This is a genomic window from Undibacterium sp. CY21W (assembly GCF_014284265.1).
Taxonomy (GTDB): domain Bacteria; phylum Pseudomonadota; class Gammaproteobacteria; order Burkholderiales; family Burkholderiaceae_D; genus Undibacterium; species Undibacterium aquatile.
Genome location: NZ_JACOGE010000001.1, coordinates 173,015 through 230,685, shown reverse-complemented (window position 1 = coordinate 230,685; position 57,671 = coordinate 173,015). Strand labels below are relative to the sequence as shown.

Genomic DNA, 57,671 nt, shown 5'->3' with positions numbered 1-57,671 from the left:
GAACAGCGGAATCAGAAAAGTCACCGTCAGCGCTTTGGTTGGCCCCACATCCGTCATCAGGCGGAAGTAAATCAGATAGGCGACCGCGCTGCATAACAGCGCCAGCGCCGCGCCGAGCAGCAAAATCTGACTGGTGATTTCGCCCTGCACTGGTGCCAGCGGCAGAAACGGCAGCAACACGAAAGCGGCACCGACTTGCGAGCCGGTCGCCATTTGCATGGAATTCATCGCGCCGGATACTTTTTTGGAATAGATGCCTGCCAGCGCATAACAGATCGTCGCGCCGACGCAAGCCAGCACACCGAGCAGCAAATCACTGGTGAATGCGACCGGCCCCAGACGCACAAGAAAACCGACGCCGACCACGCCACACAACATGCCCAGCATTTTGCGGCCGGTGAAACGTTCACTCAGAAAAATCGCGCCCATCACAGCGCCCCATAAGGGGCTGGTGGCATTCACAATCGCAGAATAACCGGCAGGCATACGCATCGCGGCAAACGAATACAAGGCAAAAGGCAGCGCCGAATTCACCAGACCCAGCAACAGATATTGTCGCCAGTGACGCCGGATATCGACCGGTTTTTGCGTCGCCAGCATCAATAAAGTTAATGCAAGCCCCGCCAATCCGACGCGGATTTCTGCGGTCCATAATGCACCCAGGACAGGTGCCAGCACCCGCATGAACAGAAACGAAGCACCCCAGATCGCAGCCAGCGATAAAAGGCGAAGAAGATCAACACTGCGCATGCGGTTTTCCGTATCGATGAAAAACGCCCAGCTTAACAAATTAGCGTCAGCGCCGCTGGCTATTTCCGGTCATCACATGCCGACGCGGTGTCAACGTTCATCGTCGAATCGGCATTTACATAGGCTTAAAGCGCCACGCATAGGCCTGACTGACTTTGAGTTTTTCGGGGCTGCCGTGCAGCTCCACCAGATAGCGCCCCATGTCGTCACGCTGCGCGCGTGCAATCGCATCGGCGCGCACCACCGTGCCGCGATGGATCTGCCAGAAGATATCGGGGTCGAGTCCTTCCATCAATTCTTTCAGCGGCTTGCGCACATGCGCTTCGTCATGCTCGCACACGACACGGGTATATTTTTCATCGGAACTGAAAAACAGGATTTTTTCTATCGGGAACATCTTGATCGTATCGCCGACGCTGGCACTGATCCAGCGTATGCGCTCAGCCGCATTGCCACGGATGCGTTTATCGAGTTCCGACATCAGCTGGCTCAGATCGGGTGCCGCCTGTTTGCTGGCAAGACGTGCTTTCAGACGCGCAATTGCTTCCGCCAAACGCGCCTGCGCCACTGGCTTCAACAGATAATCGATCGCACCGGCGGCAAACGCATCCAGCGCATGGTTATCGTAAGCGGTGGTGAACACCGCATGACAACGCCCTTTGACGGCATTTGCGACATCCAGCCCCGACATGCCGGGCATGCGAATATCCAGAAATGCGATGTCGGGTTGATGAGTATAAATTGCATCGAGCGCATCAGCGCCATGCTCGCACTCGGCGATAATCTGCAATTCCGGCCATAGATCATTGAGCATGCGGCGTAATTCTTTACGTGGTAAATCTTCATCTTCAGCGATGATGGCAGTGATCATGCAGCCTCCGTCTGTTTTTCTAAAGGAATCGTGATGATGGCAGCAACCCCACCCTCGGGGCGGGCTTTCAACAGCAGGCTGGCGCGGTCGCCGTACATCGCCGCCAGCCGCTGATGGATATTCGCCAGGCCAATGCCAGAGCCACTGTTGTGACCGCCGAACCCAACGCCATCATCTTCGACGCGCATTTCCAGCATGCGCGGCTCTGGAGTTTCTTGCGTTTCTTGCGTTTTTTGTGCTTCGATGACACGCACTGTCACGGCGATGTGCGCCGCGCCAACCTTCGGTTCTATGCCGTGTTTGATTGCGTTCTCGACTAAAGAAATCAGCATCAACGGCGGCACTGCGGCGTCGGCAATCTGTGACTCGACACTGAAACTCAGGCGCGGAATGCGGGCTTGCATCAGACTCAGATACGCATGTACGGCTTCAAGTTGCTTGCTTAAACGCGACTGCAGCGAGCCGCCGTCGTCGCGCATCTGCGGTATGGTCGCCCGCAGATAATCGACCAGATGATCGACAATCGCCACAGCCCGCACTGGCTCAGTACTGATCGCCGAACGCACACCGGCCAATGTATTAAACAGAAAATGCGGTTCCACCTGCGCGGCCAATACCGACAAGCGTAATTCGGTTTCTCTTTGCCTCGCCTGCGCCTGTTCTGATGCGCGCTTACTCTGTGCGACTTTCAACATATTGCGCTGACGAGAAAACAGCCAGAGATCGTAACCACCGCTGAGGTAAATACAGACGGAAGACAATACCAAACCGATATAAAAACCTTTCCAGAAATCCGCGCCTGACATATCAGGCGGATGTGGTGCGCGGTTTTGTTTGCCATCCTGAAAGCCCTGCTCAAATCCGGCTTTGAATTCAGATAACCAGTTTCCGGCAGGCGTGGCCGCGGTTGTTTTTGCAGAATCCGGCGAACCAGAATAATGCAATTTCAGCGCGGTCAGCATCGGTGCCTCGTAATGCAATAATTGCTGTGTCGCCTGCCTCGCTGCAAAAAATAGCAACAGACTGGACAATAATCCTGCACATAAGACCGTGATCAGACTACGCCATTCTTTTTTTTCCGCATAGCCGCGTTGTCGCACCCAGACCGCCAGCGCAGCACCACCAAGATGCATCGCGGTACCGGCAAGAGACAGCGGTATCCAGACGACAAAGAAGGTACGCCAGTCGGCACCGCGCGCAGCATCGATCAGAAAAATCAACAGCAGCGCGGGAATCAGCGTACCCATCCAGGCGCGTGCGCGATAGCGATACCAGGTGCGGGAAAACACCGGATAATTGCGCGCACGGGTCAGCCAGGATTCGCTTCTGGCTGAAACTTCCGGTGGCAATATTTCTTCATTTACCGATGGCGGCATATCGATTGCAGATGTGGCTGACATGATCTTCCCTTTCACAGACGAAGGCAGTCTACGCGGACGTCATCGCATTGGGTGAGCATGCGACGAATGCAGATCAGGGCGGATAAAACAGGTGTCGTACCGGATGAAACGATTCAGGCGGATTCAGCGCCACCGTTGCTGGCGGCTTCTGCATTCGCACGCTGTTGTTTGGCGATGCGCAGGATGGTGTTGCGGATGGAAGTCAGAACCGCGACGGAGTTGAAAGGTTTAACGATAAAACCATGCACACCGCGCTGCTGCGCATCCTGAATCAACCCGGCGTTAATTCCGGAAGACACCAGAAACAGCAGCGACTTCGGCAGTTCAGTGCGTAGCTGGGTGATGATGGCCCATCCAGCTTCATTTGTTTCGCCAAGATCGATGCAAACAATTTGCGGTCTGAGCCGGATCACGCGTGCAAGGCTGGCTGGCGCGAGGTTCGCGTCAGCAATCACTTCATGGCCGCCGTTATTGAGTACGGAAGTCAGTAAATTGCGGGCAATCGCATTCGCGTCCAGAATAACGGCTTTGAGCATAGAAAACCTGACAAGATAAAAGCAATTTGCATCTTAATGCAAAACTTTAATGTAAAACATTAAGTAAGAGGAAAAAGGCGGAAAAAGCCACATCCGGCGATGCGGGTGCCGTGTAATCCAGGCATCGTCAGGCACCCTCATTGGCAGATATTCAGTCCTTCTCTCCGGCTTCGCCTTTCGCATTTTTTACATAGGTTTCCAGCCAGCGATCCTGTTCCCACAACATGTGCAGCACAGATTCCCGCGCGCGGTAGCTGTGACTCTCATTCGGCAACATCACCAGACGCGTGACCGCGCCCAGACCTTGCAACGCCTGATACATGCGTTCACTTTGGATAGGGAAAGTGCCGGGGTTGTTGTCTTGTTCACCGTGAATAAAGAGTATCGGGTCTTTGATCTGATTGGCGAAATTAAACGGTGACATTTCCTGATACGTCTTGCGCGCCTGCCAGAAATTGCGCTCTTCTGACTGAAAACCAAACGGCGTCAGGGTGCGATTGTAGGCACCGGAACGGGCAATACCGGCGCGGAACAAACGCGTGTGCGTCAGCAGATTCGCCGTCATGAACGCGCCATAGCTATGACCACCTATCGCGATGCGGTTGCGGTCTGCAACACCGAGTCGCACGACTTCATCGATCGCGGCTTCGGCACTCATTTTCAGTTGTTCAAGGTAAGTGTCATTCGGCTCTTTCTTGCCTTCACCGATAATCGGCATGGTGGGGCCATCCAGCACGGTGTAACCACGCGCCAGCATGACTTGCGGGCCGTTATAGGAAATCCGGTTGAATTTATACGGCGAACCATTCACCTGACCTGCCGCCTCGGCCGTTTTAAATTCACGCGGATACGCCCACATAATCATGGGGCGCGGACCATCGCGTTTCGGGTCATAGCCTGGCGGTAAATACAGGGTTGCGGTCAGATCAACGCCATCTTCGCGTTCATAGCGCAGTTGCTGCTTTTTAACTCCTTTGAATTGTGGCAAAGGATGCGGAAACTGGGTCAGCGCCCGTGCGGCCTCGTTGTGTGCCAGATCGCGGACAAAATAATTAGGACGTTCCTCGTTCGATTCGCGGCTGGTGACGATACTGGTACCTTTATCGTTCAACAAACCAAGCACTTCTTCGTAATACGGCGCCTGCGAACGGAACATGCGCACCGCTTGCTTGCTGGTCAGATCAAACCGATCCAGAAACGGGCGATCACCGTCCGGGCTGGCACCATTGCCGGTCATGAAAATCGACTTGCCATCCGGAGCCACGCGCAGCACCGCGCGGCCGTACTGATTTTGCGTCATCACTGGCTGCCCCGGATGGGCATACTGGTCTTCTGATTTACGGGCAAACAAGAGTTCTGGTTTGCTGTCGGCGACGCCGGGACGAATACGCCAAATGCGGGTGTCACGGGTTTTCCACCAGCTTTCTGTCACCAGCGCCAACCCGTCATTGCCCCATTGAACATTATTGAAGCGCCACGCCAGATCCATCAGTTTTTGTGGCGGCGCATCAAACGGTGCTGCCTGTTGCATCAAAACATCATGTACTTTGACGGGCGCTTCAGGATCGCCACCGGCCTGTGCCTCTAACCAATACAAGGTGGCGGGTTTATCGTTGCGCCAGGCAAAGTCACGCGGCCCGGCCTGTACCGCGTCATTCCCGGTGGGCAAGCGCTCACGCATAGGACGTTCTGCGATGGTTTTCACTTTCTTGCCATTCTCATCCCACAATTCGATCAGTTGCGGAAAACGATCCACGGGCAGCATCGTTGAATAAGGGCGGCGTAATTGTGTGGTCAGAATCAGATTGCCATCAGGTGATGCCTGCGCTTTGGTCAGTGTCATGACCGGGCCGATGCGACGCACGTCGCCGCTGAGGTTAACAAATGCCAGTTGCGTCTGTAACTGCCAATCCAGCATATCAGCGTCCGCTGCTGTTTTCAGCATGTCCGGATAAGTGCGGTTTTGCGTCAGCTTGCCGCCTTTGCTTTCCAGCATATTTGGCCCCAGCGGCTTTTGCGTGAGGTTCGGTGCGGGTTTCGGACGTGCGGGCAACAAACGCACCAGCAATTGCTCAGAACCATTGCTCCAGGCGAATCCGGCACTGGCGACGGCATTTAACTTTTCGTCCATCAGCCTTTGCGCATGGGCTTTCTTCACGTCCAGCAACCACAGTTCCACGCCATCATCGGTCCAGCGACTGAAGGCCAGCCATTTTTCATCCGGCGACCACAGTGTTTCAGCAATCCGCGGCTTCGCTGGCAAACCACTGACTTCGCGGATTTTTCCGCTTGTCACGTCCAGCAAGCTCAGGCTGTTACCAAAATCAAAATGACTGGCAGCATGAGTACGTGGATTAATACGCAAACCGGCCAGTTTGAGTTCTGGCTGCGCGACTTCGGCAATACTCGGCAAACCCGGCAAGCTGACCAGCAATGCAGTTTTACGCTGCGGCCCAAGTTTAAACACCGGCCCACGCGGTGCATCGACGATTGCCTGCAATTCTGCCGGCGGCAAACGATAACTGCCTTCTGCGGTAGCGGCAGGAGGCACTGCGCTTGAGGTGGCAAGTGCCGGGATGTGGATGCCAGACAACAGTGTCACAGCACCTGCAATGATCACCGTGGAAGGAAGTCGGGAAGAAAAAAACATCATTCGTATATTCACTATGTTAAAAAGCCGCACCAAAACGAGCGGCATCGCCTGCATTTTTATGAGAAATGTGCATCAGGATCGCACAAAATGGCGTGCTGGCAAACCCGCCATTCTCAGAACGACGTCCCGGATGTCTCCCGGATGGTGTCGCAAAGGCTTATCCACACTCATTCGCCTACGGTGGCACAACATTTGCTGCGACGCACAATATGTCTTTCTATATGAGTTTTTCATCGTGGTAAGCTACGCGCCGAATTGATTCAATTCAAATCATTCTTGCCTCAGGCTTGAAAATTTATTTGCTGGCGAATCATCATCCAATTAAACCAACAACGGAGAGCAATTTGAACAAAATTCAAAATCCAGGGGTGAACACTATCCTGGGACACCCCGATAGCTTATTTGTTTTGTTTTTCACAGAAATGTGGGAACGATTTTCTTATTATGGCATGCGCGCATTGCTGGTCTTGTTTCTGGTCACAGAAACAGCCAAAGGCGGCTGGGGCTGGACCCGCGCAGACGCCACCAATCTGTACGGCTGGTACACCGGTCTGGTGTATCTGACACCGATACTCGGCGGCTATATCGCGGATAAATTCCTCGGCAGCCGTCGCTCGGTTGTTCTGGGTGGTTTCATCATCGCTGCCGGTCATGCATCACTGCTGTTTGATACACCAACGATGTTCTACGTCGGTCTGTCACTGGTCGTTGCCGGTACAGGTTTGTTTAAACCGAATATTTCCGCAATCGTCGGTCAGCTTTACACCAAAGATAATGAAAGCGGTCGTGACGGTGGCTACACCCTGTTTTACATGGGTGTGAACGCCGGTGCATTTTTCGGAATTTCACTGTGCGGCTATATTGGTGAAAAAATCTCCTGGCCACTCGGCTTTGGTCTGGCTGGCGCCTTCATGATTCTCGGTGCGATTCAGTTTTACTTCGGTCAGGGTATTTTCGGTGAGATCGGTTTGCCAAAAGCGCAGCGATCTGCGACCGTCGCACCGGTAGAAGAGGCTGCACCACATATCGTCGCTGATCGCCTGAAAGCAATTTGCGTATTTTCTTTCTTCACGATTTTCTTCTGGTTCGCCTTTGAGCAAGCTGGCGGTTCAATGACAATTTTTGCAGCAGACTACACTGACCGCACACTGGTCGGTACCAGCGGCTTTGCGTTCAAAATCATTAATTCCCTGATGACAGTCATACCAACGGCGATCTTGTCGTGGTTGCTGATCAAACTGTTTATCGGTACCGCAAAGCGCTATTTGTTGTCGAATCTGTTGCTGGTCTTGTGTATTGGTCTGATCTGGGCACTCGTGATCTGGATGCTCAGTCGTGAATTCTCTATGGAAAACTCCAGCGTACCTGCCACTTGGTTCAATGTTCTGAACTCTTTTTTCCTGGTGATTCTGGCACCGATGTTTACCAAAATGTGGGATAAATACTGGAACCCCAGCGGCCCGATCAAATTTGGCACTGGTCTGATTTTGCTGGGTCTGGGTTTTGCTGCCTTGTCTTATGGCGCATCCAGCATTCCTGCCGGCGCGAAAACCGCTTCCGTCAGCATGATTTTCCTGATCGCCGCTTACTTTTTCCACACGATGGGCGAGTTGTGTATTTCACCGGTCGGCTTGTCGTACATCAGTAAGCTCGCGCCGCCACGACTGCTGGGTCTGATGTTTGGCGTCTGGTTCCTGAACACGGCGATTGCGAACAAAATTGCCGGCTCTACTGGCAGCTATATCGACCGTATCTCAGAAACCTATTCCTTATCCACGTTCTTCCTGATCTTCACTATCATTCCTATCGGTGCAGGTCTGGTGTTGATGACGCTGAATAAATGGATGGAAAAGAAAATGCACGGTATTCACTAAGAGTATCCGACCCAACGCCATTTTGCCCCTGTTGCACCTGAATCCACCTATCTATCCTACCTACTTTGATAAGTCACATCAGTGAGAATGCAACTTTCTTCTAAACTGTGAGATTCGAGGAGCGCATCTGATTTTCAGCTACTTATGCGTTCCATTCGGTAGAAAACCTGACAGCTCAGCCGACGTGGTTGGCGGAAGTTTCTTGAGGAAATTTTGAACAGGCTGTGGAAGAGGATTGGGAGTAACAATTTTCGGCCCAGATTCAAGTCGGGCTGCGCAGCTCTGGTGGGGTTCCGGATCCGATGGCATTGACGCAAGGCTTGCAATCGCTTTTGGAAAAAAAAGGATCACTTTTTTCCCGGATGTAATTCCTGAACTGGTCGCCATCCTTCGCAAGACGGAGACGCATTCTATTTTCTGGAACTACCTGAACAAGGGAACTCATTAGGAATGACCGAACCGAGGAATTTGGTACGCCCATGGCGAAGGATATACTTAATTTGATCGTGGGAATCGAGACTGATGGAAAGGCTCCGTTTGCGACAACGGGCCTTGCTCTGAACTAGTTGACTAGGTTTCCTCATGATTTCTGACGTACTCTCGGGCCCCTTTTAAAAAATCTTGGATAACGTCTGAGGTCATAAAAATCGTCTGAGTCTCAACGGCGCATGTTGATCCCGTTCCCAAATTTGCCATCTGCAATGTAGCCATCTTACATGCATCTGCTTTTGAGTCTGCCACACTCACAGAGTCAAACTGCATTCGACTCACAATACCGGCAAAGCAGTTAGATTTTGTATCGTATACGGGGCTTCCTGATACTCCGTGACTCAGAAGTGCGGTCGTTGATTGAGACAACGTTTTTCCTTTATGCCAAACAGCACCAACCGGTGAGGCATAAGTGGAGTAAATGCGATGATTAGGCGCAGTCACATATAATTCCGCCCCTATCGCCTCCAAATCGCTACAAATTTGTGGAGATGCTACAGAAGCCAGCGATGCAGGAACCAATGTTGGATCAATTTTTAGCAGTATAAGATCATTGTTTGGTGGATTTCCATGAAATACCACTGTGGCCTTCATTCTGTTCCCATCCGAGATAACAAAGATCGGATCAGACGGTGACTTCGCATTTAAAAAGATGTGCGTAGCACTGAGCACCTCACCATTCCCTAGCCATATACCGCCACCTGAGGATGTTGATCCTTCGGACACAATCTCAACTCCGACTGAGCGAGATATAGCCATGAAAACTCCTTGAGGTCCCGATTCTGTTTTATTTACTTCATTTGCAAAATTCGACGGCTGGTGATTTGCGGTACAACCAGCAAGTATAAGTATTGCAGTCAATGCTGGTTTTTTAGCAAAATTTTTCATCTCATTTTCAATACATTGAGTTTGGTTTATAGGTTCAAAAAAACCATAATTTACAAAATGCCTTACAACTGACGATTGATCAACGGGGGCTGTGCTTACCCACACCTCCCCAGCCTGTCGCAGTCCGCCCCACTAAAAACACAGCTGCAGTGTTTTAAAAAATCTCTCTCTGGATATCTGTTGTTTTATACAGTAGAATTATCAAATAAACTAAATGTAATGTCTTTACCAGCTCATATGCACTACATATAGTACCAATTAGCACTCTCTGTGGCCAAGTGCTAATTCACAAGATCGGCCACTGGTTTTGGGAGGATTCAATCGTGCCAGACAAACACCAAGTCATCTTCTATCCAGTCGGAAACGGCGACACGACGCAAATCGTCCTGTCCGGCGGCCGGCGTGTTCTGTTCGATTTCTGCCACCGCAACAAGGCCGAAGATTCGAGCACTCCGGAGATTGATCTCAAGGCAACCCTGAAGGCCGACCTGAAGAAAGCCAATCGCGACGACTTTGATGTCGTCGCCTTTACCCATGCGGACTTGGACCACATACAGGGCAGTACCGAATTTTTCGAACTACAGCATGCCAAGAAGTACCAAGGCGAAGGACGTATCAAGATTCGCGAGCTATGGGTTCCTGCTGCCATGCTGCTTGAAACTGCTGACAACGATCATCAGATGGAAGAATTCGTTCTGCTCCGGCAAGAAGCGCGGTACCGTTTGCTGGAAGGCAAAGACATTCTGGTGTTCTCAAAGCCACAAGCACTGACTGACTGGCTCGAACCGCGCCTGAAAGAACGCGGCGAGTCTGCCTCTGCTCGCGATCACCTGTTCATCGATGCAGGCCAGATCGTACCCGGTTTTTCTTTGGGGGCGGACAAGGTTGAGTTCTTCTGCCATTCTCCTTTCATCAAGCACTGCGACGAAGGCGACATCATCCGCAACGAGGCGTCGCTGGTTTTCAATGTGCGCTTTCGTGCTGATGGTGCATACTACGATTACCTCGAAGTTGGCGATGCCACTTGGGAGAGCATAGAGGACATCGTCAAGACGACGCGGTACCACAAAAACGAGGACAGGCTGGCATGGGATCTGTACAACATCCCGCACCACTGCAGCTATCTCGCGCTGAGCGACGAAAAAGGTGAAAAGGAAACCGAACCCAAGCCACTGATCAAAGACCTTCTGCTCATGGGCAAGCAGGATGCGTACATCGTCAGTTGCAGCAAGCCAATCCCCGACACCAAGGACTCCTACGACCAAACGCAGCCTCCCCACATCCAGGCCCGCAAAACCTATGAGCGTTATCTGAAGCAAGTTGGTGGCCGCAAGTTCCTCGTCACGATGGAAGAGCCGAACGCCAACAAGCCGGAACCCATTATGTTCGAAATCACGAGCGGCGGTGTCAGCTGGATTCGTTCCGCCTCCATCGGAGCGCCGGCCGTCATCCTGTCTTCACCTCCGCGGGCTGGTTGATGGACGGCGAGTATCACGAATTGGTCAATGTCGTCGAGATCGCGGACGCGACGGCTCTGACAATTCCGCGCGCTCGGCAGATTCATGATGTCATCGCGCGACAGCGCGATTTCACGATCGTGCAGCTCTTGAAGTGCAGCAAAGACGAAACGCCGAGGCTCGAATGCTTGGTCGTCGATGTCGAGTGCGACGGCGTGCCTCCGAAGAACACCGTAGGCATTCAGTACCGGGAACGCCTGGCACTGTGCATTTTGGATGATCCCAAGCTACTCGTCGAGGTACTGGCGCTGCGCAAGGATTTTCCAGTTCTGATGCACCAGAACCAGGGCGTCCCAGGCACTGCCGCTAGCCTTTGTCTGTACTTCGAGCACGTATCGGCCGTGATGCGTACCTGGACGCCTCAGAATTTTCTGCGGCGAATCCAGTGGTGGCTCGAAAAAAGCGCACGGTGTGAACTACACCCCGCAGATCAGCCAGTCGAGCATCTGTTCTTCGCGACCCAATACGAATTGGTGCTGCCATGGAATCTGCCGGCGTTGCGCAACAGTGCCGAGTACCGCTTTGTCATCGCGCGAGGCCCCGAGCGCCCCAATCGAAGCTTCACATGTTTCCTGGAAGCCGTCCCCAAGGATGCCGCTGTAAAAATCGGCACGACGGCACCCATTGAGTTGGTGCTGCCGCCGATTGTGCATGGTTTTGTGGAGCGCGACCCCGCTACCTTGGGGCAATTGGCCGACATTCTCTCCAGACGCGGCATCGAACTATTGCCCACCTTGCGAGCCACTCTACAGGCACGCGTGAGCGACAGCGGAGTCGCTGCATCAGCCGATGACAAATCCACGGTCGTCTTGCTCCACATCCCCCTCTGCCGCGTCGAAGGTGAAGAGCCAGTCAGCATGACACATCGCGCGTTTGTGCTGCTGACGAGTGGGCTGGAGCTCGGCGTTGCCACCGGTGCGTTGTTCATCCATGACAAAAAGTACTTCAGCGCAGCCGGACTGATGGGTGTGCAGCCGGTCACCGACTGGCGTGCGCAACCTCTGCTGCCAATGGCTGTGTTACACAGGAACGATGCTATTGCGGCGAGGAAGCAGTCTGGCATCGCAGACGAAGGCCCCATCGGCGTGCTGATCGGTGCAGGCTCGCTCGGCAGCGCAATGCTCAACCTTTGGGGGCGCGCCGGCTGGGGGTGCTGGACCGTCGTCGACAAGGACCATATCAAGCCGCACAACCTGTCGCGACATACGGCCTTTTCGCAGCATATTGGCTACCCCAAGGCCTCCGTCGTGGCGGACTTGCATGCGGCGACGATGGATGGGGCCACCGAGGTCACCCCGCTGGACGCGGATGCCAGCGACTTCAGTCCAGGTGCAGTCGCCGATGCACTATCAGGTGCGAAGCTGGTGGTCGATGCCTCAACGACCTTGGAATATCCTCGGGCCGTCAGCGCGGTCGATCACTTCGCCAGGCACTTTTCGACCTTCGTCACGCCGACCGGCAACGCGGCGGTGTTGCTCGCGGAGGACTCTCAACGGCTCATTCGCCTACGCACCCTTGAGGCACAGTACTACCGCGCCTTAATTCAGGAGGGCTGGGGAAGCAATCACCTCGCGGGCAATGCCGGGGCGTTCTGGAGCGGCGCAAGTTGCCGGGATATTTCGATGGTTCTGCCCTATTCGCGGATCATGGGGCAGGCCAGCACTCTTGCCGAGCAGATCCCCGTGGCAGCAGCCCAGGACGGCGCGATGATCCGGATATGGCAGCGTGATCCGGTTCGCGGCGCGGTGGAGGTCCACGATGTGCCAGTGACCACGGAACGCCACATGCAGCTTGGTGAGTTCACCCTGTTCATTGACACAGGTGTGGAACAGCAGCTTAGGGACATGCGCACGAAGGGCTTTCCGAACGAGACCGGCGGCGTGCTGCTCGGATACTACGACTTCAACATCGGCGCCGTCGTCGTGGTCGCAGGCCTGCCGCCGCCCCCTGACAGCAAATCCAGCCAAGGTTCGTTCGAGCGCGGCATTGCAGGTCTAGCGGAGGCGGTCGCTGAAGCTTCCCGTCGCACTGCGGGTATCGTCGGCTACATAGGTGAATGGCATAGCCATCCGCCAGGATGTTCTGCTTCACCCAGCCGCGACGACCTTGTGCAACTGGCTCATCTGGCTCTGGGCATGGCCGACGATGGACTCCCCGCCGTTCAACTCATCGTCGGGGAAAACGACCTGCAAATCTTGCAGGGTGCAGTGAAGTAACTCCTGGCGCGAGGAAAAACGGCATGCCATTGGAAATAATTTTGCAGATATCGAGGAGCAGAGATGAACTTTGAGGTCGATTTTTTGCCAGTGGGCGAAGGGTCCGGAGACGCAATCGTCATCCGGTATGGTGACGAGAACCCTGGTTACTACCTTCATGTTGTTGATGGTGGTCGCACCGACACCGCCGAAACCATCATCAATCACATCAACAAGTTCTATTCCGGCTACCACATCAATCACATGGTACTGTCGCACGCTGACGACGATCACGCGACCGGACTTGTCGGCGTAATGGAAAAGATGGAGGTCAAGCATCTGTGGATGAACAGGCCATGGCTTTACGCATCAGAAATTCTTGAACACTTCCACGGCAACTTCACGCTACAAGGCCTGATCGACGACATCAAAGAACGGCATCAATATCTGGTGGAACTTGAGCGACTTGCCAACGAGAAGGGCACCGTCATCCACGAGGCCTTTCAAGGCTCCAAGATCGGGGAGTTCACCGTCCTTGCGCCGACCAGGGAACGGTACATCAATTCGATCCCCGATTTTGGGAAGACGCCGACGAGGTACACGACAGAAGCTGCGCAAGATAAACGGACAGGGATCATTCGTTCGGTGGTCGAAGCTGCGAAAAAGTGGCTCGAAGAAAAGTGGGATGTGGAAACTCTTGCTGAGAACGCTGTGACGTCAGCCTCGAATGAAAGCTGCGTGGTGCAGTATGGTTTACTTAACGGTAAAGGCGTTCTGCTAACGGCTGACGTTGGACCTATCGGGCTAGCGGAAGCGGCAGACTACGGCGCTCAGCTCGGATTGGTCAGACCGGAATTTGTGCAAGTGCCCCACCATGGAAGCAGGCACAACGTTACGCCCAGCGTCTTGGACGCTTGGCTTGGACCCAAGCAGCCACAAGAAACCAAGATTGGTACAGCGTTCTGCTCGGTCGGTTCAAATAAGGACGACTACCCGAGGGGGCAAGTGAAGAACGCATTTATGCGCAGAGGCTTCCTCGTTTACTGCACCCGTACCAAGTGGATTTCGCACTACAGCGGTCCAGGCCACCCAAACGCGGTCGCGATTACGGCGGAAGCGTTTGCCAACGAGGTGGAGGGGCTGTGATGGACGTGTTCAAGCTGCTCGATGCCTACTCTTTGCGTGCCAGGCTATTCCCGGCGATCATCGCGGCGGCCCCCGCCCTTGCTGCGCTGGCGCTTCTGATTTCATGGAAGTCGTTCGGGCTTTCAAATCTGGTAGCAACGCTCGGGCTACTTGTGCTCCTGTTCGCCATCGCAGACCTTTCACGCTCTCGTGGCAAGGCAATCGAAGGCAAGCTCTACGCCGAGCACGGAGGCATGCCTTCGATCTCCATGTTCCGCAGGAACGACACGACCCTCGATGCTGGTTCCAAAGATCGATATCGAGAATTTCTCGCAGGGAAGCTGGGCGTCGCCGTACCCACCGTCCACGAAGAGAACACGGATCACGGCGCAGCAGACGCCTTCTATGGGCAGTGCGGCAACTGGCTTCGACAGAATACTCGTGACACCAAGAAATTTTCCATCTTGTTCAGTGAAAACGTCACGTACGGTTTTCGCCGGAATCTGCTCGGGGTCAAGATGTTGGCGCTATGCCTGAACGTCATCATTGTTGTGCTATGCGCGTTCATCTTATGGCGCACGTCGTGGGCTATCGTCACACCGATGGGAAACAAGATAACGGTAGTCTTGGTCGTTGCGGCGGCCCATGCCGCTTACATGCTTCTGGCGGTAAGTCACACCGCTGTGTGGGATGCTGCAAAGGCGTATGGGCGGGAGCTAATTCTCAGCACCGAGGCATTCCTGACGCCAGCGAAGCCAGCGCGAAAGACAGCTTCACGCAAAGCCGCTTCTGCGGCAACAACAATCACGCCGCCAGGGCCTTAACACGAATACGCATTTCCCATACCAGTTGGCTTTTCAGCTCAAAAAATCTGGCGACGGTTGGTCATTACCTTAGCGTGGTTCACGCCAATCAATACCGATCATCGCAATCTGCGAGAAGCCAAGCTAACCTTGGTACTGGAAGTGGTAACTGGTCTGCCCAACTTTTGAGGCTTGATCGCCAAGATGGCCCCAACTTCCGCAACGACATCGCGCACGGTTTGGCGACGTCAGCTGACTGCAACACGCTGGTCGGGCTGTACACATGGTGGTTCATTTTCCGGCTTGTGTTTTTTCAATGGCATCTGGCCAGCCAGCCAACGGACCGCCCCGAGTTAGACGCCGGTACCTCTTTTGCCCCCAAAGCGCCGACGGCGGAATAGGAGTGGCGGCCGGCGCACCACGGTGGTTATCCTGCTGACGAAGTTTTGGCTTTGACTTCCGATACTGCTGAGCGCAAAATGCGCCATAGCACTCAACCATATCGAGTGCTAGTAACGGACGCCCAAAGGCAATGCCCTTGGGTGAAAAATGGCGTGTGAAATATCACTTTGCGATTGGGGAATTGCAGTGTGTGGGTTTTTCACTGGGACGTCAATGCTGTTCGTTCGTACAGTGGCAGTCATCCGTGCTTCCAACAATTTGATTTTTTGGAGGAAATGCAATGAGCCTGAACGATTTGACGATCAGTAGTCTAACTAAATCGGTAAAAGCCCTGCTGCCGTCTCTGCAGGTGATTCCAACACGGTTTCGCGCCTACCAGCTCGGAAATGCCGGCGCATCGTTTTCGTACTTTGACGGTAAAACGTTCACGCTGCTCGAAGCGCGCATAACCGATACCAGCCAACCAAATGTGGTAGCCGAACTGAAGGCGTGCAAGAAGACGCGCATCGATACCCTGCATATCACCAGCTGGGACCGTGATCACTGCAACCTGTCGGAACTGGAATACATTTTGAACACTTGGCAGCCTAAATGCGTTGAGTATCCGGGCTACCAGCCAAGCACCGAGTGCGGTAAGGCTTGCCGAGCCCGTATTGTCGCGTATTGCCAAGCTGTTCGTGAACGTAAAGGTGTTGCCGTCACCCCCGAATATATCAAGTCGCTGGAGAATGCATCCGGTTATGGTTACAAGGATATTGTGTACCATCCGAAGACGATCGTCGATAAATCCAACGACAATTCGACGGTCAAGCTGTATCGCACTGGATGTTTCAACGTGCTCAGCCTTGGTGACGTCGAGTCGACCGATATCGCGGCTTTGATCAAGGCATGCCGTAGCGCCTGCAGTGAGGTTGATGTGTTGCTTTTGCCTCACCATGGTGCGGACAATGGCTTCATGACTAGCGACTTCCTTGACGAGATCGGCCCGAAGCTGGCAGTCTGCGCCGCCAACAATAGCAACCAGCATGGTCACCCTGCTCCCACCATTCGTGCCCTTTTGGATCGAAAAGGTGTGGAAGTTGCCACGACCGTACGCGGCGATGTCTTAATTTGGTCGGACAACGGCACCTCGCACGTGAGCTGGGTCGATACCATGACTGGCACCACTGCGGTTCAGAAGGGCGGGACTTTCGCTCCGAAAAAGTACAATAAGCTTAGCCAGCATTCTGACAACATCCGCGCACGGCGCCAAGGCGCGCCTTATCGCCGGTTGTAAGTGTCGCTGTGGCCGGTTACAGATATGGGAAAGCCAGCTGGTTAGCTTGGGCGGTTTCGTAGCCATGCTGCTCAAGTAGATCGAACGCATCCAGCGATACGCTGTGGAGCCGGGTCGGATAGCTACGGGCGCGCTCGGCCGCCGTGGCATCGATACGAAAGTCAGGTGCCAAGGTAATCGTCCTGCTGCTTTGCTTGAGTACTCGTTCGCCTATCGATCCGATCTGCAGGTAGGCGCCTGGCCCACCCTGAATCAGATACTGCACAAAGGTTCTAATGCGAAGGGACCTGGTTTGGTCGGTCACGATATCCATCAGCCTCCCGAGCCGGAATGGCGACAGCGGCCCCAAGTCAAACCGGCGGGCAAGCGGCAGACCGGCGTCGGACGCAATGACGCTATAGTCCCCCTTCCTGACCAACTTGCCAGCATCAAAGAACGGCTCCAGGCCTAGGTTATCGTAGACTCCGCCGTCATAGATGTGAATGCGCTCATACGGCAAGATGGTCCGCTCCAACGCGTCGGCGGGACTATTCCAGGCGGGGCGCTTAAACCAATCGTGGTCTTTCACCTTGATCGATAAGGGGCCTATCCCTAACGGAAAAGCCGCCGAAATGGCCATGGCCGACGCCAAGGGGTAATCGTGCGCTCGCGCGTAGCCCAACTCATAGTCACCCAGATCCTCGCGCTTAAATCGAAAACGCTTTCCCGTTTCAGCAGTAGTGCCGTTGATGGACCATTCCGGTTCATTGGGCAGGCCAGACAGGGCACCAGATATTCCCCAAGCAGACTCCAGTGCTTGTGCCAGAACGTTTGCCCGCGACAGCGTATAACGCCAGTTCGATGGACAAAAAAGGAGTAGGGACAGAGCGGCTCTTTCCAGGTTTGTAGTGGTTAACGTGTCGCGGATACTAGGCCAAACGTCGTTCAGATAAGCCTGCGACCCCGGCCAAACCATCGACGAGCGGCTAAAGATCAGGCCAACCAGTAAGCTCCCGCCTGAGACAGTGGAAATTTTAGAAACGTATTCGAGCTTTTCCTGCTCCGCAAGGAAGCGCAGCACACCGCTGTGAAATGCCATCGCCCGCACCCCGCCACCCGATAGAGCTAGGGCAATTTGATCATTGTGTTTGGTATTAGTCATGGACAACCAACGGCTAGGATAAGGGCGCAGCAGATTTTGCTGCTACCCCCTTGCCCAGCGTCGAGCGTGTTTTGGGGATTACTTGCCGCACGTTGGGCAAGCGCCCGGACCAGGTGCAAAATTGATGGTCTGGGCTTTTCGCAGTTCTTCATTGAGAATAATTCGCTCGCTTGAAGTCGCCTTTTCACGATTATTGATAAAGGTGAAAAGTTCAGAACGTTCCTGAGCAGTTAGGGTATCAAGTGCTTTTACGAACTGGGCAATTTTCGGGGTCATTCATCACTCCTTTAGTTAGTTCACCAGTTACCGCAGCTGGTGCATTTGGTTTTCTTCCCAGTCGGTACAATCTGGCAAGTACGGCATGGCAGTCCGAGGTACTTCATTGAGGCGCTATATGCATATCTTTTTTCTCCGTCAGTAATCGACTGTGCCAGATCGAGAACCTCTTGGCGGGCATTCTCTTCGCGCGGTTCTTTTAACGCTGCCTGAAAGTCGTTGGTAGTGAAGTCACGGACGGACTTGAAGCGATTATAAAGTGTGGTGTTGGCCCTGACGGAGTCTTGAGCAGATGCATAAGCTTCATCCCATCGCGCCACCAATGCCCAGACTGAAAGGCTAATCTGTGCAATACCCACTGCGCTAGCCACGAAAACAAGTATCGGAAGCACTTCAATTTCCGCAATCTTCCAGTCCTTGCCAAACGCCCCGACCACACTACCAATTACTAGTGGACCGATGATGCCTAGGTACGTAATCCATTCCCTGCGTTTTTTTAGTTTCCGTTCGCGCCGCTGAAAAATCGCACTGGTCCCGTAGCACCAGAACAAATGGTCATCACAGGCTTTCCTAAATTCATCAGGAGTCATTTGTTGATAAATGGGTAATGTAGCAAAGAGAGAGTGGTGGGCTAGTTGCCAGTTTAACATTTAAATTGACACCGATCATCAATTTCTGTAACCACCTTTGATGGTAGTGGCTAGCGCACCTTAGATGAGTTTCGCCGCGCACCTTTGCGTCGCCAGCGCTGTGCACAACTACTTCGCCTACGTTGCCCTGTCCTCCTGCATCGCAATCACCTCTACCGTATTACAGATCGTTACGCCACCGTTCAGGAACGCACTTTCCGCAATAAACAGCCGACTTCCATTCGCAACGATCGCATCCCTGAACATGCGCCAATTGTCATCCGACTGCACCGTTCCAGTCAGAGTCGACAAATGCGGGACACCCGGTTCATCCGGATCAAACAACGTGACGTAGGTCTTCGCCTGGCCACGCCGGACGCCGGCGTAGCAACGCTTGCTAAGTGGAATAGCATCGGAACGCAGATCCAATGCAAACTCTTTCAGTGTGGCCGGCAACTCGGTCATCACGATGCCTGCATGGTGATGACCATCCTGGGTGTCGACCGTCATCAAGTAGTGCTTGCTATCGCGCACTCGCTGTCGCTGGATAGCGTAATGCTGTGGAAGCCCCGTCAGCATCAGTCGCTTGCCGCCAACATTGATCTCCCGGGAGTCGGGAAAGGTGGCAGGGTTTTGTCGTGCTTGCTGCACGTTGTGGCTGACATGGTCCATTTTTGAGATGCTCGCATTAAACTCAAAAGTCTCTGCACCTGGGGGAACCTCCCTAGCGCCAAGTTGATGGGCCAAGTAGGTTGACAGTTTGTCCCGGTTCGCATCGTCGGCATTCACCAGATCGGCCACGATAAAACAGAAAGAATTAATCACCAGCATGTGGCAAAAATTCACTTCCAATCCCAGCTCAATTTCCGGAATCCGAAGATCCGAGCTGCGGTAGTCGCGCGGATTCATCCAGCGCCCGTCCACCCAGGAACGCTTCATGACGACGCCCCATAGTATCAAGCTGCTGGGGCGAGCGCTGCGACCTAGCATATATTGTCGAAGATGCGTCAGGTTTCGTGGGCACCCGCCGAATGCCCGCTGTGCGTTGTATGTCACCTTCAGTACCCAGCGTAGCAAGCGTTCAAAGTCAAAACGTACAGTGCGAGAGGTTACGAGAGTTCGAACCAGGTATTTCTTATACAGACCGCTCACATAGGCATCAAGCGCGCTAAGAATAATGTTGTTGCAAGTGTCGCACGTGTCTTTGACCACGGCGTCAGCATCAAAATATCCTTTCGCCGCGTTGGAATAAAAGACTCCTTGCCGTTCTGCTGCCTTGAGCAAGAATCCAGGAAACACATGCTCACGGGTGCGTTTTCCCGCGCCATCACAATACACACATCTCATCCCATCTCCTTCTCGTTTAGCCATGCTGAAGCTACGCTATCTCCTCACCGGTCCGCGCTCCACAACAGTCCGGCTATGCACAATGCAGGAGCCGTTTTTATGCTGCTTTGGTGAGCGCCGTCAAATCATATCCGTTATTCATGTGAAATATCTTCACTAAATAAATCACTAAAAATCTACATAAGTATTTGATTATAAATATTTTTTTACAATTTCAATCGAATAAGTATAAAATTTAGGACATCAATTTGTTCTTAAAAATCGAGAAAATGACCCCGTTTTCAGTTTTCATTCAAGATTTATGTCGCTCCCGTCAGATGCGTCAAAAAGAACTCGCCTACTTGATCGGGGTTGATCCATCGTATTTGAGTGCGCTTGCTGGTGGACGTAAAGGAATACCAGGAGCTGCAATCGTCAAAAAATTAGAAGAGGCAGCGAAATTAACGAGTGAAGAGAAGGTTGCATTGCAAGAATCAATCAAATTTTCAAAAATGCGCTACAGCATGCCGACACAAGCAGATCCTCGTGCGTATGAAATGGTTTGGAAGATATTTGATTCAGTGAGTCACTTAAAACCAGCGCAGATCAACGTCATTAGTGAGGTCTTAAAACTTTAAGGCTAGGGAGAAGATTTTAAATATGAATAGGAGAAAAACAAACAGGACAAACTTTTAAAGGCTTGTCCCGCTCGAGTGGAATAACTGACGTTACCCCGATTGACAAATCAAGTATCGTCCTCTTCCATTCTGCGGTCAAGTCCCCTAACTAATCTCAATCGACAATTTGCGTTTTGTAATGACCATGTGCTGGTTAATTTACTGACGCAAAAGGGGAATTCATGTCTACAAGAATTGCATCGCGATGGAAAACGTCCACTATGAATGGGCTATCTATCACCCAAAATAAATCTAAATCGTTAACGCCAATTCGTGCACGAGAACCAGTTAACAATTATTTGGTTCCGTGCACAGGAAATTTCCTTCACGAAAAATGAATCGGATGATCCATTGGGAAGGTCAATTAGAGCTGAATGCGATCCTCAAACGAGGTCGTTAAATGGTTCGAAACGCAGGCTGATCGTACCAGTCAGAAAGACTTCGGCTCAGCCACAGAAACGCATGACGCCAATTGAAGATATCAAACCACGCTCGATTTTTAGTTAACTAAAGGGGAAAGTATGGAAAACACTTAACGACGTTATCGGGGCGTAGAAAAAGCACCGGGCTCCAAAATTCTGTTAGCGCAGAATGAGGAACCCGTCAATGTGCCTAAAGCGTGGAGCTTTGGTAGCATCTTGTGCCAGCAGATTCAGTTTGTCAAGAACTGAATCGGGGGTCTTGCACCCCTCAATCTGCACTACGCCATTCTTCAAATTACCAGCAATCAACGTTGCCAACCCTCATTCACGCAGCACCGAGGTGCGGCAATTTATTGGAGATGGCTCATGTCACAAATTTTTTCGCAGTCGAAAATTTATCGAAACATCAATTTATTCAACGTCACCGAAATTTCCGAAGAGCAAGCCCATGAACTGTTTTGTCGGTCTCGGTGGGGCGGTTTTGAGTCGGTTGTTTGCCCGTTTTGTGGCACGGTAGGCCGACACTACTACAAAAAACACCGGCGACAATGGCGATGCAAGGGATGTCACTCAATATTCAGCGTGACCACCGAAACACCTTTGGCGGATAGGAAACTTCCGTTTAAAAAAATACTGGTCGCCATGTTCCTTTTTGTCGCTGCGCCAAAATCCGAATCTGCAAACAAAGTGCATTCGATGTTAGGGGTGACATTGCGCACGATATACATCCTCTTCGGAAAGCTGCGAGAAGCCTTATGGGAGCAGCGAGACACAAGACCGCTGGCCGGCATCGTGCATATTGATGGCGGTCATTTCTGCGGTAAGCCACGTCGACCAAGAAAGCGCAAAGGAATCACTTCGTTGGCAGTCAATTCCAGACTGCGAAATCGAAAAGCTAGCATTGTGCCGCCACAGCGCGGTGTCGCGATAGAACCATGGAACGCCATAAAGCTTAAAAACCGACGCGTGGTCCTAGTCCTTCGTCAAATGTCGTCTTTGCCACACGCTGGTGCATCCAAGACACGAATCGTGATCGTCAAAGCCGAAACAGCCGCAAATGTCTTAAGCGCCATCCGGGCTAACGTTGCTCCACATACGACGATCATGACCGATGATAGCCAAGCCTACACTCGACTGGGAATATGGTTTGACCATCATACTGTTAGGCACAGTGCGGAGTACGCGACCTACGACGGCGTGAACCAAAACCAGGCCGAATCATACATGGCTAGATTGAGGCGAGCGGAATACGGAGTTTTTCATGGGATGCGACGTCAATATTTCGCACTCTACGCCTATGAAATGGCTTGGCGCGAAGACATCCGCCAAAAGTCACTCCAGGAAAAATTCACGGAGCTGTTAAAAACGGTGATGCGCTGCGGACTATCTAAGACTTTTCGGGGGTACAACCAGGGCCATCGACTTCAGAGGGAACATGATGGCCTTCCGCTGACTCTTGATTGAAATCGGCGAGGCTCCAGAATCCGATTGCGGAACCTATTTTTGGATGGTGCCGACGGACGATCTGTTGCCTCGCCAGAGCCTTCAAGCGGTGCCGCAGCGAACTTCGAAACAATGTCGCATCTTGCGGCACCGCTTGCAGGTCTGCAAAACGCGCAGAAACAAATTCTGCGAGCGTATCGGTCGAGACAGGTCGGCCTTCGTTTAGGCGTAGGCATAGCAAAAGGGAGCGTGTGATTTCTCCATGAGGAATAGTGGTGCGAACATATTGGCTTCTAATCGGCTGAATTAGATCAATGTCTACCTGCAAATCGTGGAGCCCCAAAGCTCGATCAATTGCTGCAAGGTCCGCTTTTATCACTGACAACTCTTCAAGAAGACGTTGGCTACGCTTTAAGGCCGCCTCGGTCTTCTTAATTTCACCATCAAGCCTTGCGCGCTTGACGATTAGCCATTTGAGGGAGGGAGGTATTCTGTTTGCCATGCGTAGATTAAACCCCAAACGCCATATTCATTAAAGGGCGTCAGGGGCAAAATGGCGCGACCCAACAAAAATCCCCGCCAAAAGCGGGGATTTTTTTTACTATTTCCGACAAATTCCGGCGGAATTCTGCCTCAGACTTGTTACGAGCGTTCGATTGCCAGCGCCACGCCCATACCACCACCGATACACAAACTCGCCAGACCTTTTTTAGCATCACGACGTATCATTTCGTGAATCAGGCTGACCAGAATACGGCAACCAGAAGCACCAATAGGGTGACCAATTGCAATCGCACCGCCATTCACGTTGATCTTGCTGGTGTCCCAGCCCATTTCTTTATTCACGCCTATGGCTTGCGCCGCAAAGGCTTCATTAATTTCCATTAAATCCAGATCAGCATGAGTCCAGCCCGCTTTTTTCAAGCAGAGCTGTGCTGCAGGCACCGGCCCCATGCCCATGATGGATGGGTCTACGCCTGCCGACGAATACGCTTTGATCCGCGCCAGCACTGGTAATCCCAGCTCTTCCGCTTTCTTTGCCGACATCATGATCACTGCGGCAGCGCCATCGTTGAGACCGGAAGCGTTACCTGCGGTGACGGTACCGTTTTTGTCGAAGGCCGGGCGTAATGCTGACAAGGATTCCAGGGTTGCGCCATGTTTGATGAATTCGTCGGTATCAAAGACGACCGTGCCTTTTTTCGACACGATTTCTACCGGAATAATTTCATCTTTGAACTTGCCAGCTTTTTGTGCCGCTTCCGCTTTGTTTTGTGAGGCAAGCGCAAATACATCCTGCTCTTCACGGCTGATATTGTATTTCTTAGCGACGTTTTCAGCGGTAATGCCCATATGGTATTGGTTGTACACATCCCATAAACCATCCACGATCATGGTATCGACCAATTTGGTGTCACCCATACGGAAACCATCGCGCGAACCATTCAGCACATGTGGCGAAGCGCTCATATTTTCCTGACCGCCAGCGATGATAATGTCAGCGTCACCGACTTTAATGGCCTGCGCCGCCAGATGCGTTGCTTTCAAACCGCTGCCACAGACTTTATTGATCGTCATCGCTGGTACCATCACAGGCAAACCCGCTTTGATGACGGCCTGGCGCGCTGCATTCTGCCCGACACCGGCCGTCAACACCTGACCGAGCAAGACTTCGTTGATCTGGTCACCGCTCAGACCCGTTTTGGCGAGCAGGCCTTTAATCACAATCGCACCCAATTCGGCGGCTGGGATTTTAGCCAGGGAACCACCAAATTTACCTACCGCTGTACGACCAGCAGCAACAATGACGACGTCTTGCATGTTGAATCTCCTGTTATAAAAAAAGATGCGTCAGACAAAAATGCATATTCTGTCTGATACGGTAGCGGTCAGATTACACCAGCTTGCCGGTTGATGTTCATCCTGCTGAAATTTTGAGCAAAAAAAAGCTCCCGATTGAAGGGAGCTTTTTGGTTCAGGCGAAGTTCATTTCGAACTTGTCCTTGCTTTACTTCAGTAACTTAAGTTACTTATTTTTTCTTTGGCGTCGCTTTTTCAGCAGCTTGTGTGAACTGTTGTGTTGCTTTTGCCAGATTTTCTTCCAGCGTTTCTACCGCTTGCTTGGTCGTTTTGGACAATTGCTCGTAACCGGCGTTGATGTTACCAACGACAGATTTCAACGCTGTCACGGCTTGTTCGGAACCAGCTGGTGCATTTTTGGTGACTTCATCGATCAGGGAAATCACTTTAGTATTTGTTTCAGCGATATGCGCTTCCACTGCTTTTGTGAACTCTTGCTGAGTAGCAGAAGTGATGCTGGCCAGATGACGACCATATGCCAGTGCTTTTTCTGCAGTTGGCTGTGCTTGTGCTGTCGTCAGCGTGAAAAATTCCTGAGGATCTTTAGCGCTCAGCAATTGTTTCGCAGCAGCAGTACCTTCTTCGATACTGGCTTTGGCAGCGTTCACGTTCAGGGCGAACAATTGCTCCAGACCTTCAAACGCTTTTTTGTTCAATGCAGTCAGGGAAGCAAACTGCGCTTCGAGGTTAGCTTTAGTTGCAGCAATAAATTGTTCTGGTGATGTAGACATGGCATTCTCCGTTAAAGGGGATTAATAATCGGCAGCGCCTTCCACAACTTCTTTAAATGGTGCACCGCAACAAGTTCAATTCTACACGGCATATTTCGTACGTCAAGCTTTTTTTGTGCATCGCAACAAAATGATGTAAATGATATCATTTTAAAAATGCAAACCCCAATATCCATCAGGCTTTCCAGAGCATTTCAGGCTAAGGCTCAGGTAAATAGCGGGGATTGATGCCGAGATTTATCTGCCTCAAATTGCAGCAAGGCCTGCTTATTTTTTAAGCCACCGGCATAGCCAGTCAGCGCACCGTTCGCTGCGATCACCCGGTGACAAGGAACAATAATCGACAAGGGATTGCGCCCATTGGCAGCGCCAACCGCCCTAACTGCCGATAGTTTGTTGATGCTGGCGGCAAGAGCGCCATAACTGCACGTCTGCCCGAAAGGTATCTGCTGCAATGCGCGCCATACGCTTTGCTGAAATGGCGTCCCCGCCGACATGTCGAGAGGAAGATCAAAATGCTGGCGCTGACCGGCAAAGTATTCTTGCAATTGTTGTGTCGCCAGTTGTAATACCGGATGTTCCGGTATGAGTTGCCATCCCTGTATGCCTTTGAAATGCCGGTGCTGTTCAAAGTAAACGCCACTCAATCCCATGTCACTCGCGGCCAGACAAAGCACACCGAGCGGGCTGTTGAATTCTGTATATTTCATCGCTACACCTTATTTTTCTGTACTGCTTTGCTTGCCGCATTGTGCCCACTAAAGCTGTCCGTCGTGTTAAGCGACTGCCACAGCAACATGGCGGCATAGGCGCGCCACGGTGACCACGCTTGTGCCTGCAACAGTAATTGTTTTTCCGTCCAGCGCGTTGGTGCGGGCGACGCTGCCTGTCCTGATAATTGTGCCGCTGCCTTTTGCAAACCGAGATCACCGGCAGGAAAAGCATCTGGAAAACGCAGCGCACGCATCGCGATATATTGCGCCGTCCATTCACCGATACCGCGTACGCTTTTCATGTTATCCAGCATCGCTGCCTGAGTGCTATCCGGCAAACGTTCAAAGCCTCCCCCCAGCGCGAAGCGGGCGACATTCTGCAAGGTCTGGGCGCGTGTCGCCGGAATCCCTATTCCCGCCAAGTCATTGATGGGCAGCGCGATAATCGTTTCCGGTGTCGGAAAATGACGCGTAATCGTAGCCAGCGGCGTATCTACCAGATCACCAAAGCGCTGCACCAAACGACCGGCAACGGTGGTTGCACCAGCGACGCTGACCTGTTGCCCCAGCACCGCACGGATCGCCAGTTCAAAGCTGTCAAAAGCGCCCGGTACACGCAAACCCGGCGTTGCCTGAATCTGCGCTGCTAACAAGGCATCTTGTTGCAAGTGGCTTTGAATAAACGCGGGATTCGCTTCCAGATCAAATTGCTGCCGCACTCTCGCCAGCACTGGCATCAATACCGGCGTCAGTTGTGGCGCGAGTTGTAGCAATAACTGATTTTTCTGCGGTAAATGGCTGACTTTCAACCAGCCAGAGATCCCTTGTATACGCACGCTGCGCACATAGGCGGCCAAATCACCGTCCTGACCTTCCTGAATCACGGCTTCCAGCCCTGGCATGGCACGTCCGCGTAAATAGCCGATTACCGCATCCCACGCATACGGCGGACGATACGCCAGGCGCAACAAAATACCTTCGCCACGCCCATCTGCCGCGCGCCGCACCGAGCCGGGTGCCATCTGATACCGCTGCAAAAACAGCGCATTGAAACGACGGACGCTGCCAAAGCCAGCAGCAAATGCGATATCGGTCATCGGCAGGCCGGTTTCCTGCAGCAGTTTTTTGGCGAATAGCAGACGCTGGGTTTGTGCGAGTTCGACCGGGCTGGCACCGAATTCCTGCAATAACACGCGCCTGAGCTGGCGTGAAGACAAACCGATTTGTTGCGAGAACTCTTCCACATCCATTGCATTCAAAGCGCCGTCAGCAATCTTCTTCCAGATCGCATGGGCAAGATTCTGTTGTATCGCATACGGCGCCAGCTCGGGACGACAGCGCAGACAAGGACGATAGCCGGCTGCTTCCGCTGCTGCCGCTGTCGAAAAGAACTCGCAGGAACTTTCACGCGGCGTTCTGACCGCGCAAACCGGGCGGCAATAAATACCTGTTGTTTTTACACCAGTAAAAAAGACGCCGTCAAAGCGGCTGTCTTTTGCGGCGAGAGCACGATAGTAATGGTGTGCCTCGTGCGCAAGCCTGCCCGGGATAGCCTCTGGTGTGTTCATCGTGATGTCGTTATCGGTCTGCATGTGCCCTTTATACGCGTTGATCCGGGCCAGATCTAGCCATTTCCGGACATGCGTATTATTGCCGGAAGACCGGCTAAGACAATAGCCAAGCGCCAGGTGACCCGGCACAACCATCGCCATCGGCATCACCACTAGCGTCATGGTAAAACCGGCAGGCCACATGATTTCAACGTTTCTACTACACTAGCGCGTTGATCTTATAAACATATGTGCAGAAAGCATAAGCCATGACCGTCAAGCAATCTCCTGATTTGAAAACCGTCCTCATCGCCAGCGGCTTTGTATTAACGCTAGCTATGGGCGTGCGTCATGGCTTTGGCTTCTGGTTGCAGCCGATTTCGCAAGCGCATGGCTGGACCCGCGAAACCTATTCGATGGCGATGGCAATCCAGAATTTGTTATGGGGCGTGTTCGGCCCATTCGCCGGTATGGCGGTGGATAAATTCGGCACCGCCCGCGTCGTCATCTTTGGCGCACTGATGTATGCGGCTGGTTTGCTGTGGATGGCGACGATCAGTCATCCGCTGCTGTTTGTCATCGGTTCCGGCGTTTTATTAGGTGCGGCGCTCGCCTGCACCGCTTTTGGTGCCGTCAGCAGCATTATCGGACGCACCGCACCAGCGAATAAGCGTTCTTGGGCCTTTGGCATTTCTTCAGCCGCCAGTTCTTTTGGTCAGTTTGTGATGATGCCGGTCGAACAGCAATTAATTACCCACAGCGGTTGGCAAACGGCGTTTTATCTGCTGGCGGGCTTACTGATCGCCGTTATGCTGCCGATGGCGTGGAAGCTGCGCGAGCCACCGATAGATCATAGTCATGGCCCGCAGCAAAGTATCAAAGAAGCTATCCACGAAGCGTTCTCACATAAGCCTTTCTTGTTTTTAGTCGCAGGTTATTTTGTCTGCGGTTTTCAGGTAGTTTTCATCGGCGTGCATATGCCAGCCTATCTGAAGGACAAAGGCATACTCGACCCTAACGTGGCGGTGTCGGCGCTTGCACTCATAGGCTTGTTCAATATTTTCGGTTCGTATTACGCCGGTAAGCTTGGCGGTATGTTCCAGAAACGTTACCTGCTGTCTTCTATCTACCTGTCCCGCACGATTGTGATCAGCCTGTTTCTGCTGGCACCACTGTCGTCCTACTCGGTGTATATCTTTGCCGCCGGTATGGGCTTGCTGTGGTTATCGACAGTACCGCTGACCAATGGCGTCATCGCCAGCATCTTTGGACTGAAATATCTTTCCATGTTGTCTGGCTTTGTATTTTTCTCGCATCAGGTCGGCAGTTTTATGGGAGTCTGGCTCGGCGGCTATATCTATACACTGATGGGCAATTACAACCTTGTCTGGGGCATTACGCTGGCACTCGGTATTTTCGCAGCACTGATTAATCTGCCGGTCAATGAAAGCCCGGTTGCACGTCAGACGGCGACGGCATAACGATGATGAAACTGCGCCAGACATTGTTGAAGCTATCCCTGTTCCTGTTGCTGCTGCTCGTGCTGGCAGCAGCGTTTCTGGCTTATCTGCAGCCTGGTTTTGTGCTTGATCTGGCGAATCGCTTTGTGCTTTGTTGAATAAATGAGTATTCGATTGATCTGATCGATTTAGATAATTTTATGGAATTATTTTCTCAGCACGAAGTCTGATGTTATTCTTTTCAACTCCTATTTTTCAGATCTGATTCCCATGAACAAATCCATGCTCATGCTGCTGTGTTCTGCGCTGGCAATACAATCCAGCGTTGCCGCAGATACCTCCGTCACTTCAGCACCGACCAGCAAACCCCTTATGAATAAAGCGCTTGCAGCCAATCCTCTGTTGGCAGCCAGTACTCTGGCGTATGAATATCCAGCCTTCGATCAGATCAGAAACGAACACTATGCGCCAGCGTTTGCAGAAGGCATGCGTTTGCATCTGGCCGAAATCAATGCCATTGCCAACAACACCGCCAAACCAACTTTTGATAATACGGTAGTAGCGCTGGAACGCGCAGGGCAGTCGCTGAACCGCGTCAGCACAATCTTTTTCAATCAGATCGCTACTAACACCAACCCGACACTGGAATCACTGTCCACCGATCTGGCGCCGAAATTATCCGCTCATCAGGACGTGATTCTGATGAATGCGAAACTGTTTAAACGCATCAATGCGATCATCAGCCAACGCGACAAACTGAAACTCGACGCCGAATCCAATCGCTTGCTGGATCGTTACTACACCGATTTCGTGCGTGCCGGTGCAAAATTATCCGACAGCGATAAAGCCAAACTCAAAGCGATCAATGCCCAACTGGCATCGTTAGGCACAAAATTCAGCCAGAATGTATTGAAAGAAACCAATGCATCGGCCGTCATCGTTGAACATAAAGAGCAGTTAAAAGGCTTGTCTGAAGGTGAAATCAACACCGCAGCCGCAGCGGCAAAAGCCAAAGGTTTAGATGGAAAATACCTGATTCCATTGATGAACACCTCTGGACAACCGTATCTGTCCAGCCTCGAAGACCGCGCTGTCCGTCAGCGTTTGCAGGAAGCCTCAGTCAATCGTGGCAGCCACGGCGGTGACTTCGATAACCGCGATACAGCTCTGCAATTAGCACGCCTGCGCGCAGAACGCGCCCAATTGCTGGGCTATCCGAATTACGCCGCCTACGGCCTCGAAGATGAAACGGCGAAAACCACCACTGCCGTCAATAAAATGCTGAGCGAACTGGCACCGGCAGCAGTCGCCAATGCCAAAAATGAAGCCGCTGAATTACAAAAAATTATTGATGCCAACCATGGCGACTTTAAGCTGGCGGCATGGGACTGGGCCTACTACACCGAGCAATTACGTACCGCAAAATATGCGTTTGACGATACCCAGTTACGCCCGTATTTTGAACTCGACAGCGTATTACAAAATGGCGTGTTTTTTGCCGCGCATCAGTTGTACGGTATCAGCTTTAAAGAACGTAAAGATTTACCTGTCTATCACCCCAGCGTCAGAGTGTTTGAAGTATTCGATGCCGATGGTAAATCGATGGCATTGTTTATTGCCGATATGTACGCCCGTGACAGCAAACGTGGCGGCGCATGGATGAACTCGTATGTCGAACAATCGACGCTGTTCAACAAAAAACCCGTGATTGCGAATCACCTCAATATTCCGCAGCCACCAAAAGGCGAACCGACCTTGCTAACCGCGGATGAGGTGAAAACGGCGTTCCATGAATTCGGCCATGCGCTGCACGGCCTGTTCTCACAAGTACACTACCCACGCTTCTCCGGTACCAATGTACCCCGTGATTTTGTCGAGTATCCTTCACAAGTCAACGAGATGTGGGCAACCTGGCCTGAAGTCTTGAAGAACTACGCCAAGCATTACAAAACAGGGGAAGTCATTCCTCAGGCGCTGGTCGACAAAATCACTGCCAGCAACAAGTTCAATCAAGGCTTTGCGACCACCGAGTATCTGGCGGCATCCTTGCTTGATCAGCGCTGGCATCAGCTGACACCGGCGCAGATACCAAGCGATGCAATTGCGTTTGAAAAAGCGGTATTGAAAGAGGCCGGCGTTGATTTTGCACCAGTGCCACCACGTTATCGCTCCACGTATTTCTCACACATATTTGGCGGCGGCTACTCAGCTGGTTACTACGCTTATCTGTGGAGCGAAGTACTGGATGCCGATACCGTCGAATGGTTTAAGGAAAATGGTGGGCTGACGCGGAAAAATGGCGATTGGTTCCGTCAGCAATTGCTGTCACGCGGCGGCAGTATCGATCCTATGGAGTCGTTCCGCAACTTCCGTGGGCGTGATCCAAAAATCGACCCATTACTGTTGCGTCGCGGCTTAAAATAAAACAAGCAACTGGCAAGACCTGCAGGTCTTGCCAGCGTATAAAAAAAGGGGGAAGACATCGCGTCTTCCCCCTTTTTTCTATATTGCTGACTTATTCCAGTTTCCAGACAAAATCGGTTTTCACCCAAGCCTGCTCGGCTTTGCCGTCTTTTGTGCCGGGCTTGAATTTGCATTGACTCAAAGCACCGATGGCCGCTTTATCCAAACTACGGGAACCGCTGGACTTCTCTACTTTCGATTCTACGACTTTGCCGTCAGCAGAAATCAGAAATCCCATCGTTACCGTGCCACTCTCTTCGTTCATCAAAGCCGCTTTCGGATACTTCGGTGGGTCGCAGGATTTATTATCCATCACAGGCGCTGTTTCAGCAGCCATCACCGAAGAAGCAGCCATCACCGAAGAAGCAGCCACACACAACATGGCTGAGATAAGGAAAGAACGCGAAGATTTCATCATGGTATTTCTTTTCATTTCTGATCAATATAAAAATGTGGTGCTTATGACTTATTACTGCTGATTCTGCCGCTTAGTCTGCAGATTAATCAAAACTCTTCCCAGCCATCATCGCTGGCAGCAGATGCGGCTTTTTTCACAGCAGGTTTTGCGGCAGGTAAAGATTTCACCGGACTGGCTTTTGCCTTGGATTTTGCCGCTCTCATTGCTGGCTCTATGCGTTTCACAACCGGTGCTGCCGGTTTCGCTGGTGCCGACTGAAACGATAAGAGACCTTCATTTTTGTCGAGTTTGAAAACACCCACCACATTTGCCAATTCAGCGGCCTGATCCTGCAAACTTTGAGCAGCTGCTGCAGCCTGCTCTACCAGCGCCGCATTTTGCTGTGTCACGCCATCCATTTCGATAATCGCGTGGTTCACACGCTCAATACCGGCACTCTGTTCCTGACTTGCTGCCGTAATTTCCGTCATGATCTCGGTCACATGCTTAACACTGGTCACGACCTGATCGATCGTCACGCCAGCCTGACCCACCAGCCGCGCACCGATTTCAACTTTTTCGACAGAATTATCAATCAGTGTTTTGATTTCTTTCGCAGCAGCGGCGCTACGTTGCGCAAGATTACGGACTTCTGCTGCTACAACGGCAAAACCACGTCCTTGCTCACCCGCGCGCGCAGCTTCCACCGCAGCATTCAGCGCCAGAATATTCGTCTGGAATGCGATGCCATCAATCACACTGATGATGTCGACAATCTTGTTTGAGGACGTGTTGATGTCGCCCATGGTCTCAACCACTTGGGCAACCACCGCCCCACCCTGACGAGCAACTTCCGACGCGGAGGCAGCCAGTTGATTCGCTTCACGCGCATTATCGGCATTTTGCTTGACAGTGATAGTCAGCTCACGCATGGATGAAGTCGTTTTTTCCAGTGAACTCGCCTGTTGCTCGGTACGGGAAGAGAGATCCAGGTTACCAGTCGCGATCTCACTGGAGGCTGTAGCGATCGTGTCGGTACCGGAACGCACTTGCGCCACGATATTGACCAGACTGTCACGCATGTTTTTCATTTCAAATATCAGACTGGACTGATCACCATTTCTGACGTCTATCGGTGCGCTCAGTTCGCCCGCAGCAATCTGACCGGCAATCTGTGCCGCATAATCAGGCTCACCACCAAGTTGCCGGATCAGACTGCGGCTGATATAAAACGCCGCCGCGATGCCGCCTGCTAATGCCATCAGACCAAGAATCAGCATCAGGCTGGTCGCCGATTTAAATGCTGAGTTTGCTTCGCTGGCGACTTCAGAATTCAGTTTATCTTCCAATGCAACCAATTCATCCAGAGTATCGAGCCAGCCTTGCTGAACCGGACGCAGTTTTTTGATCAGGGTGATGGTCGCCATTTCCTGATCGTTCGCCAACCCAAGCGCCTTGGCTTTTTCCGGCAAAGAAGCAGCGGCTGTTTCGCGCTCTTTCAATTTATCGAATATGGCTTTCTTTTCACCCGAAACGACATCGGCCGATTGCGCAAGCTTGATCAGTTTTTCACTCGCTTCCGCGTATTTTTTTGACTGTTCGGCGATGTTCTTCAGATCTTTTTCCATGTCCCCCTCGTCATTGAGCAAGGTCAGGTTGCGTAAAGCCACCATACGGTCATAGACGATCGCCCGCATATCGAGTGCCAGTCGGGTTTCGACGTTACTGACATTCACGATCTTTTCGAGACGCCCCTGAATTTGAGACATCCGGAAAACACCGACGATCGTCAGTGCGATCAAAAATATTAAAACCAGAGCAAAACCCAGCCCCAGGCGTTTACCAACAGTCATTTTTGATAGATTCATTTACGCCACTACTTTGAAAAAGAATTAAAACATTCAAAAGCGCTAAAATTTCAGCAACTTATGTGCCTGTCCCCTGTTTGCAAGTCCTGGTTTTGTTCAGAATCAACTCGCACTTTGTAACATTCAGGTAGGAAATATACTGTAATTTTTCCAGATGGAAACATTTTTTTACACTTTTTTTTCACACATGTTCAATAACTATTGCGAAATAAATAGTTTCCATTTATTCGTTGGCAACTAATGCGGCCTGCACTATTTTTGTGCAAACTAATTATGCTTTTGTAAGAGCCACTGTGCTCAGAACTTTCTTTGTTATTCCCCTTCTTTTTATCGATTCGCTGGCATAAATTCTGCTGTTGATAGTCAGCATCATCATTTCGATATAAATTTAATTTATCTGAATGCTAACCTTCACGGTTCACGTTACTCTCGACTGCTGCGTGCAATTTCACAACACTTCTACACGGGATTCTCATGTCTGGGCTGATACGTTATTTTTTCCAGGGACAAATTCACGAGGCAGATCATTTGCCGCCCACCCGTACCCTGCTCCAGCACTTGCGCGAAGACCTGCATTGCACCGGTACCAAAGAAGGCTGCGCCGAAGGTGATTGCGGTGCCTGCACCGTTGTCACCGGTGAACTGCGGGATGGCAAAGTCGAAATGAAATCCGTGAATGCCTGTCTGCAGCTCATGCCGACGCTGGATGGCAAGGCTATTTTCACGGTGGAAGACCTGAGCCAGGGAGCACCTTTGCATCCGGTGCAGCAAGCGATGGTGGAGTGCCACGCGTCACAATGCGGTTTCTGTACGCCGGGATTTGTGATGTCTTTGTGGGATCTTTATTTGCAAAGAAGCCCGGAGTCAGCGCCCCTGCAACGCAAACAGATCGATATCGCTTTATCCGGTAATCTGTGTCGTTGCACCGGTTACCGCCCCATCATTGATGCCGCGCATCGTATGGAAGAATTACCGCGTCAGGATTTCGATCAGGCTGGGTTGGTAGCCATACTGGCGGGCTTGGTTCGCAGTGAAACACTGGAATATATTTATCAGGGTCAACACTTTTTTGCGCCGCGTACAATATCGGAATTAGTCCGCTTGCGGGCCGCCCATCCGCAGGCATGTTTGCTCGCAGGCGGCACAGATATTGGCTTATGGGTGACCAAACAATTCCGTGAACTGGGCGATATTATTTATCTGGGACACGTTGAAGAGTTGCGCTCGGTAACTGAGAAAAATGATGTTCTGGAGATCGGCGCCGCAGTCACGCTCGACGATGCGTATCGTGCGTTGTGTCAATACTATCCACAGGAATTAAGCGAGTTGTGGCAACGTTTTGCCTCATTACCGATACGCCATGCGGGCACACTCGGCGGCAATGTCGCCAATGGTTCACCGATCGGTGATTCTATGCCGTGGCTGATTGCGCTGAGTAGTCGTATCGTCCTGAAAAGCACTGATGGCGAACGCGAGCTGGCGCTGGAAAATTTTTATCTCGGCTATCAGCAGAAGGACTTGCGCTCGACTGAGATCGTCGCTGCGATACGTATTCCTTTGCCACGCACCGGAAAAATTTTCCGTACCTATAAACTGGCGAAACGTTTTGATCAGGATATCTCTGCTGTGTGTGCCGCCTTTTCAGCACAGTTGCAAAATGGAATATTGTCAGAAGTCAGAATCGCCTTCGGCGGAATGGCTGCAACGCCGAAACGGGCAACGCTTGCCGAAGCCGCGCTGGAACAACAAGTCTGGAATGAAGCAACATTGCAAACGGCGATGCTAGCCTTAGCCGAAGATTACGCACCACTCAGCGACATGCGTGCATCAGCAGAGTATCGCCTGCAAACCGCGCAAAATCTGTTGCGCCGCTTCTGGCTGGAAACGCGCGCAGACGACGCTCTACCGACCGCCTTACTCAATCCATTTGCGGCTGCGGCTGACACAAGCTCAGCAGAGGAGTCCGTATGATCAGGCAAAACGAAACACCATGGGCGGAAGTGGGTAAATCGCATCCGCATGAATCCGCCGTGTTGCACGTCAGCGGCAGCGCCAATTACACCGATGATATTCCTGAAACGCAGGGAACGCTGCACGCAGCACTCGGCCTGTCGGCGCAGGCACATGCGCTGGTGCGGAGAATGGATCTGGATGCCGTGCGACAGGCGCAGGGAGTGATTGCCGTATTCACTGCCCGAGATTTCCCCGGCAGCAACCAGTGTGGTCCCATCATCAAAGATGACCCGATACTGGCGGATGGCGTCGTCGAGTATGTCGGTCAGCCACTGTTCGCCGTAGTTGCCCGCAGCCATGAACTGGCTCGCCGCGCCGCTCGCCTGGCAAAAGTCGATTACGAGACACTGCCTGCCATCCTGCATCCACGCACCGCGCATGAGCAGCAATCGTATGTGCTGCCGCCAATGTCGCTGGCACGTGGAAATGTACAGCAAGCGCTGATGGACGCTCCGCATCGTATCAGCGGCGAATGGCAAGTCGGCGGCCAGGAACAGTTTTATCTTGAAGGTCAGATCGCGTATGCGATTCCAAAAGAAGCGCAGGGCATGTACGTCGCCTGCTCCACTCAGCATCCTAGCGAAATGCAGCACGTTGTAGCGCATGCATTGGCTATTCCTTCGCACAGTGTGCAAGTCGAATGCAGGCGTATGGGCGGTGGCTTCGGCGGTAAAGAATCGCAATCAGCGTTATGGGCTGGTGTTGCTGCTCTGTGTGCGTTCAAACTGCAACGACCAGTCAAGCTCCGTGCAGATCGCGACGATGACATGCTGGTCACGGGCAAGCGCCACGAATTTCATTATGATTATGAAGTCGGTTACGACAACGAAGGGCTGATTCTCGGCGTCAAAGTACAAATGCTGTCGCGCGCCGGCTTTTCCGCCGATCTGTCCGGTCCGGTTGCTACCCGCGCAGTTTGCCATCTGGATAACGCTTACTTTTTGTCCGACGTCGATATCCGCGCCATGTGCTGCAAAACAAATACGCAATCGAACACCGCATTTCGTGGCTTCGGCGGTCCGCAAGGCGCGATACTGATAGAACATATCATCGACGATATCGCTCGCCATCTTGGTAAAGATGCGCTGGATGTGCGACAACTGAATTTCTACGGACGCAATGACAACGAAGGCAGAAACATCACGCACTATGGCCAGAAAGTGGTCGATAACGTGATACACGAGCTGGTCGCAGAATTAGAACAGAGCAGCGACTATAGATCGCGCCGAGCGGCGATTGCAAAATACAACGCGACCAGCCCCGTGCTGAAAAAAGGGCTGGCACTGACACCACACAAATTTGGTATTGCCTTCAACGTGACGCATCTGAATCAGGCGGGTGCCTTAGTGCACGTGTATCTGGATGGTTCTGTGCTGGTCAATCATGGCGGCACCGAAATGGGCCAGGGACTCAACACCAAAGTGGCTCAGGTGGTGGCGCACGAACTTGGTGTACCACTGTCCGCCGTGAAAGTGACGGCAACCGATACCACGAAGGTGGCCAACACATCTGCCACCGCAGCATCGACTGGCACCGATCTGAATGGCAAAGCCGCGCAAGCCGCGGCACGCCAAATACGCGATCGGCTCGCCACATTTGCGGCTGCGACCCTTGGCGGCATCGCCAGCGAAGTAAGCTTCTTTGATGGCCACATCAGCTCAGGCGGCAATACTGTTTTGTTTGCAGAACTGGTGCAGAAAGCCTATCTGGCGCGGGTGCAATTATGGTCCGATGGCTTTTATGCGACGCCGGATTTACATTGGGATGGCAAATCCATGACGGGTAACCCGTTTTCGTACTATGCCTACGGCGCGGCAGTATCAGAAGTGATCGTCGATACGCTGACGGGCGAATGGAAATTGTTACGCGCCGATGTGTTGTACGACGCAGGTCATTCACTCAACCCTGCGGTTGACAAAGGCCAGGTAGAAGGCGCATTCATACAAGGTATGGGTTGGTTAACAACGGAAGAATTGGTGTGGAATGCCAACGGTAAATTGACCACGCATGCACCATCGACGTATAAGATACCGGCAATCTCAGATTGCCCGGAAGATTTCCGCGTCAGCCTGTTTAAAAATACAAACGTCGCTGACAGCATACACAGATCAAAAGCCGTAGGTGAACCACCACTGTTATTGCCGTTTTCTGTATTCTTTGCGATACGCGATGCAATTGCCAGCGTCGCGGATCACCAACGACATCCGCCTTTACCTGCGCCAGCAACCAGTGAAGCCATACTGCGCGCAGTGAATGCGATTCGCGATTAAGATACGCGGATCAAGAATACATTTTTTCAAACAATCACCCAATATTGATGCGGCTTTTCGGGCAAATTAGCCCGGTAAGCCGCATCAATGCAATGCCTGACAGAACCAGATGACTATCCACAATATGCAAGCCTACCGTGCAAGCCTGCTGCACTTTACCGATGATCCACTGCGTAATCCGGATGGAACACATTGGCACGAAGACGGCCTGCTGATCGTCAATGATGGCCACGTTCAGGCAGCGGGTGATTATCAACAGTTAAAATCGACGCTGCCTGATCACGTCGTGGTTGAGCACTTCCTCGGCAAAATCATTACTCCCGGGTTCATCGATACCCATATCCATTATCCGCAGACCGACATCATCGCGTCACCGGCACCGGGGCTGCTGCCTTGGCTGGAACAATATACGTTTCCTGCGGAAAGACAATTTGAAAATCCCCTGCACGCGCAGGAAGTCGCCAATTTTTTTCTGGATGAATTACTGCGTTGCGGCACCACCACCGCGATGGTGTATTGCACCGTGCATCCAGCATCGGTCGACGCCTTTTTCGAAGCGAGCGCGGCACGCAACTTACGCATGGTCGCGGGTAAAGTGCTGATGGATAGAAACTGCCCTGAATTTTTACGCGACACCGCAGAAGGCGGTATCCGCGACAGCGAAACCCTGATCAAAAAATGGCATAAGCATGGCCGCCAGCTGTATGCCATCACACCACGTTTTGCGCCGACTTCCAGCCCGGCGCAAATGCAACTCGCCGGTGAGTTAGCGCATGCCTACCCCGATACCTTTATTCAGACACATGTGGCAGAAAATCAGGATGAATGCGCCTGGGCACGCTCGCTGTTTCCTGAAGCGCGCAGTTATCTTGATATTTATGATCGCTATGGCCTGATGCGGGAACGTGCGATGTTTGCCCACTGTATCTGGCTCAACGATGAAGACCGTGCGCGCATGGCGGCCACCCGATCCGCCGTCGCCTTATGCCCGACATCGAATCTGTTTCTGGGCAGCGGCTTATTTAATTTTCAGCGAGCCGAAGCCCAAAACGTCCCGCTGTCGCTGGCGACCGACGTCGGCGGCGGCACCTCGTTTTCTATGCTGCAAACGATGAACGCCGCGTACAAAGTGGCCCGTATGGGCGGTACCTATCTGCCCGCAACCAAGATGTTTTATCTCGCCACCTTAGGCGGCGCACGCAGTATGCAACTGGAAGGCTATATCGGTAATTTCGTGACCGGTGCCGAAGCAGACTTTATCCTACTCGACCCGCAAGCAACACCACTGCTGAAGCGCCGCACTGCCAGTTGCAACTCATTGGAAGAATTGCTGTTTGCATTAGCACTGCTGGGAGATGACCGCAGCATTGCGGCGACTTATGCTGCGGGTAAACGGGTATCCGGAATGAAAGCATCAAGCAAAGTGAGTATTTTTTAATATTTAATGTCGAGAAAAACAAGATCAACTCGACACTGAAGCAACTACGAGTGAACCTTCGGTATTGCCAAACATCTATACAAAATAAAATAAACCTGCCATCTCGGCCAGATCAAAAAACATGCATGTTTAACCTGATATGCATCGCCCGTAGTCTCAGGTGCAGCCCTCAGTAAGTCAAATCTGCGATTGCGTTTGAATTGAGCCAAGTCTGGGGTAATCCCTGATTTTTTCTATTAGTCTCATTTTTGATTAAATTTTAAGAAAATTTAATCAAATTATTTCAACTCTGTATGTTGCAGCTGTCTACCAAAGCCGGGGGGATTCAAGCAATGAATTCACTGCGACATATAAAGAGCGCATTTTAGTATTTTTTAGCTTTGTTAATTTCATAAAAAATTTAAAAAATATTCAGTAAAAAAAATCACAAATCCGGCCTTTGTAATCAAATTGCAACAAAGAAGATAAAAAAAACCTTTGTACAAAATGCATTAAAAATAATTTTATGTTTTGATTTTTTTCATAAAAATGAATAAATTTTTTACAAATTAAGAATTAACAAAATAATATATTTTCAGGTTAATACGTTCGTATTTGCCATTGTATCGAAATGTATAAAATTTCTAGTCATAACAAATTGACTCATAACATAATTACCAAACCACTATTGAGTTGCCATATGCCATATCGGTTTATGGAAGAAGATAACCAAAACTGCACGCAGTTGTATGTGACTTAGTGAGTGGGTAGCTGCCATTTAAATAAAAATAGAGGGGTAATTTATGAAGTTGAATCGACTGGCGATTGCATTATCCGGCGTTGGCTTGCTGACACTTGCGCAGCAAGGCTTTGCACAAGAAGCCGTGAAAAAGGAAGAAGATAAAAAACAAGAGGTACAAAAAGTTATCGTGACTGGTTCTTCAATCAAGCGCGTGAATTATGAGACTGCATCGCCAGTACAGGTGATTACTCGCGAAGAAATGACACGTGGAGGAGCAACCTCGCTGACCGAAGTCTTGCGCAATGTGTCGTCCAATCTGGGTGGTGTTGATGAAAACCGCACTGGCGGCTTTACCGCAGGTGCATCGGGTCTGAATTTGCGTGGCATCGGCAGTCAGGCGACATTGGTGCTGATCAACGGTCGCCGTCTTGCCCCTTACGCACAACCTGAATATCAAACTACTTTTGTCGATTTGAATTCAGTTCCAGTTGGCGCAGTTGAACGTATCGAAATTTTGAAAGATGGTGCCTCTGCAATTTACGGTTCAGAAGCGATCGCCGGTGTGGTCAATATCATTTTGCGCAACAGCTTTGAAGGTGCTGAGATTTCGTCTTCTTACGCACAATCACAAAGAAATGATGGTGAGCAAACGCGTGTCACTGGTAGCTACGGTTTCGGTAATCTGGCTGAAGATAAATATAACGTCTATGCAACTTTGGACGTTCGCCAACGCAAACCAACGCTAATCAAAAACCGTGATGGTTACATGTCAACTCAGGATTTGCGTGCCTGGGGCTATGCAGACGGTCGCACACTGTACACCTATCCTGGCAATATTTATTGGACTGATAAAGCGACAAATTTATTCGTTGTGCGTCCATTGGGAGGTAACTGCCGTCCAGATCGTTTAGTTCCGGCATCGAACTTATTCGGCGCCGGCACTCAGGGACAGGCTTGTGTGCACGATGATTTCCAGGACTCAACATATAACTCCAGTGCAAAATCTGATCGTATTGGCATAACCAGCAAAGGTACATGGCAAATCAATGCTGATACGACTGCATTTGCTGAAGTGATGATCAATCAAACTAAAGCCAATCTGCAAGGTGTGCCGCATTGGTTCGCGGGTCAGAATGGTCAGATTACTGGCGCTTTACCTATCACACATCCACAGTATCCTAAGGATTTGATTGATCCGGTTACTGGCAAAACCTTAGCTGGTGGTAATGGCACCGTGCGTGTACGGGCATCGTTAACTGACTTACCTGGCCAGGGTTTAGACAATACTGTAACTTTTGGTCGTTATCTCGCTGGTTTGAAAGGTACATTCAAGGACTGGGACTGGGAATCTGCGATGATGTACAACTCCAGTAAAGTTGAATCACGCGCAACTTCTGGCCTGTTAGCGACCCCCTTGGTTGATGCTTATAAAAAAGGTCAGCTCATTTTTGGTCAGATTGGCAGCAATTCAGCATTGGTCAACTCACTGATGGCTCCATCTTACGATCAGTTCAAGTCTGAAATGATGTTGTGGGATGCCAAAGTATCTGGTGAATTATTCCAATTGCCTGCAGGCGCGGTAACTGCAGCGTTTGGCGCTGAATTGCGTCGTGAAACTCTGGATATCAATCCTGATCCTTTATCGGTCGCAGGTGAACTCTATCATCGTGCGCAATCGCAACCCGGATACAAACGTTCGCGTGATATCAAATCGGCATACGCAGAATTGGCTATTCCGGTTTTCAAAACGGTTGAAGCTTCGATGGCTGTGCGTCATGACCGCTATTCCGACTACGGTAGTTCAACAACACCAAAAGTTGGTTTGAAATGGAATGTGACACCGCAGTTCCTGGTTCGTGGTACTTATGCATCGGGTTTCCGTGCCCCGACCTTGGTTGAAAACTCCAGCTCCAATCAAAATGCATTCCTCAGCTACCAAGATCCAGCGCGTTGTAACGAGAAATTCAAAGGTGGCTGCCAATGGAACAGCGCTTATATCAGCGGTTCTAACCCTGACCTGAAACCAGAAACGGCGAAAAGCTATACCCTGGGTGTCGTCTGGGAGCCAAGCAACTGGTTCAATATGTCTCTGGACTATTGGAGAATCAAACGTGACGACGAAATCAGTACCTTTGACGTAAAAACCGTATTGTCGAATCCAGCACGCTATGCGGGGAACCCTGCTGTTGCTATCACTCGCGCTGCATTGACCGATGCGGACAGAACTGCCGGAGCAACAGCTGGAGAAATTACTCTACTCAAAATGTTACTGACTAACGTCGCAACAACACAAGTGAGTGGTATTGACCTTGATATCAAGACCAATTTCAACCTCGGTGAGTACGGAAAAATCAAACCACAAATGACGATGACTTACAACCAGTCGTACAAATCAGCTCCTTCACCAGAAGCTGATTTGATTGAGTACGCTGGCAGTCGTGGTCAACCTCGTGTAATTGCAAACATTGGTCTGGGATGGGAAAAAGCTGCATGGAAAGCATCGATTGATACTGATTACATCGGCCACTTCTCGGCAATTGGCGACTTCACTCAGCCTTGCGAATTTAAAACTCAAGGCTATGAAGCTTTATGCCGCGATATTCCTTCATTCACGACGATGAATCTGGGTGGTAGCTATTCTGGTTTGTACAAAAACCTGAAGCTCAGCTTCGCGATCCGCAATGTATTTGATCGCATGCCTCCTTTTGCACCTAGTCCAAGTAGCGCGCAGAACTTGGCGGTACACCCTTTGCATGATCGCATGGGTCGTTACTTCCAATTAACTGTTGACTACAAATTTAAGTAATAGCACGCAGACTGAATGCCGGAATCTCAGGGTTCCGGCATTTTTTATTTCATTACTAATAATGAAATAAAAAGATTACTAGAAAGAGGACAAAGATCATGAGAAAACAGATAAGTTTGGCATTAATTTCTGCCGCTATTGCTGCACTTGGGGGAGTTTGTTTTCCTGCGTATGCAGATAAGTCGATTCCGGTCGCAGATTTTTTTAAGAAACCACAATATGGCGGTGCGCCAATACTGTCCCCTGACGGTAAAAACATCGCTGTGTTAACCCCGCGCAATGGGCATTTTGTACTTGCCGTGATTAATTTGGAGAGTCGTCAATCAAAAGTGATTGCCTCTGATCCGGATTGGGATATTGGCAGACCCTTCTGGGTTAATAATTCACGTTTGGCATTTAGTGTCACGCGTGGCAGCGATGTTGTCATGGAAGATCAGGATGGTGGCGGCTTGTTTGCAGTAAATATTGACGGCACAAACTTCCGTAAATTGTTGATGACAATTAAGGAAGCAAAAACTGGTCAAAAAGCCTACAAGCCATTTAGTGTAGTCAAACGAGTCAGTAATGAAAGCAATGATTTAATCGTTGTAAATAACGAGCGTGGTAACGATGCTGCTTTGGGTGCCAGCGATTTGTTCCGCTTAGACACAACAACGGGGCGCACTAAATTATTGACCTTTGACAACCCTGGCAAAGTGGGTTCTTGGGTAGTGGATCATGATTTAGTGATACGTGTTGCGTCTTCAAATAGCGTAGACCCAGATAATAAGAGGATTAAACAAACCGTTTACTATCGCGATGGAGAAGGTCAGCCTTGGAAGCAAATTTACCAGGCTTATCATGACGAGGGAAATACCATCAACCCTCTGACATTTGATTTCGACAATAAAACTCTATTAGTCGCCGGACGTTTTAATGGACAGGACAAAGAAGCGATTTACACTTGGGATTTTGCAAAACAGACTGCGGGTGAAATGATCGCAGATCATCCGGTGGCTGACTTGAATGGCGTCATCGTTGATGAGAAACGCAAAAAGATCGTCGGTACTCTGGCGGAAGGTATGACGGCCGAAATGATTTACTTCGACGAAGACTATGCCAAAATCGACGCTACTTTAAAGGCCAGTTTTCCCGGGCAACAAGTGAATTTTTCGTGGTCAGGCAACAATATTGTTGTCTTTGTTTCAGGCGATCAAAATGTCGGTAAAGTGTATCTCTACGATATCGCGAAGAAAAGTCTTGAGCCAATTTATAGTCTGAAACCTGAGCTAGAAGGTAAAAAACTCTCTGCGCAGCAAGTCTTCAATTACACCGCACGTGATGGTTTAAATATTCCCGCCTATCTGACTTTGCCAGAGGGAGTTCCAGCGAAAAATCTACCTTTAGTGGCATATGTACACGGCGGACCACATGCCAGAGACTCTCAAGGTTTTGATCCGCTGTTGCAATTGATGGCGTCACGCGGTTACGCGGTACTACAACCGCAATTCCGTATGTCTACCGGTTTTGGCTGGAAACATCACACTGCAGGTTGGAAGCAATGGGGCCTGGCGATGCAGGATGATGTTTCGGATGGCGTACAACATTTGATCAAGCAAGGCATCGTCGATAAAAATCGGGTTTGCATTATTGGTGCCAGTTATGGTGGCTACGCTACGATGTATGGTTTGATTAAAGACCCTGATCAATATAAATGTGGAATTAACTGGGTTGGGGTGACAGATGTAAAAATGCTGTTTACCGTAACCTGGTCAGATATGAAGGGTCCAGTGATGGACAATATCGGCGCAAAAATGCACGGTGATCCTAAAACGGATGGTGAGTACTTCAAAAAAGTTTCGGCAATCGACAATGCACATAAAATCAAAGCTTCCGTGTTGATGGCTTACGGTAGCGAAGATATACGTGTGCCTCTGATACACGGTGAAAAAATGCGGGATAAGCTGAAAGCTCAGGGTAATGAAGTCGAATGGATGGTATTCACTGGCGAGGGGCACGGCTGGGTCAAAGAAAGCAACCGTATCCTATGGGGTGAAACAGTCGTTCGCTTCCTCGATAAATATATAGGTAAGAATCCTTAAGCTGCAAATAGCAAACTGAAACCTCAATTGGTCGGGTTGATGTTTGATTACCCTGTGTTCAAAGGTATTGTTTACTAAAGATGACGAGTCCACTAACAAGGTGTCCATTGACTTGTGGACTCATCTATATTTACAGATCATTGCATCATTATGAATCAACTCGTTCCCGCGACGAGCGGTTAGCCTTTCAGAACGCTGTTCGCACAATTAAGTACAACGTGTTTTGCGTCAATTTTACTTCAGTTAATCGCTCCGTACATATTCGAAATGCAACTCGAATGGTGGTATACGCATTCCCTGATATCGACGTCCAGACGCGTGTAGCGGCTAATTAGAATTAGCGTCGCCGCTACCCGGTCCGCAGTCGCCTTATGCCCGACATCGAATCTGTTTCTGGGCAGCGGCTTATTTAATTTTCAGCGAGCCGAAGCCCAAAACGTCCCGCTGTCGCTGGCGACCGACGTCGGCGGCGGCACCTCGTTTTCTATGCTGCAAACGATGAACGCCGCGTACAAAGTGGCCCGTATGGGCGGTACCTATCTGCCCGCAACCAAGATGTTTTATCTCGCCACCTTAGGCGGCGCACGCAGTATGCAACTGGAAGGCTATATCGGTAATTTCGTGACCGGTGCCGAAGCAGACTTTATCCTACTCGACCCGCAAGCAACACCACTGCTGAAGCGCCGCACTGCCAGTTGCAACTCATTGGAAGAATTGCTGTTTGCATTAGCACTGCTGGGAGATGACCGCAGTATTGCGGCGACTTATGCGGCGGGTAAGCGAGTACATTAGAGCGAGATTTGCCTTGGTTTTACCTACATCACTTCCGCAATGCGTTAACGTTGACGAGACGATTTTTGCGTTACGCTACGGCTAATCACTATAGCAAAAAAGGCTGATGCAACGCATCAGCCTTTTTTATTACTTTTGAATAAACCATGCGACAGAGAGCTAACTCTGCCGCAAAAGTTGTTTATTTAAAGCGATAGTTTGCTGTTACATAAACAAAACGGCCACGTGGATCGTATTGAGTAACGTCATAACCAGCTTGGAACTGATTCGTTACAGCAGTACCTATGATACCTGGTTGTTTGTCAAACAGATTTTTCACGCCGACAGCCAGTACCAGATTTTTGAAACCTTTGTAGCTGACATTAGCATCAAAGATAGATTCACTGGCAAGGAATACACGGTTGTCGTTCAAATCGTGACCAACTTCATATCCAGTTCTGTAGTTCTGAATCAAAGTTGTCGCCCAAGGTCCCATTGTCCAGGTACCAGCCAGTTGGTGCTTCCAACGTAATACAACGCCACCATTTTGAGCACCGATAACTGGAGCACCAGTACCATCAACCAGCGTGCCAACCTTGTGGGAAATATCTCCACCAGGGCTAGTTTGGTCAAACTTATCCATGTAAGTACCGTTCAAACCCACTTCTAAACGGCCAAAGCTAAATGTATCGCGCCAGTTAGCGAACACATCGACACCTTGCACACTAGCATCGCCAGTATTCGACAATACAGATTTGATCAAAGAAACATCGTTACCTTGCAAAGTTACTAAACTTGCGTAGGCTTTATCACCGTTACGGAAACGAGATACGATTTCCTGAGCAGATGGAGTGGCCAGAATATCTTTAATTTTTACATTAAACACATCAACGCCAACACTGATGTTATTCGTTGGTTGTAACACGATACCAAAAGAATACTGATCAGATTTTTCTGGTTTCAGATTCGGATTACCACCACTGACTTGATTGACTTGCAAACCAGTTTGATTTGTTGCCGGATCGTTAAACGCTTCAGATGTACCCAATGTTTGTGGCGTCCACAGATCAACTAAAGTAGGAGCACGGAAACCTGTGCCAACAGATGCGCGCAGCACCACTGTTTTCACAGGCTGCCAGCGAATATTTGCTTTATAAGTAGTTGACGCACCAATATCGTTATAACGGTCATTACGAACAGAAGCGTTGGCTTCCAGTGTTTTCAATACAGGAACAACTACTTCGCCAAAAACAGAATTCACTGTGCGACTACGGTCAATAGGTACTTGCTGTCCACCTAAACCAGCAATATCTCCACTTTGATAAGCAGCACTTGGTGACGTTACATAACTTTCACGACGAGATTGAAGCCCAGCCGCATACTGCGTTTGTATATCTCCAAGTTTAATAAGATCGCCGGAAATCTTTGCGTCTAACGAATTACTTTTCGAGGTCGCATCAAGAAAGTCACCAGTAAATTTAGATGTTTGAATCTTATCCGCTAACGCGCCAGTTTGTACGCCACCAGGTGCCCATGGATTCCAGTTATTTGCTGGATCATTAATAATCTTGGCATAAGCAACTTGAGAGAAATAACCTGTTGTTACTGCACTGGTTAATTTTGACTCATTGGTTGCAAAACCAATCTCATAGTCTTGATCGGCAATAGTACCTTTTGCGCCAACAACCAAGCGTGATTGTTTCGCAGTATCTACGTTCTGACGTGGACCAAAATCAAATACACGAGAGGTGATAGACAGCGGATTACCATTCAGCAAAGAGTCAAAGCCTTTACTTCTCAAATAAGGTGCCGCAATCGTTTGGTATGCAGGGTTACTTGGATATAAAAGCAGTGCGGGCACAACATTATTCGTCGCAAACAGACCATCTGTTGCGAAGAAACTTGCACGTGCTGGAGACGGCTGATAGGTCTGTGTTACTTTGCTTTGCGAATACAAGGCATCTGCAAATAACTCCATATTGGAGTTAACTTTATATGTGAAGTTACCAGTGAAATTGGCTAATTCACGATCAGGAATTAGGCCAACATCAGGAGCACTATCGTAGTAACAATAAGGTGCACCTTTCGCGGAAGTAGGGAGCAAACCCATCTTAATAGAGCCGCAGTTATTTGCTGCTGCAAGTGGATTACCATAACCACTACCACCTGAGCTGAAGCCCTTATCTGCACCAACACCTGGTGTCCAGCTACCTTGAATGTTACCTAAGCCAGTTGCCGTACCATTGAAATATGGCAGCACTGTTGATGTGGAAGCATAAGAGCGGTCACGTCCAAATAACGTTTTTTCTTTTTCATAAGAACCTGACAAAACAACGCTGTATCCATCAGTATTCAAATCACCAAAGCCAGCAGTAATAGATGCCTTCTGATTCTGACCGCCACCACTCGCTGAAGGCGAACCATATCCGGCAGCTACTTCAATACCTGTTGCCTTTTTAGACAAAATAAAATTGACAACACCTGCGACAGCATCACTGCCGGCAAACGATGCTAAACGACGCCCGTTTACCAGAACCAAGGTACGCGCAGAACCAAGACCACGCAAAGAAATTGAAGACAAACCACCGGTCGATGTTCCTGCGCCTGTCGCATTTGCAGTGGCACCAGACGTGGACAATGCAGAAATTGAATTCAAAAGCTCTTGTGTACTAGTTGCGCCAGTACGGTCAATCTCTGCCTTTGTGATTACTTGCACAGGCAACGCTGTTTCTGCGTCAACCCGTTTAATGGAGGAGCCGGTGATTTCTACGCGCTGTGCTTCTTGCGCCATTGCCAGACCAGGCAATGCTGCAACACCAAACGCCATCGTCAACGCATGGGCAACCAGCGTTTTTTTAAAAACTATATTTTTTGACATGTGAGTTCCTAAGTATCCAATTAAACAATAAGCAACAAGAAACGATGGAAAACCCCGTTCTCTGCTGCTTGTTATTTTTGTGTATGTTTTACGATCAAAAATGAATCAATCCTGCTGCAATACACAATGTCCAACACCCCGTTAAATATTTTTTGCAGATTTTTACACGTTGTTATAGCTTTTGTTCTATGTAAATAAGCCCATTCATACGAACTTATTTATGTAAATAATTCTGTCAAAAAAATATTATTCGTCATAGAAACATCTGGGTACTCTTAGTGTCAATCTGGTTTTTTTTTGCCTTCGCAAAAAAACAACATCGATTTTTCAATAAAAAAACGTCCCTCAGAGACTCGCGCTTTTTTTGTGCAAAGCAATATAAATTATTTGATCGATTGTCGTTTTTTGTTCAATCTGCATTTTATTTATCAAATCATCGCAAATGGCCGAAGAATGCCCTCTGGGAGCTAAAAAATAGCAAATAGATTTACTTATATTTACTTCTGGGAAAGACAGCTTTTATGACGATAAAAGATCTCGGGAAGAGAAAATTTGACTTATTTGCACCAACTTGTGGCAAAAAAATATTTTTGCACCATTTTATGGAAATTTTGCAATTCAAACTAAGTCGACATATTTTTCGGAATGTTGCAGCACCAACCTCGTATAAATCAGCATGCAAGCAATGAGCTAAAAGCAGTTGCTTATTCAAGACCAGCGCTCTTACGCGGCATGAATGTCTTACGTATCTGTTGGCATCAGAAACTTATTTCGCGCTAAGCAACAAACAAAAAAGCCCTCGTAAAAACGAGGGCTTTTTTATTACTACACTCAGTCACAGCACTTATCGTGCAAGTGACGCAGCATGTGTTTATTTCGCTGAAGCATCCGCCTCTGCTGCCGCTTTGACTTCCGGCTCTTTAAATTTGGCGCCACCTGCATTTGCCAGATGCACCACAGCGCGGGCAACTTCGACATCGTCCAGATCAGGGTTGCCGCCTTTGGCTGGCATTGCGCGCAAACCGCCAAGCGCGTGCGTTAACACTGTATCGTATCCCTGAGCAATACGTGGCGCCCAGGCTGCAGCATCGGCAAATTTTGGCGCACCAGCCGCACCGGAGTCATGACATGCGGAGCAAACCATTTTATAGACGGCTTCGCCTGACTGTAATTGTTTAGGGCCAGTGTTGTCTTGGAATGTAAAGCCCTGATCAGCAACCGGGTGAATACGTGCGGCAATCGCTTCCGGCGTTTGCGCAGATGAACCAGCGCCAACTTTTTTATCATTGGCTACATATTGAACCAATAAAACAATAGCGATAATGGGGACCAGAAATCCGGCGAGAATCGCAACGATAAGTTGCTTTGGTGTCTTAATCGCTGATTCGTGTTCGTCGTGCGCGTCGCTCATGGTTTCCTCGTTGCAAATGAAATGGTCGTTCCGGTTGCCCGCCAGCGACTGGAAGTGGCTGGTATCAAAGTTTTTGATTATAGAGCGAAAGATAAGGGTTTGGAACGAAAAGCGGTGTTTCTCTGATCAGTATCAGCGAATCTGCTGATCATCTGCGACAAAAAGCGCGAAGTGATTTACAAGAAACGATGGAAATTAGGTTAAAATGCTGGCCTTGCAACACCCTCACCGCGCCAGTAGCTCAGTTGGATAGAGTACAGCCCTCCGAAGGCTGGGGTCGCACGTTCGATTCGTGTCTGGCGCACCACACTTCCTTTCATTCATTCTCCGGCATTAGCTAGTTGAAGGCGTCTCGTCAAAAAAACATTGAAACGTGTTGATCGCCGTTGATATTCCCGGCTGAGCGCATCCGCTGTCTGCGATACTGATAGCTTGTCTGAACATGTGTTCCAAACGCAAATCACCTACCTCGTTGTTGCCAACCGTCAACATTTCACCTCTGATTTGTCTATCCGTGATATCCGTAAAGAGATAGATAATAGATGTCACGCCAGAGAAACATTTCGTTCTTAGTATCTGACTGCTTCACATCATTCGCATGATTTAAATGGTTTTAATGTGAGTAAAATTAACTTCGTGATAATTACTGCAATTTGTTAACATTTTTGCCAAATGCGGAGTTGCCTGACAGACTCAAACTCAGAGAACGTATCCAATGACTTTATCCCGTACCCGCATCGCACAAGCCGTGGCATTCGTGTGTAGCCTGAATGCATTGTTGATCCCGCAAGCACAAGCGCAAAATAATCTGACTACGCCGTCCGCGACCGGCAATGAAGAAACAGGGGCTCAGGCGGTGATCGTCACGGGCACACGCGGCAGCAATCGTACCCAGTTTGACACCATGGCGCCGGTTGATGTGTTTAACCGGGAAGATATCCGTTCCGTCGATTCATCTGATCTGAATAATGTGCTGGCACAACTGGTGCCATCGTATGTGGTGCAGCGTCTACCGATGGCAGATGGTCAGGTCTTCGTGCGACCCGCCACTTTGCGCGGCTTATCACCCGACCAGACGCTGGTACTGATCAATGGCAAACGCTTCCATCGCAGCGCGCTGCTCGGTTCACGCGGTGCGCAGGCGGCAGATCTGGCGCAGATTCCTGTCAGCGCAATCAAACGCATAGAAGTTCTGCGCGATGGCGCGTCTGCACAATATGGCTCGGATGCGATTGCCGGTGTGATCAACATCATTCTTGACGATACGCCGGGTACGGAATTCTCGGTTCGCCATTCACAATATTCTGAAGGCGATGGCAAGAGCAATGAAGTGAATCTGAAGACGGGCTTCACCTTTGGCGACGCTGGAAAAGCGACGATCTTCGGCGCGTTAGCCAAGTCTGATCCTACTTCACGCACGCGCCAGCGAGCCGATGCGATTGCGTTTCAGGCGGCGCATCCAGAACTGAACGTGCCGAATCCAGTACAACGCTGGGGTCAGCCTGAATTAGAAAGCAAGCGCATCGGTTTCAACGCCAGCATGAACCTCAGCGACACAATCGCGCTGTACAGCTATGGCTTATATAGCAGCGGCGACGGCACCTCTGATTTCAACTGGCGGAACCCAGACACAAGCACTGGTGCGTACAAAACCAGCAGCGTATTCCCCGGCTGGGATTTGCGTCGTTTGTACCCTGTCGGTTTCAGCCCCAGCTATTCCAATGAGCAGGATGATGTGCAGTTCGTCGCCGGCCTACGCGGGCAGGCGAGCGAGCGCATGAATTGGGATGTCAGCGCCTCCTATGGCCGCAACCGCATCGACTATAAACTGGCGAATTCCATCAATGCATCGATGGGGCCTGCCAGCCCGACGGCGTTTTACCTCGGACGTCTGTCACAGGAAGAAAAAATTCTGAATGCAAACGTCAACTACGAGTTACCAGTTGCATCAATGGCGCAACCACTCAATATCGCTTTTGGTACCGAAGTAAGAAATGAAACCTACGGCGTCAAAGCAGGTGAGGTCGCCTCATATACGGTCGGCCCTGGTGCTGCGATCGGGCTGGATGCCAATTCTAACGGCGCACCGGGTTTCAGTGACAGGCAGGCCGGTAGCTGGGGACAGGATAGTTATGCCGCCTACCTTGACATCGAAGCGCCGGTCAGCAAAGCGCTGAATCTCGGTGCCGCCGTGCGTTATGAACATTTTTCAGAATTCGGCAATACCGTCAACGGCAAGCTGTCGGCGCGCTATGCATTGAATCTGGATACGGCCTTGCGCGGTTCGTACTCCACCGGCTTCCGCGCTCCAACGCCGGGGCAATCGAATACCAACAGCACCGGCCAGGGTCTGGATACAAAGACGCTCTTGCTGTTTACCAGCGGACGTCTGGCGAATAATGATCCGCTCGCGATTCTGCTCGGCGCGCAGCCATTGAAACCCGAAAAATCACAAAACCTGTCGCTCGGACTGACATGGAAAAATGCGCTGGGCTTTTCCGGTTCTGTCGATGTGTACAACATTAAAGTGACAGACCGCTTCAGTACCTCAGCTTCGTTTGCCGTACCAGCAGGCATCGCGAATCCGCTGCGTTACACTTCGGTCAGTTATTTCACGAATGACTTCGACACCACGACGCGCGGTATTGATATCGTCGGTAGTCACCTGAGCAAGCTGGGTAATGGCAAGCTGAATCTGACACTGGCATATAACTACAATACAACCACGGTTGACAGCGGCCAATCCAGCGTCGCCACCAATGCGGCACAGCGCAAGGTGTTCGAAGAACGTCTGCCACGCCAGAAAGCGACGATCAGCGGTAACTATGAGACCGGCAACTGGGATGCACTGGCACGCGTTCGCTATTACGGTGCCTGGACCGATAATTCCGGCAATGCGACCGGCGATATTTTCCAGCGCTTTGGCGGCATTCAGTTTCTCGATATCGCCCTCAGTTACAAGCTTAGTCAGAAGCAATCGATACGCGCCGGTATCGATAATCTGCTGAATAAATACCCCGACGAAGCCAGCTTTCAGGCCAGCCGTGGTCTGATTTACTCACGTAACGCACCGTATGACACGGACGGCCGCAGCCTCTACGTTGAATACAAGGTGAAATTTTGAGTGGTAACAGTATGAAAAACAACGACAAAGTCGATGCCAGGCGCCGTCATTTATTATGCTCAGGAGCACTGTTGGGAACGCTGCCGCTGGCATCCGGTAGCGCGGATGCGGCAAGCCAGACATCACCAGCTTCACTAGCTGCACCAGCTATGCCGGTCGCCCCTGTTGGCGCAACACCGGCGACGCTGGCGCGTGATAACGCTTACTGGAATGCAGTCGCAGCACAATATGACATCACGGATGATGTCATTCTGCTCGACAATGCTTACTGGGGTTCGATGTCGAAGTCTGTGCTGGCCGATTATCAACAGCAATTGGCGATGGTCAACCGTGGTAACGCCTGGTACGGGCGGGTGCGCTTTCCTGCCGAGTTCGAGACTGCCCGCAAACGCACCGCCGACGCACTCGGCGTTCACCACGATGAAATCGTATTTACGCGCGGCGCAACCGAAGCCTTGCAAGTGCTGATCGCGGGTTACCAACGCCTGACAGCGGGTGACAGCGTGCTGTATGCCGATATCGATTACGACAATATGATCACCACCATGCGCTGGTTAAAGCAACGCCGTGGCGTCAACGTTGTGGCGATCAGTATGCCGGAGCCATTCAGTTACGATGCCGTGGTCGCCGCCTATGTGGCAGCGATGGATCAGCATCCGCGCCTGAAATTAATTCTGCTCACGCATGTCAATCACCGCAACGGCATGGTCTTACCCGTTGCCCACATTGCCCGGCTCGCGCGCGAACGCGGTATTGATGTGATCGTCGATACCGCCCACGGCTTTGGACAACTCGACATGCGCATTCCTGATCTGCAGGCGGATTTCGTCGGCATTAATCTGCACAAATGGATAGGCGCGCCGGTCGGTGTCGGCGCGGTGTATATCAAGCGTGGGCGCGTGCGCGATATTGCCCCTTATCTGGGTGAACCTGATGGTGACGACATCAGCACACGCGTGCACACCGGCACACTGAATTTTGCGGCTTACCTGAGCCTGCCGAAAGCGCTTGATCTGCACGCAGCGATCGGCGTGGCAAACAAGCAGGCGCGTCTGCAGTATTTGCGCAATCGCTGGGTCGAAGGCGCGCGCCAGATCAAGGGCGTAACTGTGCTGGCCTCGTCCGATACGCGGCTGAGCAGCGCCATCAGCGCATTCCGTCTGAAAGGAAAAACCAGGACGGAAGACACCACGGGATTAACAACACAGCTCGCCTTGCAACACGGTATTTTTACGGTTCCCCGCAACGGCCTGGTATCTGGCAGTTGCATCAGAGTCACACCCGGAATTTTCACTCCCGAATCACATATTGATGCCTTACTCGCAGCGATGCAAAAAGTGGCCGCAGCTTAATGCACATCATCGTATTTCACCGGACGAAATACGATGTGACGCGATGTGATATGACTATGTGAATAAAAGCCGCCAACGATGGCCTGATACTCACCTTCGCACATATCCAACTGTTAAAATTCCGGCATGCCTCGCTTTGCTTATTCTTTTTTATCTGGTTGTTTGTTGTTCTGCGCATGCAGTCTGGCACCCGCAACCGTCTGCGCCAGTCAGTTATCGGTGGTCACCGAGAGTTTGCCACCGCTGAATTTCGAAGAACATGGCAGCGTCACCGGCTATTCCACCGAAATTGTGCAGGCGGTTTTGCAAGAAGCAAAGCTGGCAGCCCCGATAGAACTGATACCCTGGGCACGCGCGTATCAACGGGCGCTGCAACAACCGAATACCCTGATCTATTCCATGACCCGCACGCCCGAGCGTGATGCGCAGTTTGAGTGGATAGGCGTGCTCAGCAACCGCCAGATTTATCTGTATAAATTGAAGTCCCGCACCGACATACAGATAAAAACACTGAGCGATGCCGGTGCTTATAAAACCGGGCTGGTAAGGGAAATGGCGTCAGCGAAAGAGTTCATGCGCAAAGGACAGTTTCCTGACTACGTGGTCGACTACGCACCGACTGACGAATCCAACATGAAAAAATTTCTGATGGGCCGCGTTGATCTGGCCATTTTTCAGAACTGGAGCGCCGCGTTTTTAATGAAGTCGCAGAACCGTACGATGGATGAAATCGAACCCTTGCTTTTAATCGATGGCAGCAGCAATTATTATCTCGCAATGAGCAAAAACAGCGACCCGGCGCTGGTGAAAAAGCTACGCAAAGCTTTTGAAAAGGTGCAGCAATCCGGCTTATTCGACAAGCTGCGGCTCAAATATCTGCGCTGATGTCTAAGCTGATACGTCTAAGCTGATACTTCAGCCGAAATCTACGCTGAAAAAGCGGGTATTTTCATATACTCCCCCTGCTTTTTCATAAAACATGCTTAATGTCCTTATGTTTAAAGGGCTTTAAAATATACTCCCCCCAGTATATTTATCGTCAAAACAGGCCTAATTGCTGCCCGCTGGCGGCCTCTGTTTCAGCAAGTCGCACGCCCAGACCAAGCAGGCGCACGGGTAACTGGCGGCGCTGTAATCCGGTTTCCAACAATTGCTGAAACAAACCGAGATCCAGCGTTTTTGAAACGCATTCGACGGTGGTGATACGAAAATCAGAAAAGCGGATTTTGACGTAGAGTTTATGAATATGGCTGATCGCATCTGCCCGCTGCACCCGCTGTTGCAGCGACGCGTATAAAGCAGGCAGTTCGGCCACACACGCGGTCAGATCGGGCAAATCATGGACATAGGTTTCTTCGGTACTGACCGATTTGCGCTCGCTGCTGGCGCGCACCTCGCGCAGATCAATACCGCGACACAACTGATACAAGCTATTGCCGAGCTTGCCGAAATGCTGCATCAGATCCGCCAGCGACCAGGCACGCAAATCGCGGCATTCCTGAATGCCCATGCTGTGTAATTTGGCGGCAGTGACTTTGCCGACGCCAAACAATCTTGCCACCGGCAAGGCGGCAACGAACTCTTCCACCTGATCCGGCAAAATGACGAACAAACCATCCGGCTTGTTCCAGTCGCTGGCAATTTTGGCGAGAAACTTATTTGGCGCCACGCCAGCCGAAGCGGTGATACCGACGGTGTCGGCAATCCGGGCGCGGATTTCACGCGCAATCAGGGTCGCGCTGCCATGATGGCTGGTCGCCTGACTGACATCGAGATACGCTTCATCCAGCGATAAAGGCTCGACCGCCTCGGTGTAGTCGCGGTAAATCGCCAGAATCTGGCGCGATGCAATCCGGTATTTTTCCATCGTCGGCGGCAAAATCAGCAGCTCCGGACAACGGCGTACTGCCTGCGACATCGGCATGGCTGAACGGATGCCGAAACGCCGCGCCTCGTAATTACAGGTCGCCACGACGCCGCGTTGATCCGGTTGACCGCCAATCGCCAGCGGCCTGCCCCGCAATGACGGATCATCCCGCATTTCTATCGAGGCGTAAAAACAGTCGCAATCACAATGAATAATTTTTTTCAAAACGCAGATCGTTGGGGTGGGATTGAAACTCATTTCATCAATAGGGATGAATTCTGGTTTATTTTATCTGTTTTTCTCTACAAAACTGTATGCATATACAGTTATTTCAATCTTGCTTGCGCCATATCAGCGATGACAAAGCGCAAAAATTACGTCACTATCTGAAAGTTTTCCTTTCCTGCGGCTTCAACATGAAAAAAACTTTCTCCTTTGTCTCCAGACTCATTTCCGCATGCACGATTGGTCTTGCGTTAAACCTTGCACATGCCGACGTTGCCAGACCATACGACGAAACTGCTGATGCGCCCGCCGCAGTCGCCAAAGCGCTGACGCAGGCACAAGCCAGCAACAAAAAAGTGCTGGTGATTTTCGGCGCGAACTGGTGCAAGGATTGTCTGGAGCTCGACCGTTCTATGCAAGGACAAAGCGCCGCTCTGATCGCCAGCAAATTCGTGCTGGTCAAAGTCGATGTTGGTCAGTTTGATAAAAATCTGGCGCTGGCAAACAGCTACGGCAACCCGATTAAAAAGGGTATTCCGGCCGCTGTCGTTTTAAAAGCAGATAACAGTGTCTTGTTTGCATCGAAAGGCGGTGAATTGTCGAATGCACGCAAAATGAGTGAACAAGGCGTGTATGATTTCTTCAATCAGATCATCACACAGCACCCGTAACATCAGGTTTTCTGCTGTCATCTGAGATACGCAGCAACGGCGGCAGCAACGGCTCGCTGCCGGTCATGGGCATGATATCGGTTGTGCGTTGATCACCCAATTTTTCTGCACATTTTTTCTGTCTTTTTTAAGCAAGCTGATGTCTGTCACACCAACGCCACCCAACCCGGTTGCTGCAGAGATCACGGCAGCAGAGCTGAACGCACTGAAAGCCAGCCAGGCCTTGCTGAATAATTTCTCGCGCTTTCTGCCGGCAGTTTTTTTTCAGTATCAACGTTTTTCCGCCGAACGCTTTTGTTTCAATTATG

General features: G+C 50.8%; 40 protein-coding genes, 1 tRNA gene and 1 pseudogene (2 of these 42 running past the window's edge). 23 read left to right on the top strand and 19 right to left on the bottom strand.

The window, feature by feature from the left end; genetic code table 11:
- The 5 genes from H8K29_RS00975 to H8K29_RS00955 all read right to left on the bottom strand — a co-directional run.
- Window positions 1-750, bottom strand: the 5' portion of a protein-coding gene (locus H8K29_RS00975; RefSeq protein WP_186896041.1) for a DMT family transporter. 117 nt of this gene lie to the left of the window's left edge; only the first 750 of its 867 coding nucleotides appear in the window; the start codon lies at window positions 748-750; the stop codon falls past the left edge of the window.
- 115 nt (window positions 751-865) lie between these two features.
- A complete protein-coding gene (locus H8K29_RS00970) occupies window positions 866-1,621 on the bottom strand; it encodes a LytTR family DNA-binding domain-containing protein (RefSeq protein WP_186896040.1) in 756 nt (251 codons plus the stop codon).
- Window positions 1,618-3,021, bottom strand: coding sequence for a sensor histidine kinase (locus tag H8K29_RS00965; protein WP_186896039.1), 1,404 nt, complete (start codon window positions 3,019-3,021; stop codon window positions 1,618-1,620). Before H8K29_RS00965 ends, H8K29_RS00970 begins: the two co-directional genes overlap by 4 nt.
- A 113-nt stretch (window positions 3,022-3,134) precedes the next feature.
- On the bottom strand, window positions 3,135-3,557 hold the full coding sequence (locus H8K29_RS00960) for an ANTAR domain-containing response regulator (protein ID WP_186896038.1): 423 nt from the start codon (window positions 3,555-3,557) through the stop codon (window positions 3,135-3,137).
- A 151-nt stretch (window positions 3,558-3,708) separates the two neighbouring features.
- A complete protein-coding gene (locus H8K29_RS00955) occupies window positions 3,709-6,210 on the bottom strand; it encodes a prolyl oligopeptidase family serine peptidase (RefSeq protein ID WP_255423213.1) in 2,502 nt (833 codons plus the stop codon).
- A 344-nt stretch (window positions 6,211-6,554) separates the two neighbouring features.
- Between H8K29_RS00955 and H8K29_RS00950 the strand changes: the two genes are divergently transcribed.
- Window positions 6,555-8,084, top strand: a complete 1,530-nt coding sequence (locus tag H8K29_RS00950; protein WP_222611382.1) for a peptide MFS transporter — start codon at window positions 6,555-6,557, stop codon at window positions 8,082-8,084.
- Window positions 8,085-8,654: 570 nt separating this feature from the next.
- On the opposite strand, the gene H8K29_RS00945 is transcribed toward H8K29_RS00950, so the two are convergent.
- A complete protein-coding gene (locus H8K29_RS00945; RefSeq protein WP_186896037.1) occupies window positions 8,655-9,461 on the bottom strand; it encodes a serine protease in 807 nt (268 codons plus the stop codon).
- A 323-nt stretch (window positions 9,462-9,784) separates the two neighbouring features.
- On the opposite strand from H8K29_RS00945, the gene H8K29_RS00940 reads away from it, so the two are divergent.
- From H8K29_RS00940 to H8K29_RS00920, 5 genes are all read left to right on the top strand, one after another.
- Complete coding sequence (locus H8K29_RS00940; RefSeq protein ID WP_186896036.1) at window positions 9,785-10,939, top strand: MBL fold metallo-hydrolase; 1,155 nt, start codon at window positions 9,785-9,787, stop codon at window positions 10,937-10,939.
- Window positions 10,939-13,194 carry a ThiF family adenylyltransferase gene (locus tag H8K29_RS00935; RefSeq protein ID WP_186896035.1) on the top strand — a complete coding sequence of 752 codons (2,256 nt, stop codon included), beginning with the start codon at window positions 10,939-10,941 and terminating at the stop codon, window positions 13,192-13,194. Before H8K29_RS00940 ends, H8K29_RS00935 begins: the two co-directional genes overlap by 1 nt.
- A gap of 63 nt (window positions 13,195-13,257) precedes the next feature.
- Complete coding sequence (locus tag H8K29_RS00930) at window positions 13,258-14,319, top strand: ComEC/Rec2 family competence protein (protein ID WP_186896034.1); 1,062 nt, start codon at window positions 13,258-13,260, stop codon at window positions 14,317-14,319.
- Entirely contained in the window at window positions 14,319-15,122 is an 804-nt protein-coding gene (locus H8K29_RS00925; protein WP_222611400.1) for a hypothetical protein, read from the top strand. The genes H8K29_RS00930 and H8K29_RS00925 overlap by 1 nt, the downstream gene beginning before the upstream one ends.
- A 661-nt stretch (window positions 15,123-15,783) precedes the next feature.
- Window positions 15,784-16,779, top strand: coding sequence for a ComEC/Rec2 family competence protein (locus H8K29_RS00920; protein ID WP_186896033.1), 996 nt, complete (start codon window positions 15,784-15,786; stop codon window positions 16,777-16,779).
- A 16-nt stretch (window positions 16,780-16,795) separates the two neighbouring features.
- Here the strand turns inward: H8K29_RS00920 and H8K29_RS00915 are convergent, their stop codons facing one another.
- The 4 genes from H8K29_RS00915 to H8K29_RS00900 all read right to left on the bottom strand — a co-directional run bounded on the left by H8K29_RS00915 (window position 16,796) and on the right by H8K29_RS00900 (window position 20,172).
- The gene (locus tag H8K29_RS00915; protein WP_186896032.1) at window positions 16,796-17,920 is read right to left on the bottom strand and encodes a patatin-like phospholipase family protein; all 1,125 of its coding nucleotides are present in this window, start codon (window positions 17,918-17,920) and stop codon (window positions 16,796-16,798) included.
- Window positions 17,921-17,998: 78 nt separating this feature from the next.
- The gene (locus H8K29_RS00910; protein ID WP_186896031.1) at window positions 17,999-18,196 is read right to left on the bottom strand and encodes a hypothetical protein; all 198 of its coding nucleotides are present in this window, start codon (window positions 18,194-18,196) and stop codon (window positions 17,999-18,001) included.
- A 20-nt stretch (window positions 18,197-18,216) separates the two neighbouring features.
- Complete coding sequence (locus H8K29_RS00905) at window positions 18,217-18,846, bottom strand: mobilome CxxCx(11)CxxC protein (protein ID WP_186896030.1); 630 nt, start codon at window positions 18,844-18,846, stop codon at window positions 18,217-18,219.
- Between the two features lie 117 nt (window positions 18,847-18,963).
- Entirely contained in the window at window positions 18,964-20,172 is a 1,209-nt protein-coding gene (locus H8K29_RS00900) for a hypothetical protein (protein ID WP_186896029.1), read from the bottom strand.
- Between the two features lie 248 nt (window positions 20,173-20,420).
- Here H8K29_RS00900 and H8K29_RS00895 point away from each other — a divergent pair, with 248 nt between their 5' ends.
- Window positions 20,421-20,789, top strand: coding sequence for a helix-turn-helix transcriptional regulator (locus H8K29_RS00895; protein ID WP_186896028.1), 369 nt, complete (start codon window positions 20,421-20,423; stop codon window positions 20,787-20,789).
- Window positions 20,790-21,616: 827 nt separating this feature from the next.
- On the top strand, window positions 21,617-22,714 hold the full coding sequence (locus H8K29_RS00890; RefSeq protein ID WP_186896027.1) for an IS1595 family transposase: 1,098 nt from the start codon (window positions 21,617-21,619) through the stop codon (window positions 22,712-22,714).
- A gap of 621 nt (window positions 22,715-23,335) precedes the next feature.
- Here the strand turns inward: H8K29_RS00890 and H8K29_RS00885 are convergent.
- The 4 genes from H8K29_RS00885 to H8K29_RS00870 form a co-directional block, all read right to left on the bottom strand.
- On the bottom strand, window positions 23,336-24,514 hold the full coding sequence (locus tag H8K29_RS00885; RefSeq protein WP_186896026.1) for an acetyl-CoA C-acetyltransferase: 1,179 nt from the start codon (window positions 24,512-24,514) through the stop codon (window positions 23,336-23,338).
- A 209-nt stretch (window positions 24,515-24,723) separates the two neighbouring features.
- Complete coding sequence (locus H8K29_RS00880; protein WP_186884033.1) at window positions 24,724-25,284, bottom strand: phasin family protein; 561 nt, start codon at window positions 25,282-25,284, stop codon at window positions 24,724-24,726.
- Window positions 25,285-25,490: 206 nt separating this feature from the next.
- The gene (locus H8K29_RS00875; RefSeq protein ID WP_186896025.1) at window positions 25,491-25,994 is read right to left on the bottom strand and encodes a methylated-DNA--[protein]-cysteine S-methyltransferase; all 504 of its coding nucleotides are present in this window, start codon (window positions 25,992-25,994) and stop codon (window positions 25,491-25,493) included.
- A gap of 2 nt (window positions 25,995-25,996) precedes the next feature.
- Window positions 25,997-27,730, bottom strand: coding sequence for a DNA-3-methyladenine glycosylase 2 (locus H8K29_RS00870; protein WP_255423212.1), 1,734 nt, complete (start codon window positions 27,728-27,730; stop codon window positions 25,997-25,999).
- Window positions 27,731-27,816: 86 nt separating this feature from the next.
- Between H8K29_RS00870 and H8K29_RS00865 the strand changes: the two genes are divergently transcribed.
- From H8K29_RS00865 to H8K29_RS00860, 3 genes are all read left to right on the top strand, one after another.
- On the top strand, window positions 27,817-29,028 hold the full coding sequence (locus H8K29_RS00865) for an MFS transporter (RefSeq protein ID WP_186896024.1): 1,212 nt from the start codon (window positions 27,817-27,819) through the stop codon (window positions 29,026-29,028).
- A gap of 2 nt (window positions 29,029-29,030) precedes the next feature.
- Window positions 29,031-29,165, top strand: a complete 135-nt coding sequence (locus tag H8K29_RS17825; protein WP_255423211.1) for a hypothetical protein — start codon at window positions 29,031-29,033, stop codon at window positions 29,163-29,165.
- Between the two features lie 112 nt (window positions 29,166-29,277).
- Entirely contained in the window at window positions 29,278-31,431 is a 2,154-nt protein-coding gene (locus H8K29_RS00860; RefSeq protein WP_370527112.1) for a M3 family metallopeptidase, read from the top strand.
- A 91-nt stretch (window positions 31,432-31,522) separates the two neighbouring features.
- Here H8K29_RS00860 and H8K29_RS00855 read toward each other — a convergent pair whose 3' ends face one another.
- On the bottom strand, window positions 31,523-31,888 hold the full coding sequence (locus H8K29_RS00855; RefSeq protein WP_370527111.1) for an energy transducer TonB: 366 nt from the start codon (window positions 31,886-31,888) through the stop codon (window positions 31,523-31,525).
- A gap of 86 nt (window positions 31,889-31,974) precedes the next feature.
- Window positions 31,975-33,735 carry a methyl-accepting chemotaxis protein gene (locus tag H8K29_RS00850; RefSeq protein WP_255423210.1) on the bottom strand — a complete coding sequence of 587 codons (1,761 nt, stop codon included), beginning with the start codon at window positions 33,733-33,735 and terminating at the stop codon, window positions 31,975-31,977.
- A gap of 474 nt (window positions 33,736-34,209) precedes the next feature.
- Here H8K29_RS00850 and xdhA point away from each other — a divergent pair, with 474 nt between their 5' ends.
- The 6 genes and pseudogenes from xdhA to H8K29_RS00820 form a co-directional block, all read left to right on the top strand.
- The gene (gene xdhA / locus H8K29_RS00845; protein WP_186896023.1) at window positions 34,210-35,706 is read left to right on the top strand and encodes a xanthine dehydrogenase small subunit; all 1,497 of its coding nucleotides are present in this window, start codon (window positions 34,210-34,212) and stop codon (window positions 35,704-35,706) included.
- Window positions 35,703-38,018: a xanthine dehydrogenase molybdopterin binding subunit gene (xdhB, locus tag H8K29_RS00840; RefSeq protein WP_186896022.1), complete on the top strand. Its 2,316-nt coding sequence runs from the start codon at window positions 35,703-35,705 to the stop codon at window positions 38,016-38,018. Before xdhA ends, xdhB begins: the two co-directional genes overlap by 4 nt.
- A gap of 109 nt (window positions 38,019-38,127) precedes the next feature.
- Window positions 38,128-39,456 carry a guanine deaminase gene (guaD, locus tag H8K29_RS00835; protein ID WP_255423209.1) on the top strand — a complete coding sequence of 443 codons (1,329 nt, stop codon included), beginning with the start codon at window positions 38,128-38,130 and terminating at the stop codon, window positions 39,454-39,456.
- A 782-nt stretch (window positions 39,457-40,238) separates the two neighbouring features.
- Window positions 40,239-42,983, top strand: a complete 2,745-nt coding sequence (locus H8K29_RS00830) for a TonB-dependent siderophore receptor (RefSeq protein ID WP_186896021.1) — start codon at window positions 40,239-40,241, stop codon at window positions 42,981-42,983.
- 299 nt (window positions 42,984-43,282) lie between these two features.
- Window positions 43,283-45,064 carry a S9 family peptidase gene (locus tag H8K29_RS00825; RefSeq protein ID WP_186896020.1) on the top strand — a complete coding sequence of 594 codons (1,782 nt, stop codon included), beginning with the start codon at window positions 43,283-43,285 and terminating at the stop codon, window positions 45,062-45,064.
- A gap of 345 nt (window positions 45,065-45,409) precedes the next feature.
- Window positions 45,410-45,856 (top strand): annotated as a pseudogene (locus tag H8K29_RS00820) (amidohydrolase family protein); the annotation flags it as partial.
- A gap of 181 nt (window positions 45,857-46,037) precedes the next feature.
- Here H8K29_RS00820 and H8K29_RS00815 read toward each other — a convergent pair.
- Both H8K29_RS00815 and H8K29_RS00810 read right to left on the bottom strand, forming a co-directional pair.
- Window positions 46,038-48,713 (bottom strand): TonB-dependent receptor domain-containing protein, encoded by a 2,676-nt coding sequence (locus H8K29_RS00815; protein WP_186896019.1) that lies wholly within the window; start codon window positions 48,711-48,713, stop codon window positions 46,038-46,040.
- Between the two features lie 871 nt (window positions 48,714-49,584).
- A complete protein-coding gene (locus H8K29_RS00810; RefSeq protein WP_186884044.1) occupies window positions 49,585-50,124 on the bottom strand; it encodes a cytochrome c5 family protein in 540 nt (179 codons plus the stop codon).
- 230 nt (window positions 50,125-50,354) lie between these two features.
- On the opposite strand from H8K29_RS00810, the gene H8K29_RS00805 reads away from it, so the two are divergent.
- The 4 genes from H8K29_RS00805 (at window position 50,355) to H8K29_RS00790 (ending at window position 55,485) form a co-directional block, all read left to right on the top strand.
- Window positions 50,355-50,431, top strand: a tRNA-Arg gene (locus tag H8K29_RS00805).
- A 408-nt stretch (window positions 50,432-50,839) separates the two neighbouring features.
- On the top strand, window positions 50,840-53,248 hold the full coding sequence (locus tag H8K29_RS00800; RefSeq protein WP_186896018.1) for a TonB-dependent siderophore receptor: 2,409 nt from the start codon (window positions 50,840-50,842) through the stop codon (window positions 53,246-53,248).
- Window positions 53,249-53,259: 11 nt separating this feature from the next.
- Window positions 53,260-54,600: an aminotransferase class V-fold PLP-dependent enzyme gene (locus H8K29_RS00795; protein WP_186896017.1), complete on the top strand. Its 1,341-nt coding sequence runs from the start codon at window positions 53,260-53,262 to the stop codon at window positions 54,598-54,600.
- Window positions 54,601-54,726: 126 nt separating this feature from the next.
- Window positions 54,727-55,485: an ABC transporter substrate-binding protein gene (locus H8K29_RS00790; RefSeq protein ID WP_186896016.1), complete on the top strand. Its 759-nt coding sequence runs from the start codon at window positions 54,727-54,729 to the stop codon at window positions 55,483-55,485.
- Between the two features lie 154 nt (window positions 55,486-55,639).
- Here the strand turns inward: H8K29_RS00790 and dinB are convergent, their stop codons facing one another.
- Window positions 55,640-56,725 carry a DNA polymerase IV gene (gene dinB / locus H8K29_RS00785; RefSeq protein ID WP_186896015.1) on the bottom strand — a complete coding sequence of 362 codons (1,086 nt, stop codon included), beginning with the start codon at window positions 56,723-56,725 and terminating at the stop codon, window positions 55,640-55,642.
- A gap of 158 nt (window positions 56,726-56,883) precedes the next feature.
- Between dinB and H8K29_RS00780 the strand changes: the two genes are divergently transcribed.
- Window positions 56,884-57,363 carry a thioredoxin family protein gene (locus H8K29_RS00780; protein WP_186884049.1) on the top strand — a complete coding sequence of 160 codons (480 nt, stop codon included), beginning with the start codon at window positions 56,884-56,886 and terminating at the stop codon, window positions 57,361-57,363.
- Window positions 57,364-57,502: 139 nt separating this feature from the next.
- Window positions 57,503-57,671, top strand: partial view of a PAS domain-containing sensor histidine kinase gene (locus tag H8K29_RS00775; RefSeq protein ID WP_186896014.1) — the 5' portion only. 2,192 nt of this gene lie beyond the right edge of the window; only the first 169 of its 2,361 coding nucleotides appear in the window; the start codon lies at window positions 57,503-57,505; the stop codon falls past the right edge of the window.

Bases quoted from the DNA above. Each gene is read 5' to 3' on its own strand.
- H8K29_RS00815 (WP_186896019.1), bottom strand. From the start codon at position 48,713: ATGTCAAAAAATATAGTTTTTAAAAAAACGCTGGTTGCCCATGCGTTG.
- H8K29_RS00935 (WP_186896035.1), top strand. From the start codon at position 10,939: ATGGACGGCGAGTATCACGAATTGGTCAATGTCGTCGAGATCGCGGAC.
- H8K29_RS00955 (WP_255423213.1), bottom strand. From the start codon at position 6,210: ATGATGTTTTTTTCTTCCCGACTTCCTTCCACGGTGATCATTGCAGGT.
- H8K29_RS00885 (WP_186896026.1), bottom strand. From the start codon at position 24,514: ATGCAAGACGTCGTCATTGTTGCTGCTGGTCGTACAGCGGTAGGTAAA.
- H8K29_RS00970 (WP_186896040.1), bottom strand. From the start codon at position 1,621: ATGATCACTGCCATCATCGCTGAAGATGAAGATTTACCACGTAAAGAA.
- H8K29_RS00920 (WP_186896033.1), top strand. From the start codon at position 15,784: ATGAGCCTGAACGATTTGACGATCAGTAGTCTAACTAAATCGGTAAAA.
- H8K29_RS00930 (WP_186896034.1), top strand. From the start codon at position 13,258: ATGAACTTTGAGGTCGATTTTTTGCCAGTGGGCGAAGGGTCCGGAGAC.
- H8K29_RS00945 (WP_186896037.1), bottom strand. From the start codon at position 9,461: ATGAAAAATTTTGCTAAAAAACCAGCATTGACTGCAATACTTATACTT.
- H8K29_RS00850 (WP_255423210.1), bottom strand. From the start codon at position 33,735: ATGAATCTATCAAAAATGACTGTTGGTAAACGCCTGGGGCTGGGTTTT.
- H8K29_RS00830 (WP_186896021.1), top strand. From the start codon at position 40,239: ATGAAGTTGAATCGACTGGCGATTGCATTATCCGGCGTTGGCTTGCTG.
- H8K29_RS00910 (WP_186896031.1), bottom strand. From the start codon at position 18,196: ATGACCCCGAAAATTGCCCAGTTCGTAAAAGCACTTGATACCCTAACT.
- H8K29_RS00880 (WP_186884033.1), bottom strand. From the start codon at position 25,284: ATGTCTACATCACCAGAACAATTTATTGCTGCAACTAAAGCTAACCTC.
- H8K29_RS00960 (WP_186896038.1), bottom strand. From the start codon at position 3,557: ATGCTCAAAGCCGTTATTCTGGACGCGAATGCGATTGCCCGCAATTTA.
- H8K29_RS00965 (WP_186896039.1), bottom strand. From the start codon at position 3,021: ATGTCAGCCACATCTGCAATCGATATGCCGCCATCGGTAAATGAAGAA.
- dinB (WP_186896015.1), bottom strand. From the start codon at position 56,725: ATGAGTTTCAATCCCACCCCAACGATCTGCGTTTTGAAAAAAATTATT.
- H8K29_RS00875 (WP_186896025.1), bottom strand. From the start codon at position 25,994: ATGAAATATACAGAATTCAACAGCCCGCTCGGTGTGCTTTGTCTGGCC.
- H8K29_RS17825 (WP_255423211.1), top strand. From the start codon at position 29,031: ATGATGAAACTGCGCCAGACATTGTTGAAGCTATCCCTGTTCCTGTTG.
- H8K29_RS00865 (WP_186896024.1), top strand. From the start codon at position 27,817: ATGACCGTCAAGCAATCTCCTGATTTGAAAACCGTCCTCATCGCCAGC.
- H8K29_RS00860 (WP_370527112.1), top strand. From the start codon at position 29,278: ATGAACAAATCCATGCTCATGCTGCTGTGTTCTGCGCTGGCAATACAA.
- H8K29_RS00925 (WP_222611400.1), top strand. From the start codon at position 14,319: ATGGACGTGTTCAAGCTGCTCGATGCCTACTCTTTGCGTGCCAGGCTA.
- H8K29_RS00790 (WP_186896016.1), top strand. From the start codon at position 54,727: ATGCCTCGCTTTGCTTATTCTTTTTTATCTGGTTGTTTGTTGTTCTGC.
- H8K29_RS00810 (WP_186884044.1), bottom strand. From the start codon at position 50,124: ATGAGCGACGCGCACGACGAACACGAATCAGCGATTAAGACACCAAAG.
- H8K29_RS00855 (WP_370527111.1), bottom strand. From the start codon at position 31,888: ATGATGAAATCTTCGCGTTCTTTCCTTATCTCAGCCATGTTGTGTGTG.
- H8K29_RS00780 (WP_186884049.1), top strand. From the start codon at position 56,884: ATGAAAAAAACTTTCTCCTTTGTCTCCAGACTCATTTCCGCATGCACG.
- H8K29_RS00870 (WP_255423212.1), bottom strand. From the start codon at position 27,730: ATGACGCTAGTGGTGATGCCGATGGCGATGGTTGTGCCGGGTCACCTG.
- guaD (WP_255423209.1), top strand. From the start codon at position 38,128: ATGACTATCCACAATATGCAAGCCTACCGTGCAAGCCTGCTGCACTTT.
- H8K29_RS00905 (WP_186896030.1), bottom strand. From the start codon at position 18,846: ATGTTAAACTGGCAACTAGCCCACCACTCTCTCTTTGCTACATTACCC.
- xdhA (WP_186896023.1), top strand. From the start codon at position 34,210: ATGTCTGGGCTGATACGTTATTTTTTCCAGGGACAAATTCACGAGGCA.
- H8K29_RS00795 (WP_186896017.1), top strand. From the start codon at position 53,260: ATGAAAAACAACGACAAAGTCGATGCCAGGCGCCGTCATTTATTATGC.
- H8K29_RS00915 (WP_186896032.1), bottom strand. From the start codon at position 17,920: ATGACTAATACCAAACACAATGATCAAATTGCCCTAGCTCTATCGGGT.
- H8K29_RS00800 (WP_186896018.1), top strand. From the start codon at position 50,840: ATGACTTTATCCCGTACCCGCATCGCACAAGCCGTGGCATTCGTGTGT.
- xdhB (WP_186896022.1), top strand. From the start codon at position 35,703: ATGATCAGGCAAAACGAAACACCATGGGCGGAAGTGGGTAAATCGCAT.
- H8K29_RS00890 (WP_186896027.1), top strand. From the start codon at position 21,617: ATGTCACAAATTTTTTCGCAGTCGAAAATTTATCGAAACATCAATTTA.
- H8K29_RS00900 (WP_186896029.1), bottom strand. From the start codon at position 20,172: ATGAGATGTGTGTATTGTGATGGCGCGGGAAAACGCACCCGTGAGCAT.